Annotated in this window: 36 protein-coding genes (1 of these 36 running past the window's edge); 15 read left to right on the forward strand and 21 right to left on the reverse strand. The window is 48.2% G+C overall.

The window, feature by feature from the left end; all coding sequences use genetic code 11:
• Positions 1–55: 55 nt before the first annotated feature.
• The 3 genes from Xkoz_RS03420 to Xkoz_RS03430 form a co-directional block, all read right to left on the reverse strand.
• Entirely contained in the window at positions 56–292 is a 237-nt protein-coding gene (locus Xkoz_RS03420) for a DUF7079 family protein (protein ID WP_099140773.1), read from the reverse strand.
• A 158-nt stretch (positions 293–450) separates the two neighbouring features.
• Positions 451–16,092, reverse strand: coding sequence for a non-ribosomal peptide synthetase (locus tag Xkoz_RS03425; protein WP_099140774.1), 15,642 nt, complete (start codon positions 16,090–16,092; stop codon positions 451–453).
• A gap of 321 nt (positions 16,093–16,413) precedes the next feature.
• Positions 16,414–16,737, reverse strand: coding sequence for a hypothetical protein (locus Xkoz_RS03430; protein ID WP_099140775.1), 324 nt, complete (start codon positions 16,735–16,737; stop codon positions 16,414–16,416).
• 2,174 nt (positions 16,738–18,911) lie between these two features.
• Between Xkoz_RS03430 and Xkoz_RS03435 the strand changes: the two genes are divergently transcribed.
• Both Xkoz_RS03435 and Xkoz_RS03440 read left to right on the forward strand, forming a co-directional pair.
• Positions 18,912–19,124: a protein NilQ gene (locus Xkoz_RS03435; RefSeq protein ID WP_099140776.1), complete on the forward strand. Its 213-nt coding sequence runs from the start codon at positions 18,912–18,914 to the stop codon at positions 19,122–19,124.
• Positions 19,125–19,180: 56 nt separating this feature from the next.
• On the forward strand, positions 19,181–19,483 hold the full coding sequence (locus Xkoz_RS03440; protein WP_099140777.1) for a helix-turn-helix domain-containing protein: 303 nt from the start codon (positions 19,181–19,183) through the stop codon (positions 19,481–19,483).
• A 120-nt stretch (positions 19,484–19,603) separates the two neighbouring features.
• Here Xkoz_RS03440 and Xkoz_RS03445 read toward each other — a convergent pair whose 3' ends face one another.
• The 5 genes from Xkoz_RS03445 to ftsY form a co-directional block, all read right to left on the reverse strand.
• Positions 19,604–20,737 carry a glycerate kinase gene (locus Xkoz_RS03445; RefSeq protein ID WP_099140883.1) on the reverse strand — a complete coding sequence of 378 codons (1,134 nt, stop codon included), beginning with the start codon at positions 20,735–20,737 and terminating at the stop codon, positions 19,604–19,606.
• A 219-nt stretch (positions 20,738–20,956) separates the two neighbouring features.
• Positions 20,957–21,814, reverse strand: a complete 858-nt coding sequence (gene rpoH / locus Xkoz_RS03450) for an RNA polymerase sigma factor RpoH (protein WP_099140778.1) — start codon at positions 21,812–21,814, stop codon at positions 20,957–20,959.
• Between the two features lie 212 nt (positions 21,815–22,026).
• Positions 22,027–23,007 carry a permease-like cell division protein FtsX gene (gene ftsX / locus Xkoz_RS03455; RefSeq protein ID WP_099140779.1) on the reverse strand — a complete coding sequence of 327 codons (981 nt, stop codon included), beginning with the start codon at positions 23,005–23,007 and terminating at the stop codon, positions 22,027–22,029.
• Complete coding sequence (ftsE, locus tag Xkoz_RS03460; RefSeq protein WP_099140780.1) at positions 23,000–23,665, reverse strand: cell division ATP-binding protein FtsE; 666 nt, start codon at positions 23,663–23,665, stop codon at positions 23,000–23,002. Before ftsE ends, ftsX begins: the two co-directional genes overlap by 8 nt.
• Positions 23,666–23,671: 6 nt before the next feature.
• Positions 23,672–25,399 carry a signal recognition particle-docking protein FtsY gene (gene ftsY / locus Xkoz_RS03465; protein ID WP_099140781.1) on the reverse strand — a complete coding sequence of 576 codons (1,728 nt, stop codon included), beginning with the start codon at positions 25,397–25,399 and terminating at the stop codon, positions 23,672–23,674.
• Positions 25,400–25,706: 307 nt separating this feature from the next.
• Here ftsY and rsmD point away from each other — a divergent pair, with 307 nt between their 5' ends.
• The 4 genes from rsmD to Xkoz_RS03485 all read left to right on the forward strand — a co-directional run bounded on the left by rsmD (position 25,707) and on the right by Xkoz_RS03485 (position 29,930).
• Complete coding sequence (gene rsmD, locus Xkoz_RS03470; RefSeq protein ID WP_099140782.1) at positions 25,707–26,285, forward strand: 16S rRNA (guanine(966)-N(2))-methyltransferase; 579 nt, start codon at positions 25,707–25,709, stop codon at positions 26,283–26,285.
• Positions 26,286–26,326: 41 nt separating this feature from the next.
• On the forward strand, positions 26,327–26,608 hold the full coding sequence (locus Xkoz_RS03475; RefSeq protein WP_099140783.1) for a DUF1145 family protein: 282 nt from the start codon (positions 26,327–26,329) through the stop codon (positions 26,606–26,608).
• A gap of 143 nt (positions 26,609–26,751) precedes the next feature.
• Positions 26,752–27,378 carry a lysoplasmalogenase gene (locus Xkoz_RS03480; RefSeq protein ID WP_099140784.1) on the forward strand — a complete coding sequence of 209 codons (627 nt, stop codon included), beginning with the start codon at positions 26,752–26,754 and terminating at the stop codon, positions 27,376–27,378.
• A gap of 191 nt (positions 27,379–27,569) precedes the next feature.
• Positions 27,570–29,930 carry a zinc/cadmium/mercury/lead-transporting ATPase gene (locus Xkoz_RS03485; protein ID WP_099140785.1) on the forward strand — a complete coding sequence of 787 codons (2,361 nt, stop codon included), beginning with the start codon at positions 27,570–27,572 and terminating at the stop codon, positions 29,928–29,930.
• Positions 29,931–30,163: 233 nt separating this feature from the next.
• Here the strand turns inward: Xkoz_RS03485 and tusA are convergent, their stop codons facing one another.
• On the reverse strand, positions 30,164–30,418 hold the full coding sequence (gene tusA, locus Xkoz_RS03490; RefSeq protein ID WP_099140786.1) for a sulfurtransferase TusA: 255 nt from the start codon (positions 30,416–30,418) through the stop codon (positions 30,164–30,166).
• 167 nt (positions 30,419–30,585) lie between these two features.
• Between tusA and Xkoz_RS03495 the strand changes: the two genes are divergently transcribed.
• The 3 genes from Xkoz_RS03495 (at position 30,586) to Xkoz_RS03505 (ending at position 33,839) form a co-directional block, all read left to right on the forward strand.
• Positions 30,586–31,257 carry a 7-cyano-7-deazaguanine/7-aminomethyl-7-deazaguanine transporter gene (locus Xkoz_RS03495; RefSeq protein WP_099140787.1) on the forward strand — a complete coding sequence of 224 codons (672 nt, stop codon included), beginning with the start codon at positions 30,586–30,588 and terminating at the stop codon, positions 31,255–31,257.
• A gap of 198 nt (positions 31,258–31,455) precedes the next feature.
• Positions 31,456–32,493, forward strand: a complete 1,038-nt coding sequence (locus tag Xkoz_RS03500) for a zinc-dependent alcohol dehydrogenase family protein (protein ID WP_099140788.1) — start codon at positions 31,456–31,458, stop codon at positions 32,491–32,493.
• Between the two features lie 245 nt (positions 32,494–32,738).
• On the forward strand, positions 32,739–33,839 hold the full coding sequence (locus Xkoz_RS03505; protein ID WP_099140789.1) for a glycerol dehydrogenase: 1,101 nt from the start codon (positions 32,739–32,741) through the stop codon (positions 33,837–33,839).
• A gap of 67 nt (positions 33,840–33,906) precedes the next feature.
• On the opposite strand, the gene Xkoz_RS03510 is transcribed toward Xkoz_RS03505, so the two are convergent.
• The 6 genes from Xkoz_RS03510 to Xkoz_RS03535 all read right to left on the reverse strand — a co-directional run bounded on the left by Xkoz_RS03510 (position 33,907) and on the right by Xkoz_RS03535 (position 42,045).
• Positions 33,907–34,215: a Fic family protein gene (locus Xkoz_RS03510; RefSeq protein WP_244183378.1), complete on the reverse strand. Its 309-nt coding sequence runs from the start codon at positions 34,213–34,215 to the stop codon at positions 33,907–33,909.
• Positions 34,216–34,303: 88 nt separating this feature from the next.
• A complete protein-coding gene (glpC, locus tag Xkoz_RS03515; protein WP_099140790.1) occupies positions 34,304–35,509 on the reverse strand; it encodes an anaerobic glycerol-3-phosphate dehydrogenase subunit GlpC in 1,206 nt (401 codons plus the stop codon).
• Positions 35,506–36,819: a glycerol-3-phosphate dehydrogenase subunit GlpB gene (gene glpB, locus Xkoz_RS03520; RefSeq protein ID WP_099140791.1), complete on the reverse strand. Its 1,314-nt coding sequence runs from the start codon at positions 36,817–36,819 to the stop codon at positions 35,506–35,508. Before glpB ends, glpC begins: the two co-directional genes overlap by 4 nt.
• Positions 36,809–38,464 carry an anaerobic glycerol-3-phosphate dehydrogenase subunit A gene (gene glpA, locus Xkoz_RS03525; RefSeq protein WP_099140792.1) on the reverse strand — a complete coding sequence of 552 codons (1,656 nt, stop codon included), beginning with the start codon at positions 38,462–38,464 and terminating at the stop codon, positions 36,809–36,811. Before glpA ends, glpB begins: the two co-directional genes overlap by 11 nt.
• Before the next feature lie 243 nt (positions 38,465–38,707).
• Positions 38,708–38,890: an MbtH family NRPS accessory protein gene (locus Xkoz_RS03530; RefSeq protein WP_099140793.1), complete on the reverse strand. Its 183-nt coding sequence runs from the start codon at positions 38,888–38,890 to the stop codon at positions 38,708–38,710.
• On the reverse strand, positions 38,878–42,045 hold the full coding sequence (locus Xkoz_RS03535; RefSeq protein ID WP_244183379.1) for a thioester reductase domain-containing protein: 3,168 nt from the start codon (positions 42,043–42,045) through the stop codon (positions 38,878–38,880). Before Xkoz_RS03535 ends, Xkoz_RS03530 begins: the two co-directional genes overlap by 13 nt.
• 975 nt (positions 42,046–43,020) lie before the next feature.
• Here Xkoz_RS03535 and glpT point away from each other — a divergent pair.
• Both glpT and glpQ read left to right on the forward strand, forming a co-directional pair.
• The gene (gene glpT, locus Xkoz_RS03540; protein WP_099140795.1) at positions 43,021–44,370 is read left to right on the forward strand and encodes a glycerol-3-phosphate transporter; all 1,350 of its coding nucleotides are present in this window, start codon (positions 43,021–43,023) and stop codon (positions 44,368–44,370) included.
• Positions 44,371–45,078: 708 nt separating this feature from the next.
• The gene (glpQ, locus tag Xkoz_RS03545; RefSeq protein ID WP_099140796.1) at positions 45,079–46,155 is read left to right on the forward strand and encodes a glycerophosphodiester phosphodiesterase; all 1,077 of its coding nucleotides are present in this window, start codon (positions 45,079–45,081) and stop codon (positions 46,153–46,155) included.
• Between the two features lie 79 nt (positions 46,156–46,234).
• Here the strand turns inward: glpQ and epmA are convergent, their stop codons facing one another.
• The gene (epmA, locus tag Xkoz_RS03550; protein WP_099140797.1) at positions 46,235–47,212 is read right to left on the reverse strand and encodes an elongation factor P--(R)-beta-lysine ligase; all 978 of its coding nucleotides are present in this window, start codon (positions 47,210–47,212) and stop codon (positions 46,235–46,237) included.
• 249 nt (positions 47,213–47,461) lie between these two features.
• Positions 47,462–47,779: a hypothetical protein gene (locus tag Xkoz_RS03555; protein ID WP_099140798.1), complete on the reverse strand. Its 318-nt coding sequence runs from the start codon at positions 47,777–47,779 to the stop codon at positions 47,462–47,464.
• A gap of 423 nt (positions 47,780–48,202) precedes the next feature.
• On the opposite strand from Xkoz_RS03555, the gene frdA reads away from it, so the two are divergent.
• From frdA to frdD, 4 genes are read left to right on the forward strand one after another with little or no spacing between them, the layout of a single operon-like run.
• The gene (frdA, locus tag Xkoz_RS03560; RefSeq protein WP_099140799.1) at positions 48,203–49,999 is read left to right on the forward strand and encodes a fumarate reductase (quinol) flavoprotein subunit; all 1,797 of its coding nucleotides are present in this window, start codon (positions 48,203–48,205) and stop codon (positions 49,997–49,999) included.
• Positions 49,992–50,726 carry a succinate dehydrogenase/fumarate reductase iron-sulfur subunit gene (locus tag Xkoz_RS03565; protein ID WP_099140800.1) on the forward strand — a complete coding sequence of 245 codons (735 nt, stop codon included), beginning with the start codon at positions 49,992–49,994 and terminating at the stop codon, positions 50,724–50,726. The genes frdA and Xkoz_RS03565 overlap by 8 nt, the downstream gene beginning before the upstream one ends.
• A gap of 14 nt (positions 50,727–50,740) precedes the next feature.
• The gene (gene frdC, locus Xkoz_RS03570; protein ID WP_099140801.1) at positions 50,741–51,136 is read left to right on the forward strand and encodes a fumarate reductase subunit FrdC; all 396 of its coding nucleotides are present in this window, start codon (positions 50,741–50,743) and stop codon (positions 51,134–51,136) included.
• A gap of 12 nt (positions 51,137–51,148) precedes the next feature.
• The gene (frdD, locus tag Xkoz_RS03575) at positions 51,149–51,505 is read left to right on the forward strand and encodes a fumarate reductase subunit FrdD (protein WP_244183386.1); all 357 of its coding nucleotides are present in this window, start codon (positions 51,149–51,151) and stop codon (positions 51,503–51,505) included.
• A gap of 93 nt (positions 51,506–51,598) precedes the next feature.
• Here the strand turns inward: frdD and Xkoz_RS03580 are convergent, their stop codons facing one another.
• The 4 genes from Xkoz_RS03580 to Xkoz_RS03595 form a co-directional block, all read right to left on the reverse strand.
• Complete coding sequence (locus Xkoz_RS03580; RefSeq protein ID WP_099140803.1) at positions 51,599–53,689, reverse strand: TonB-dependent receptor domain-containing protein; 2,091 nt, start codon at positions 53,687–53,689, stop codon at positions 51,599–51,601.
• A 154-nt stretch (positions 53,690–53,843) separates the two neighbouring features.
• The gene (locus tag Xkoz_RS03585; protein ID WP_208615197.1) at positions 53,844–55,610 is read right to left on the reverse strand and encodes an acetyl/propionyl/methylcrotonyl-CoA carboxylase subunit alpha; all 1,767 of its coding nucleotides are present in this window, start codon (positions 55,608–55,610) and stop codon (positions 53,844–53,846) included.
• Positions 55,607–57,205: a 5-oxoprolinase subunit B/C family protein gene (locus Xkoz_RS03590; RefSeq protein WP_099140804.1), complete on the reverse strand. Its 1,599-nt coding sequence runs from the start codon at positions 57,203–57,205 to the stop codon at positions 55,607–55,609. Before Xkoz_RS03590 ends, Xkoz_RS03585 begins: the two co-directional genes overlap by 4 nt.
• Positions 57,206–57,241: 36 nt before the next feature.
• Positions 57,242–57,671, reverse strand: the 3' portion of a protein-coding gene (locus Xkoz_RS03595; RefSeq protein WP_099140805.1) for a LamB/YcsF family protein. The gene runs 335 nt beyond the window's last position; only the last 430 of its 765 coding nucleotides appear in the window; its start codon lies off the right edge, out of view; the stop codon is at positions 57,242–57,244.

Here is a 57,671-nt window from a genome sequence, read left to right on the forward strand (position 1 = left end):
TCATGAGAACACTTCCCGATAAAAAGGGGTATAAAATGCTATTTTTTCTTATCCGTCAAATCCGAATTTTTTTAACAAAAATTTCACGCTCCCGCCTTGTCCATGTCGTCGGCACTGGGGTAAGTCCATTCGTATAGCATACAGGCGCTACCCACTCGAAAAAGACCATTTCCACATATTCATGTGGGAAATGTTTTGCGACAGAAGCGATATACTCATAATCAACTTCATTATCTACAAAGACATAAGATAACGCTTCACACAAATCTCTATCAGTTAGTTGATTGCCCAACGAGTGAACTCCTCTATTGCTTTATCTAAATCCTTTCCCAAATTGGCAGGTTTTTACCTTAATTCTATTTAGGAAGAAATGTCCGGTTATGATAAATATCGTTAACCGGACAATATCGTCGTCAATAATCGCTGGCTATTTCTGCCATATCACTGACATTACATCACCTCCGCTTCACAATTCGTTGCCAACGCCATACTTAAGGTTTTAGCCAAAATGGTTTTATTTTCACTCTCCTCCATCAAGCTGAAATGATCGCCCGGTACAGACATGAGCTGGAGCGACGAATCAGGCACGACCTGCTTCCAGCCTAACGACGGCTCCATACTCAAGACGGGTAATTCGGCTTCCGTCACGAAAGGGAGCTGCGGATAAGGTTCTGTCGCATAGAACTGGTGGAGCGTTATCGCCAATGCTTGGGGTTCATATGCTTTGACCAGTTGCAAATAATTTCCCATCTGTTCCCAACGTCTCGCGATCACGTCAGGACGCAGGTTTGCCGGATATAGCCCCAGCTCCTGCGCCGTGGCAATAAATTGCACCAAATTGAGGTTATCGATCCGCTGATGCAATACCGCAATTTCCTCTTCATGTTCCCCACCCGACTGTTTTGCCAGTTCAGCAAGAAACTGGAGTTTGGGTTGAATGACCTGCTGCTTGAAGCAGTGAGGGGCTGGCGTATCAATCAACCCCAGAAAATCGACGGTCTCACCGGCGTTACAAAGTTGCTGGGCAATGGCATAAGCCAGTACGCCACCCGAAGAGTAACCGTAGATCCGGTATCGGCCTGCCGGCTGAACTGCCTTCATCGAGCGGATCATGTTGGCGGCCAACGCTTCAATAGTCGATACCTGTTCTTCATTGATGGACGGCCAGGGCAAAGCATAAATCGGATAGCCTGATTGAATATGTTGCGCCAATCCAAAGACATAAGAGTAATCATCCATGCCGCTGGGTACAAAGAATAGCGGTGACTCCGTTCCTGATGGCCGTACCGGTATCGCACAGCTTTGCGGCTGAGACAGTGGATCTAACGTGATTTTGGCGACCAGTTCAGCCAGCACAGGGAATTGGAATAGGTTATTCAAGGTACACAGCAAACCACGACCGGCAGCAAGGTTTATCATCCGCATAGCAAGCAGTGAGTGTCCACCCAACGCGAAGAAATTGTCATACCGGCCTATTTGCTCAACCTCCAGCAATTCACGCCAGATAGCCGCCAATGCGATCTCAATCTCCCCTTGCGGCGCTTCATAGGCTTGATGGGCAAAGGCATTTTGATCCGGCGCGGGCAATGCCCGCCGATCCAGCTTACCGTTCGGGGTCAGCGGGAAGGCGTCCAGACGCACAAACGCCGCCGGCACCATGTAATCAGGCAACCGTGCGCTCAGATAGCTATACAAATCGGTAGCCAGTCCCTCATCCTCTGGCGCCACCACGTAAGCCACCAGACGTTTATCTTGTCCGTCGCCCAGTGCCAGTACGATAGCTTCACGCACCGCCGGATACTCCGTCAACCGGGCTTCGATCTCACCCGGTTCAATACGGAATCCCCGGATTTTAACTTGCTGGTCGTTACGGCCAATAAACACCAGGTTGCCATCCGGCAGGTAGCGAGCCAAATCCCCGGTGCGGTACATCCGTGCATCCGGTGTCTGGCTAAACGGGTCAGTCAGGAAACGTTCAGCGGTCAGGTCAGGACGATTGAGATAGCCACGCGCGACACCCTCACCCCCAATATACAATTCCCCTACGGCTCCCAATGGAACCGGCTGGCCAGCAGCATCCAGCAGATAAACACAGGTGTTGGCCGTCGGACGTCCGATCGGCGTTAAGGTATCCATATAATCTGCCGGACAACGCCAGGTGGTGGCACATACCGTGATTTCTGTCGGGCCATAAGCATTGAACAGCGTGGCTCGTCCACACAGTGCCTGGAGCAACGCCGCACTGGGCGCTTCCCCACCCAGTATTAATGTTGGTTTGATGGTTATCGCCGGTAAATCCGCCCCATCCCGCAGCAGAGCCGGAGTCAGGCAGGCATGGGTCACCGCCTGTGTTTCCAGATAATGCCAAAGGCGAAGCGGATCCTGTCGAACCGTGTCGGCCGGGATATCCAGAGTAGCGCCAGCACACAATGCCATCATGATTTCCCAGACGCTGGCATCGAAACCAAATGAAGCGAATTGCAGCATCCGGCTATGGCTATGAATGTCAAACTGGCTGATTTTATCCCGGATAAGGTTGACCAACCCACGATGTTCAACCATCACCCCTTTCGGCATACCGGTCGAGCCGGACGTATAAATCACATAGGCCAGATGCCGCGAAGTCAGCGCAGGGATCTGCGGGTTGTTGTCCGGCTGGTCAGGCTGGGTATTCGGGTCAAGCACGGTGAATGTCGCCAGGGCTTTTTCACCCAGTGCGGCGCGACCGGTATTGTCCGCCAGTACCACCAACGGGGCAGCATCATTGAGCATATAAGCCAGCCGCTCCCCCGGATAGGCGGGGTCGAGTGGTACGTAAGCGCCCCCCGCTTTCAGTACGGCCAATAATCCCGCTATCCTTGAGGGTGAACGCGTCACACAAATCGCCACCCGTTGATCAGGCTGCACACCCAGTTCAATTAATTGATGCGCCAGCCGGTTAGCACAGCCGTTTAGCTCCGCATAACTGACAGTTTGTCCTTCATAGCACAACGCCGTGGCATCCGGGTTTTTCCCCACTTGTTGTTCAAACAGTTGATGAATGCACAGTTGGTCAGGATAGGCGGTTTCAGTCGCGTTCCAGGTTTTTAGCAGCCAATGCCTCTCTGCCTCAGGCAGGATTTCCAGCATCCGCACCGGCGTTTCCGGTGCCTGCTCAAGTGTTTCCACCAAACTTTCCAGCGCCTGTTGCATATAACCACATACCCGCTCCGGATCAAATGGCTGGACAATTTGGGCGGTTAACCCCAGCGCTTCACCAAAATCTTCCACTGACAGCGTAAACGGATAGTTGGTTCGCTCCTGTGCGCCAAGGAATTCAACACCGGCCATGATTTCATTCGAAGCCGTCGGCAATGCGTTGTGCCGGTAGTTCAGCAAGGTACTGAACAGTGGGGTTCCCCCCTGCACCCCACTGCAACGTTGAGCCAGCGCCAGTGACGCATGTTCATGTGTCAATAATCCCGCCAGCCGGCGGTGTGCCACCTGCACACTGTCCTGTACCGGGGTATTATCCATATCCAGCCGGAGCGGCAAGGTATTGATAAACAGCCCCATGCCATGGTCGGCACCTTCACCGGCGGCCATACGGCCGAACAATACCGTGCCGAAGACCACGTGTTCTTGTCCGCTGGTACGCGCCAACACCTGCGCCCAGGCCAGATGACACAAAGCCGCCAGACTAACACCCAGACGCCGCGCCTGGCTGCGTAAGCGGTTATTCAGCCCGGCGGTCAACATCCGGTGCGATTCGGTCATTTGCGAACCGTCATGATGAACCTCGGTCAATCCGTACGGCAATGTTGGCTCATCCACCTCAGCCAACATGTCGGTAAAGAAGCGAATATGCTGCTCCTGACTGACACCTAACCGAGCCTGCGCCACCAGATTACGGAAAGGTGCCGGCGCGGGTAGATCGTTTTCCTGTCCATCAAGATACGCTTGCACTTCGTTGCTCATCACATCCAACGCGGTATGGTCACCAATCAGGTGATGCATCAGTTGCAGTACAATCCAGCGGCCATCGGTATCTTGAGCAATGACAAAGCGCAGCAACGGCGCTTGTCCCAAATCAATACGATACTGGCGCGGATCAAACTGCCGGGCTAACTGTTCACTGACTGAGCCGTCAGCGGGTTCCAGTGTCAATTCAGTTACCGACAATCGTGCTTGACGACAAACCACCTGAGCAGGCGCCGATAATCCTTCCCAAATAAAAGCGGTACGCAGGATGTCATGGCGGTCAATGACTTGTTGAACCGCCGCCAGATAACGATCCAGCAGAGGCCGATCAGCAAAAGCCATCTGGCCGGCCAGCAAATACGGGTCGCCTTCGTTTGCCAACAGATGGTGGAACAGAATGCCGTCCTGTAACGGTGACAACGCATAGATATCCTGAATGTTGGCGATCCCGCCCGGTATCTGTTCGACGATATGATCAATCTCAGGCTGGGTAAGATCAATCAACGGTAACATTGCCGGTGTCAACGCCGTCGTTGCCGGTGTGATCACGTTGGCAGGCACGCCTTCGTCCTGATTCCGTTTCAAGGTTTGGGCAAGTTCAGACAGAACCGGGGATTGGAACAGGTCACGGATTGCCAGCGTTAAGCCCAGGTTACGCAAACGTTCGACCATCCGCACCGCGAGCAATGAATGCCCCCCCAAGGCAAAGAAGCTGTCATACCGGCTTATCTGCTCAACGCCCAGTAAGTCATGCCAAATCGCGGCGAGGATGGTTTCCGTTTCCCCTTGTGGCGCCGCGTAAATCTGGCGCGCAAAAGCATTCTCTTCCGGCATCGGTAGCGCCCGGCGATCCAGTTTGCCGTTAGGCGTCAGCGGGAATTTATCCAGACGGACAAAGGCCGCCGGCACCATGTAGTCAGGCAATAACGCGCTCAGATGGTCACGCAGGCGGTTAACCAATCCGTCAGCCGTTTCAGTTACCACCGTTTCTGTTACCACCGTTTCTGTTACCACATAGGCAACCAAACGTTTGTCCTGCCCGTCACCCAGTGCCAATACCAGCGCTTCACGTACCGCGGCATGTTCTGTCAGCCGAACTTCGATTTCCCCCGGCTCAATGCGGAAGCCACGGATTTTAATCTGCTGGTCGTTACGGCCGACAAATACCAGATTACCGTCCGGCAGGTAGCGTACCAAGTCGCCGGTGCGATACATCCGGGCATCGGCTGCGTCACTAAACGGATCGGCCAGGAAACGTTCGTCGGTCAGTTCAGGGCGGTTGAGATAACCACGGGCGACACCGGCACCACCAATATACAGCTCTCCCACCGCGCCCAACGGCACCGGCTGGCTGAGGGCATCCAGCAGATAAATACGGGTGTTGGCCGTCGGGCGGCCAATCGGAATGGCTCCTCCCTGATAGTCTGGTGGACAACGCCAGGCGGAGGCGCAAACGGTGATTTCTGTCGGGCCATAGGCATTGAATACTGTTGCCCGGCCACTCAGAGCCTGAAGTAAGGCCACACTGGGCGCTTCACCCCCCAGTATTAATGTGGGTTTGATGGTCATCGGCGGTAAGTCAGTGCCATCCCGCAGCAGGGCGGGAGTCAAACAGGCGTGGGTCACCGATTGCGCTTCCAGATAGTGCCAGAGGCGGCGCGGATCCTGACGAACCGTATCGTCAGGGATCGCCAGACTGGCGCCACTGCCTAATGTCATCATCACTTCCCAGACACTGGCATCGAAACCAAATGAAGCGAATTGCAACATCCGGCTATGGGAATGAAGGGCGAACTGGGCGATTTTATCCCGGATAAGGTTGACCAGCCCACAATGCTCAACCATCACCCCTTTCGGCGTTCCTGTCGAGCCGGAGGTGTAAATCACATAAGCCAAATGACGGGAGGTCAATGCCGGGATTTGTGGATTGTTGTCCGGCTGATCAGGCAATGAATTCGGATCAAGAACCCGTTGCTGCGCAAGTGACTGCCCATTTAAGGCTGAACGTCCGGTATTATCCGCCAACAAAATCGCCGGCGCCGCATCGGTCAAAATATGGATCAGACGCTCACCCGGATAAGCGGGATCTAACGGCACGTAAGCGCCTCCCGCTTTCAAGATGGCCAACAGCCCCACGATCCGCGCCGGTGAACTCGCCACGCAAATCGCCACCCGTTGATCCGGTGCAACCCCCAGCGCGATAAGCTGATGCGCCAGCCGGTTAGCACGGGTATTCAATTCCGCATAGCTCAGGGATTGGTTTTCATATACCAGCGCGGTGGCATTCGGGTCATTTTCCACCTGTTGTTCAAACAGTTGATGAATACACTGTTGGTCAGGATAGGAGGTTTCGGTTGTATTCCAGGTTTTCAGCAACAATGTGCGCTCAGTTGCCGGCAAAATTTCCAGCATCTGTACCGGTGTTGCCGGCGCCTGCTCAAGCGCTTCTGCCAGACTCTCCAGCGCCTGCTGCATATAACTGCATATCTGTTTTGGATCAAAGGGTTGTACGACCTGAGCCGTCAGCCCCAGATCGGAACCCCCATCTTCTACCGATAACACAAATGGGTAGTTGGTTCGCTCTTGTGCCCCAAGGAATTCAATGCCGCTGATGATGTCATCCGGCGTGACCGGCTGGGCATTATGCCGGTAATTCAACAGTGCATTGAACAGCGGCGTCCCACTGGCTACCCCACTGCAACGTTGAGCCAACGCCAGTGATGCATGTTCATGCGCCAATAACCCCGCCAATCGGCTATGGGCGGCCTGTACACTCTCCTGTACCGGGGTTTCATCCATATCCAATCGTAACGGCAGGGTATTAATAAACAGTCCCATGCCATTGTCGGCACCTTCACCAGCCTGCATACGCCCAAACAGCACGGTGCCGAACACCACTTGCTTCTGACCACTGGTACGCGCCAACACCTGTGCCCAGGCCAAATGACACAGCGCCGCCACACTGACGCCCAGACGTTTTGCCTGCTGACGAAGGCGGTCGTTTAACGCCGGCGATAACATCCGGTGCGATTCTGTCACCTGCGAACCGTCATGGTGGACTTCCGTTAACCCGAACGGCAGGGTCGGTTCATCCACCGTCGCCAGCATGTCGGTAAAGAAACGGGTATGTTCCGGCTGGCCAATGCCCGACCGCGCCTGTGCCACCAGATGACGGAAAGGTGTCGAAGCCGGTAAGCGGTCTCCCCGTCCGGTAAGGTATGCCTGCACTTCGCTGTTCATCACTTCCAGCGTGGTATGGTCGCCAATCAGGTGATGCAATAGTTGCAGCAAGATCCAGCGGCCATCGGTATTCTGGGCAATGACAAAGCGCAACAACGGCGCCTGTCCCAAATCAATCCGATGCTGGCGCGGATCAAAGCGTTGAGCCAGTTGGTCACGGATCGCACCGTCAGCCGGATTAAGCGTCAATTCGGTGATGGATAAGGGAACCTGCCGACAAACCACCTGCGCCGGAGTGGATAACCCCTCCCAGATAAACGCGGTACGCAGGATATCATGGCGATCAACCACCTGTTGAACCGCGGCCAGATAACGATCCAGCAACGAGAGATCCGCAAAAGCCTGTTGGGTGATCAGAAGATAGGGATCGCCTTCGTTTGCCAGTAAGTGGTGGAATAAAATGCCATCCTGTAGCGGTGACAAGGCATAGATGTCCTGAATGTTGGCAATCCCGCCCGGAACGTGTTCAACGATGCGATCAATTTCAGGCTGGGTCAGATCAATCAACGGCAACATGTCTGGCGTCAATGTAATCATTTCTGCTGTAAGACAGTTGTCAGGCACCCTGATTTCGTCATGTTGAGCCAGGGACTGAGCCAAGACACTGAGGGTCGGATGCTCGAATAGCGTTTGCACCGATACGCCCAACCCCATACGCCGCAAACGTTCAATCATCCGTACAGCAAGCAGCGAGTGCCCCCCCAGCGCAAAGAAGCTGTCGTGCCGGCTAATCGGCTCAACTTCCAGCAATTCACGCCAGAGAGTGGCGAGCGAGCGCTCAATTTTGCCTTGTGGCGCTTCGTAAACCTGACGGGCAAAAGCGTGTTGATCCGGTGCCGGCAACGCCCCGCGATCCAATTTCCCATTCGGCGTCAATGGGAATGCATCCAGACGCACAAAGGCCGCCGGTATCATATAGTCAGGTAAAATCTCACTCAGATGTTCGCGCAGGCTGGCGGCCAGTCCGTTATCCGCTTCTGCCTCTACGTTATTCGCCACGTCATCATTTGTCACGCCATCATTTGTCACGACATAGGCAACTAAACGCTTATCCTGACCGTCGCCCAACGCCAGTACCGACGCTTCACTCACCGCCGGATGTGCGGTCAGGTGCGCCTCGATTTCCCCCGGTTCAATGCGGAAACCACGGATTTTAACCTGCTGGTCATTACGGCCGGCAAACACCAAATTGCCATCCGGCAGATAGCGGGCTAAATCCCCAGTGCGATACATTCGGGCATCAGCGTCATCACTAAACGGGTCCATCAGGAAACGTTCGGCTGTCAGTTCAGGGCGATTGAGATAGCCACGGGCGACACCCACACCGCCAATATATAATTCACCGACTGCCCCCAGCGGCACCGGCTGACCGTGTTTGTCCAACAGATAGAGACGTTTGTTCACTGCCGGCCTGCCGATGGGAATTAATCCTCCGGTATAGTCGGGCGGACAATGCCAGGTAGTGGCGCAAACCGTGATTTCCGTCGGGCCATAAGCATTGAACAAATTCGCCCGGCCACACAATGCCTGAAACAAGGTGGTCGCCGGCGCTTCTCCGGCGAACATTAAGGTGGGTTTTATGGCTATCTCCGGCAAACCGGCAACATCATGGAGCATGGCGGGGGGCATGCAGGCGTGGGTGATCCCCTGCTCTTCCAGATAATGCCAGAGACGGTGCGGGTCTTGCCGGAGGGTTTCAGTCGGAATAACCAGCATCGCCCCACAACTCAACGCCATCATGATTTCCCAGACGCTGGCATCGAAGCCAAATGAGGCAAACTGCAACATCCGGCTGGTGACACCCACATCAAAATGGGCAACTTGTTCCAGCGCCAGGTTAACCGCACTATGATGTTCAATCATCACCCCTTTCGGTCTGCCGGTCGATCCAGACGTGTAGATCACATAGGCCAGATGCCGTGAGGTGAGATCAGGGAGTTGCGGGTTACTGTCCGGCTGAGTTGGCAGGGCATTTGGGTCGAGTACCGTTAGCGTCTTCAGTGCTTCTTCACCCAGTGCCGCGCGTCCAATATTATCCGCCAGCACAACCATCGGCGCAGCATCCGTGAGCAGATAAACCAGACGCTCCCCCGGATAAGCCGGATCCAATGGCACATAAGCCCCGCCCGCTTTCAACACCGCCAGCAATGCCACTATTCTCTCCGCCGATCGTGTCACACAAATGGCGACCGGCTGGTCTGGTATGACACCTAATGCAATCAGTTGATGCGCTAATCGGTTGGCACGGGCATTCAATTCAGCATAGTTGAGCGTCAGGTTTTCATACCTTACCGCGATGGCATCCGGGGTTTTCTCTACCTGTTGTTCAATCAACTGATGAATACACAACTGCTCAGGATACGGTGCCACGGCCGCATTCCAGGTTTCCAGCAATAATGCCCGCTCCGTGGATGATAAAATATCCACGGTTGTGGCTGATTGTTGGGGATAGCTCACCATCGCCCGCAATAGAGCCTGCAAATAGCCGACCTGTCTTTCCATCGTGGCAGGGTCGAACAGGGCCGAGGAATAATTCAGCTCCCCAACAACCTCACCTGCCCGCTCCGTCAATTCCAGTTGCAAATCGAATTTAGCGATATCGTATCCCTGCACGACTGGCGTCACCGCTAATCCCGGTAGCTGCCACGCTTCTGTGTCACTCTCCTGCCAGGCAAACATCACCTGGAATAACGGGGTATGCTCCGGTCTGCGGGGCGGTTGTACCCTCTCAACCACCTGCTCGAAAGGCAGATCCTGATGCCCCTGCGCGTCCAGTGTCGTCTGCCGCACACGCCGGAGCAGTGTGACCATATCCGGTGTACCGGACAAATCTATGCGCAATGCCAGGGTATTGACAAAAAACCCGATCAGCGGCTCAATTTCCCGCCGGTTGCGGTTAGCGCTCGGTATGCCGATCACCAGATCATCCTGCCCGGACAGGCGCGACAATAATGCCGCCCAGGCGGTCAGCAATGTCATAAATAATGTGGTGCCGTGTTGTTGCCCCAGTTGTTTCAGAGCCTGTACCAACGTGGCATCAATCTGTACAGGTATCCGGCCACCGGTAAATGATTGCCGGGATGGGCGGGGACGATCTGTCGGCAATTCCAGCAATACCGGGGCATCGGACAGCGTGCGGCACCAATAATCACTCTGCTCCCGTAACCCGTCACCCGCGAAAACCTTACGCTGCCAAGCGGCATAATCAGGATATTGAATAACCAACGAGAGCAAGGGATCAGGCTGTTGATGCAAGCAAGCTGAATACAGGGCGCTCAGTTCTGATCTCAATATCCCCAAGGACCAGCCATCCGACACAATGTGATGCTGGGTCAGCAAGAAGAGGTAATCCTCATCGCCCCGTTGTATCAGCGTGCCACGGATTAAGGGACCACGGGTCAGATCAAACGGCGTTTCCGTTTCCTGTACGCGCAGACGTTCAAGTTGCTCGTCGATTTCAGGCTCGTTACGCAGATCGTCGTATTTCAGCGGCAGGCCAGACTCCGCCGGCAACAAGGTCACCTGAGGCTGACCGTCAACCATGATAAAGACTGAACGCAGTGCTTCGTGGCGGGCAAACAGGCGATCCAGTGCCTGCTGCCAGGCGGCAATATTAAGCTGGCCACGCAAGTGCAGTACCAGCGGAATATGATAAGTATCACTGACGCCATCAAACTGTGCCAGGAACCACAAACGCTGTTGAGCGAATGACAACGGTAACGCACTATCACGGGATACCGGGATCATCTCAGACAATTTTTCCCTTCCCGCATGGCGTTGGGCGTTGATCCTCTCCGCAAAGGCCGCGAGTGACGGTGACGTAAATAAGGCAACCAGCGGCAGTTCAACACCGAAAGCGGCAATACGATTCATGACCCGCACTGCCAATAGTGAATGCCCCCCTAGCGCAAAGAAGTTGTCATATCGGCTGATCTGCTCAATGCCTAATAATTCACGCCAGATAGCCGCCAACGCAATTTCTGTCTCCCCTTGTGGCGCTGCGTAGACCTGACGGGCAAAAGCATTTTGCTCCGGCACCGGCAACGCCCGCCGATCCAGTTTGCCGTTTGGCGTCAGCGGGAAGGCGTCCAGACGCACAAAAGCCGCCGGCACCATATAATCAGGCAAAATCGCACTCAGGTGTTCACGCAAACGGGTGGGCAATCCGTTATCGTCTTCCGCCACAATATAGGCGATCAGGCGTTTTTCCTGCCCGTCACCCAGCGCCAGCACCCACGCTTCGCGCACCGCAGGATATTCTGTCAATCGGGCTTCGATTTCACCCGGCTCGATTCGGAAGCCTCGGATTTTAACCTGCTGGTCGTTACGGCCAACAAACACCAGATTGCCATCCGGCAAATAACGAGCCAAATCCCCGGTGCGATACATTCTGGCATCCATTGCCGCACTAAACGGGTCAGCCAGGAAACGTTCGTTAGTCAGGTCAGGGAGATTGAGATAGCCGCGGGTCACACCGGCACCCCCAATATACATCTCCCCTACGGCTCCCAATGGCACTGGCTGACCGTCGTCATCCAGCAGGTAAATCCGGCTATTCGCCGTCGGACGCCCAATCGGTGCCAATGCCTCGGTATAGTTTGACGGACAACGCCAGTGGGTGGCACATACGGTAATTTCTGTCGGGCCATAGGCATTGAACAGCGTGGCCTGACGGCTCAATGTCTGGAGTAGCGCCGGGCTGGGCGCTTCACCGCCCAATATGACGGTTGGCTTTTTCGTCAGCACCGGTAAATCAGCCCCATCCCGTAGCAGGGACGGGGTCAAACACGCGTGCGTCACCGCCTGCGCGTCCAGATAATGCCAGAGATGGTGCGGATCTTGACGAACCGTATCGGACGGGATCGCCAAACTGGCACCCGCGGTCAGCGCCATCATGGTTTCCCAGACACTGGCATCAAAACCAAATGAAGCGAACTGCAACATCCGGTTGTCGGCATGAATACCAAACTGGACAATTTTATCCCGAATAAGATTGACCAACCCACGATGTTCAACCATCACCCCTTTCGGCACGCCGGTAGAGCCGGAGGTGTAAATCACATAGGCCAGATGACGGGAAGTCAGCGCCAGTATCTGCGGGTTGCTATCCGGTTGATCAGGCAAGATATTCGGATCAAGCAGCGTCAGCCCAGCAAGCGCCTCCTCGCCCAGCGCTACCCGTCCAGTTTCATCAGCCAAGATTATTGAAGGTGCAGCATCATTCAGGATATGTGCCAGACGTTCCCCCGGATAAGCGGGGTCCAGCGGGACATAGGCGCCACCGGCTTTCAGCACCGCCAACAATCCCACCACCCGTGCCGGTGAGCTGGCCATGCAGATCGCCACGCGCTGCTCCGGTGCCATCCCCAGCGCGATAAGCTGATGCGCCAGCCGGTTGGCATCGGCATTCAATTCGGCATAGCTAAGGGTTTGTCCTTCAAACACTAACGCGGTGGCGTCAGGCGTTTTCTCTACCTGCTGTTCAATCAACTGATGAATGCATGACTGCTCAGGGTACGGGGTTTCGGTCGCGTTCCAGGTTTCCAGCAATAACGCGCGTTCCGTTGCAGGCAAAATATTCAGTGCCCGTACCGGTGTTTCCGGCGCCCGCTCCAGTGCGTCTGCCAGACTTGCCAACGCCTGTTGCATATAACCACAGACCCGATCCGGTTCAAACGGCTGTACGACCTGCGCAGTCAGCCCCAGCGTGGAACCCCCGTCTTCTACCGATAATACAAACGGATAGGAGGTTCGCTCCTGTTCACCCAGAAATTCAATCCCCGATAGAGTCTCATGTGGGATCAGCGGCTGCTCATTATGCCGATAGTTCAACAGGGCACTAAACAGTGGCGTGCCGCCCGCTACCCCACTGCAACGCTGAGCCAGCGCCAGTGAAGCATGTTCATAATCCAGCAATTCGGCCAGCCGGGACTGTGCCAGTCGTACGCTGTCGTGTACCTTTGTGTCATCGATATCCAGGCGCAACGGCAAGGTATTGATAAACAGCCCCATGCCGCTGTCAGCCCCTTCCCCCGCCGCCATGCGCCCGAACAGCACCGTGCCAAACACCACTTTCTTCTGCCCACTGGTTCGTGACAGCACCTGCGCCCAGGCCAAATGACACAATGTTGCCACACTGACACCCAGACGTTTTGCCTGCTGGCGAAGGCGATCGTTTAACGCCGGCGGTAACAGCCGGTGCGATTGTGTCACCTGCGAACCATCACGATGCACCTCGGTTAGCCCAAACGGCAGCGTCGGCTCATCCACGTCAGCCAGCATGTCGGTAAAGAAGCGGGTATGCTCTGCCTGATTGACATTCAACCGAGCCTGCGCCACCAGATTGCGGAAAGGCGTCGGTGCCGGCAAATTGTCATCCAGTCCGGCCAGACAAGCCTGCACTTCGCGGTGCATCACTTCCATTGTCGTATGGTCGCCAATCAGGTGGTGCTGCAATTGCAGCACATGCCAACGACCATCGGTTTCCTGTGCCACGACAAAGCGCAACAATGGCGCTTGGCTCAGATCAAAACGATACTGACGCGGGTCAAAACGGTGAGCCAATTGTTCACCCACTGGCCCGTCAGTCGGGTTCAATGTTAGTTCAGTGACCGATAACGGTGCCTGACGCCAAACCACCTGCGCCGGTGTTGATAATCCCTGCCAGATAAATGCGGTTCGCAGGATATCATGGCGATCAAGTACCTGTTGCACTGCCGCCAGATAGTGATCCAGCAACGCACGATCAGCAAAAATCATGGGATAGGCCAGCAGATAGGGGTCACCTTCCTTCGCCAGCAGATGATGGAACAAGATACCGTCCTGCAACGGCGACAGGGCATAGATATCCTGAATATTGGCGATCCCGCCCGGCACCTGTTCAACAATGTGGTCAATATCAGGCTGGGTCAGGTCAATCAACGGCAACATGGCCGGTGTCAACACGGAGGTCGCTGGGGTAATGACATTCGGCGGAACCGTTACAGACTGGTGCTGTGCCAATGTCTGGGCCAGTTCTGACAGCACCGGACACAGGAACAGGTTACGGGCGGCCAGTGTCAGTCCCAGACTACGCAGGCGTTCAATCATTCGTACGCCGAGCAAAGAATGACCGCCCAGCGCAAAGAAACTGTCATGTCGGCTAATTCGCGCAATACCCAGTAATTCACGCCAAAGGGTCGCCAGAACAATCTCCCTCTCTCCTCGCGGCGCTTCATAAACCTGGCGGGCGAAGGCATCCTCCCCCGGTGCCGGCAACGCCTGACGATCCAATTTACCATTCGGCGTCAATGGGAATTCATCCAGATGCACAAAGGCCACCGGTATCATATAATCCGGCAACCGCGTACTTAGGTGTTCACGCAGGCGGGCAGCCAATCCGTCATGCTCTTCGGTCAGCACATAGGCAACCAGTTGTTTGTCCTGTCCCTCCCCTAACGCCAGCACCACCGCTTCACGTATCAATGGATATTCCACCAGTCGGGTCTCAATTTCCCCCGGTTCAATCCGAAAACCGCGGATTTTCACCTGCTGGTCGTTACGGCTCAGGAATTCCAGATTGCCGTCCGGCAGGTAGCGAGCCAAATCCCCGGTTTTGTACATACGTGCATTCGGTTTATCGCTAAATGGATCGGTGAGAAAGTGCTCAGCGGTCAGTTCAGGGCGATTGAGATAACCGCAGGCCACACCGTCACCCCCGACATAAATTTCACCGGTCATCCCCAATGGCACCGGCTGACCATCAGTATCCAGCACATAAATTCGGGTGTTGGCGATGGGGCGACCAATAGGAATAGAAGCCGTACCCGATGTTAACGCGTCAATACGGTAGGTCGTGGTAAACGTGGTTCCCTCACTCGGACCGTAGGCATTCAATAATTTTTGGGGCGGATTCTTACGTAACACTTGGGCAATAACATGCGGATCGAGGACATCTCCCCCGACCAACAGCATTTTAAGTCGAGGCAGCACCGGAGATAGCCCCGCCGCCAGCCGATTAAACAACCCGACACTCAGCCACAAGATCGTAACCCGATGTTCCTGTAACGCTTGTACAAAGTCCAACGGCGTCAGCAGCGTAGTATGATCAATAACCACCAGCGCAGCACCATTGAGCAACGGCGCCCAAACTTCAAAGGTGCTGGCATCGAAAGCTGGGTTAGCGGCGAAAGCAATCCGGTCATTGGGTTCGATGTCAGCATAGCCATTATTGATAACCAGCCGGACGACAGCCCGGTGAGGCACAATCACTCCTTTTGGTATCCCCGTCGAACCGGAGGTGTACATGATATACGCGGGATCAGTACTGGCTTCCAATAAATCAAGATTACGATGCGCTTCTGCCCTCTCGTGGGTAAGACGGAGCAGCGGGACAACCCATTCAGCCGGGATCGCCGTCTGCCTATCCGTCAGCAGTAATTTGGCGGCACAATCGTTTATCAGCCAATTTTTCCGTTCATCCGGTACGTTGGGATCGATAGGGACATAAACCGCACCAGCTTTAAGGATAGCTAACTGAGCCACCACCAGTTCCATTGAGCGTTCTAACAGGATCGCCACCGGGTCACCCAGGCAAATTCCCTGCTCAATCAGTTGACCAGCCAGCCCGTTGGCCTGGGCGTTCAGTTCCGCATAACTCAGGGTCTGATCACCGGCGATTAACGCTGCGGCAGCCGGGGTTTTTTCTGCCTGTTGTTCAAACAACTGATGAATACATACATGGTCAGGATAGGGGGTTTCTGTGGCATTCCAGGTTTCCAACAACAGGGTACGTTCAGCCTCAGATAACCCGTTAAACTTTCCCGCAAATATGTCATCATTCATTTTTTCTGACGACACATTCCCTAATCCCGCTTCAAAAGTATTTTCCTTTCTGGTAATACTGCCTTTCATCTGCTTACTACCTCAACGAATCTATCGGATATTTGAAAACTGTTATTCCCAGCAACCATCACAAATGTTTTTCTTTTACTTCTCAGAGAAATAACAACGGGCATGCCAAGCATCGAAAAATACTCAGGCAATCATTTCTCTCAGGCGCTGGATGTCATAATCCGGTTAATAACTGCACAACCCAAAATGATGTGACAATCATTTTCCAGACGATGGAATAAATGGCTCATTTAGTGAACTAAAATAAGATATTCCATTTTTTTCCTGTTTTTAGATAAGCGTTTTAACTACTGTAATTTTTTATTCCGCTGAATTTCACGACTAAATAAAAATGGATTTATTGCGTATATTTACTGGCATAAGCGCTAAGCCTTTGCTGTATTTTGTCCATTCAGTATTAATATTTAGCTTAAATTTATAGGGTAAATAATGTTTTTCAGCTGTTAAGCGAGTCCATGTGATCTGATATAGGCTTTTCTTAAAAAAACGTATCGGCTTATCTATTTGCTGCTGTATCCTGAGCTTGGCTTTTTCTTTTGTTCCAGACTGCATTTTTTCATTTAGGATTTGCTCGAAAAACACATCTTCTTGAGCAGGATGAAGGTGATATAAATTCGAATTTAACGAACTTTCAGATAGTTCCATAAAAAATTACACGAATGCATTCCGTTCACAAGTGATGAGTAATCCATGAAAAAATAAAGAGAATTACAGCTATTCTTGCAATCTTTCAGCATTCTCCTTCATACAAAATGGTTAATATTTATTAGCAACAAAGAATTAACAACGCCCAATTCCCTGTTGCTATTAGGATTTTACGCGTATATATACCAATCCAACTTCAAGTTGCAGTTTGCAAACCAATGGAAGTGCTTATATCTCCCCGCTGCGCGGGGAGATATAAAACGCATCTTGAAAGGCGACTGGTATAGAGGTAATTATTCTTGCTATCTATACTGTTCAGTTTAAGTGCCACGTCATTTTAAAATTTCATCGTCTCGAAAATAACTATTTTTAGTTACTTATTGTTTCGTCATCACACTATTTTTTACTATAATATTGATATTCATTTGTATTTAAGTCTATATTATTTTTTGTTATACGTAGGTGAGTTTTTTAATTGGTTCAGGGGATAGGCTTGGCATTAAATCACGCAAAAATATATTGTTGCCATTCAAAATATTCTTTTTTATTTGGAGGCTAAGATGTTAAAAGAGGGGATGAAACGTTGGTTTTTTTATCAATCAGAGTGCATAAGAAATGGTGTAAGGAGGGAGTCTAACGAAAGGAAGGCATTCGTGTTACTGCGGATTATCATTTTCTGCATCTGTTAGTCGCAATATATCTTCAGATAGGAAAAACTATCTTTAAATAAGTGTATTCATGGCAATAAAAATCATATAACCGAAATTAATAATGCCTATTGCCTTATTATTCAGTCGGTTTATTTTAATAAATAATGCGTTTATACCAATCTAACTTCAAGATGCGTGTGATTTCATATAGTGTTGTAAATTGCAACTTGAAGTTTAATGCGTTTATAACCCCAGCATCTAAATTAATTAAATAATTATTTTTAATAATAGAAAAAATAAAGGAATAACATGATTTAAAAGAAAAATCTCATTACCCTTATTCTTGTATTTATACCCTATGGATTTCAAGATGCGGCGCGGCGGCAAGGGAATGAACCCCCAGGAGCATAGATAACTCTGTGACTGGGGTGAATGAGCGCAGCCAACAAAGCGGCAACTTGAAAGACGACGGGTATATAATGTTGATATTGCCAGTTCTATCGATTATGGGTTGTGATAGATGGCGCACTTCGGATGGCCAAGTCAAAAGCTCAAATTTCACTCAATGGGATAACGCCCTGTTACCTGGCTACATTTATTGAGTGATTCACCTCTGTTCCTAACAGGGATCGTATTTCTGGTAACCTTGTGAAACTGTTGTTTTTTGCAATTTTAATACAGTATCCCGAAAAAACACCTTAACGCTGTGATTTTCCATAGATAAACCATCAAAGAAAAACAGAATACGACCTAATAAAACAATTCTCCCCCCAGAAAAAATCATATGCTTTTGTTTTTATTAAACAAACAATAAATATCACTCAAGATCTGGTAAGAATATTCCTGCCGTTTTCGAAAAATTCAAAAGTGCGAGTGAATGCCATTTTTAGGTGAATTAACAGTCTATTTAGTGGAAAAGGTAATAGTAAAGGATATTTTTAATAAAAATATAGCAAATCAGCCAGAATAACTCACTAAAGCAGTAAAACATCCTTACATAAGTCAAATCCAGAAAATTTTGTTAAAAAACAAAACAATTTATACCAAACTGTCTAGTTTAGATTTATAATCCGCGCGCTCATCATGAAGTAGAATTAAATTTTGGATATGTAATGCTTTTTACACATTAATTCTGGGTAATTTTGCGATGCTTGACTAAAATCAAGTAATATTTTTTCACAATCAATATTATGATAACGTAACAAAATATGTGAATAACAAAAAAAATTCATATATTATAATTGGTTAGATTTAATGATTTGTAGCGTATAATGAAATTTGACTTAGGTTAAATTATGTAGGATTATGTTTACAGTTTGGTATATTTTGTCCAGTTTATAGCCTCAAGAAAATCATCAATACAAAAGATATATGTCAATTATCATGATATTAGCTAAAAACTTACTGATTTTTACTTATTTACCTTACTTAATCAATTAAAAACCTTAAAAATCAATAAGATAAATTTATTTAATTGCATAAAATCCTATAAGATAAAAATTAGGAGCATATTGGTTATCTCTCATGCAAGAAGAACAGAAATTCTGTTTAGGCCGTATCAGTAACGCAGCAGAAAAAATATGCAGAGGTAGCAATAAAACAGGGATTACCAAAACAAGACGCATATCAGAAAACAAAAACGGCGGATCAGGTGGTAACAATAGGCATACCGTGAACGGTAGTGAATCCGTCAAGGCAGGCTCTATTTTACGAGCGACTGGCGAAGCGAAAATTTAAGCTCCAGCAATTCTCCTTGATGACGCCATAACTTACTGATTAAAAAAGGATAAGATATGGAAGATGCAAACCTATTAGTCGGAATACGTATTCAAAAGAAAAGGAAAGAACTGGGTATCACTGCGACAGCGTTGGCAAAGCAACTTGGTCTCAGTCAACAACAACTTTCGCGTTACGAAAGAGGAACAAACAGGATTAATATCACCCATCTGGTTAAAATTGCCGAGATATTAAATACGCCAATTGAGTGGTTTTTCCAGGATTGCAAAGAAAAAAAGAAAGAAGAAAATACGGTTAATAAAGTGACTGATCAATATATTCCCATGGCTGAAACCATTATAGGAAAGAATGGTTGTTAAATGGGACAAGGTAAATTCGTCAGAAGCCTGTTGTGAACTCTCCCATTCAGGCTTCTGACCTTTGTCATGCCGCTGTATTGCAACATTTCACTGTTGTTTCTTGTTATTCAATCATCGCATTCAATGGGAAATAGCCCAAACCGCGGCGATATTCCGGGCGGTTACCTGCAAATTATCAGCGCCATTGGCAAGAGCGTCAGCAAGGGAACAAGCCTCCGGTATGATGGAAAAGACGGCATCCAGCCCATGTTGATGCACAACATGATAGTCCCGGCTCATTCCCCCAACCAATGCAATGGTGGGAATACCAAACTTTTTCGCCACACGGGCAACACCAATGGGCGTTTTACCGTGTATGGTCTGGCTGTCCAAACGCCCCTCACCCGTAATGACCAGGTCCGCCCCCAAAATAGCATCTTCCAATTGCAAGGTTTCGATAACAATCTCAATACCTGGCTGTAATTTTGCCCCTAAACATCCCAATAAGGATGCGCCCATCCCTCCAGCCGCACCAGCACCCATAGCGTCAATCACTCTTTTGCCAGTCAGGGATTCGATTTTCACGCCATAATGATGCAATGCAGAATCCAACGATTTAACCATTTCCGGTGTCGCGCCTTTTTGTGGACCAAACACCGCTGATGCCCCCAATTCACCACATAACGGATTATCCACATCACAAGCCACGATAAGTTCAATCTGCCTGAGCCGCGGATCAAGGTGCGTTAAGTCAATACGCTCCAGCCGGGTTAATGCCGCGCCGCCGAATGGCAGAATACGACCATCGCCATCCAATAACGTTGCCCCAAGCGCCTGCATCATACCCGCGCCGCCATCGTTGGTTGCGCTGCCTCCGATGCCGATAACCAGTTTGTGGGCACCCTGCTCCAATGCGGCCAGGATCAATTCTCCGGTTCCATAACTGGTCGTTATCAGAGGGTTACGCTGCGCCATCGGCACCAAATGCAAACCAGAGGCGGCGGCCATTTCAATCACCGCGGTTTTTCCATCGCCAAGCAGGCCAAAAAAGGCGTCAACAGGTTGCCCTAAGGGATCGGTAACAGTACATACGATACGTTTTCCCCCCGTTGCAGCCACCAGTGATTCGACTGTCCCTTCTCCGCCATCTGCCATGGGTAACTTGATATAGTCTGCCTGTGGATAAATTTCCTTAAATCCCCGCTCTATCGCCTGCGCCACCTGCAAGGCACTCAGGCTTTCCTTAAATGAATCAGGGGCAATCACAATTTTCATCATGGAATATCCTCGGCTCTCTGGTGCACATTTTCCGGCACGCTTGATCCGCTAAACCCAATATTTTGAGAAGTTAATATCAATGCTGCTGATTTTGCTTTACGCGCATAAAAAAAGCGATAACACAAATTATCGCTTTTTAATCTAGCAAGGTGTTCAACTCATTATATGCAATTAAATAGCCGGTGGCTAAATTACATACAACCCATCGAGGAGGGATTACGCTTCGATCGCCAGTCGCAATTTCTTCATGGCATTTTTTTCCAGTTGTCGAACACGCTCAGCAGAGACACCGTACTTATCTGCCAATTCTTGCAGGGTAGTTTTATTGTCATCATCCAACCAACGTGAACGAATGATGTCTTGGCTACGTTCATCCAGCCCTTCCATCGCCACAGAAAGTTTATCCGCAGCGTGGGTTTCCCAGTTATCTTCCTCAATGCCATCGGCAAAATCAGAAGCCTTATCCTGCAAATACAGTACTGGAGCGACGGGATGGCTATCATGGCTGTCATCGTCAGAGGACATATCAAATGCCATATCCTGCGCTGACATACGGGATTCCATCTCTCGGACATCTTTGCTGGTCACACCCAATTCTTTGGCGACCAGTTCAATTTCATCCTGATTGAACCACCCCAGACGCTGTTTAGCCTTACGCAAATTAAAGAACAGCTTACGCTGAGCTTTTGTTGTTGCAACTTTCACAATGCGCCAATTACGCAGTACATATTCATGGATTTCTGCCTTAATCCAGTGAACAGCAAAAGAAACTAGACGGACACCCACTTCTGGATTAAATCGACGAACCGCTTTCATCAGGCCAATATTACCTTCCTGAATTAAATCCGCTTGCGGCAGACCATAACCGGCATAACTACGGGCAATATGAACAACGAAGCGCAGGTGAGAAAGAATCAGCTTTTTCGCTGCATCCAGATCTCCCTGGTAATGCAGCCTTTCTGCCAGTTCCTTCTCTTCCTCAGCAGAAAGCATTGGATAAGCATTGGAGGCACGGATGTATCCATCCAAACTACCTTGTGGAACTAATGCCAAAGTTTGCATTTCTTTTGTCATTCAAATTCTCTCAAAATTAGATCCAAATTGATGGCCTTCAAATTTGCCTGAGTTAACCAATAAGGTTTATTCAAGCCAAAGACGCGCCTATTTTACCACCATAGCGATCATATTCAAATCGTCTCAATTGTGTGAATATCAAGACAAAACCATAACTGTGACTTCGACAGCAATTATGTCCAAAAGTTCACCGGCAAGCCCTGCAAGCACCTTTATTCCGGCCTAAAACGACGCAAATGCTGAATTGTTGCAAACCATGCGGCAATCCAACCGATCATACCTGAAATAAGGACTAATAAGAGTGATTCATCCCAATCCAAACCATGCAGGATAAAACTTGTGCCAAAAACACTCGCCACTTCCGTGACGACATTGGAGAGTTTCCATACCAGCAAGGAGGAGAGGATCAGGGAGAGTATCGATCCCAAAATTCCCAATAAAGCGCCACCATTGAGGAAAGGACGCAAAATAAAACCATCCGTTGCCCCAATCAGCTTCATGACATTAATCGTTTCACGACGGCTAAAGATACTCAGTCGGACACTGTTACCAATGACCAAGAGCAACGCAACCACCATCAAGATGCCTATCACCGCAGCAATTCTGCCAACAAGGTCGGTTAACGCGGTTAAACGGGCAAACCAGCTATCATCCATCCTGACTTCTTCAATGCCTTTAATCTGCGCAACCTGATCCCGTAATGTCGTTAATGCCTGAGAGCCTTGGAAATTCAATTCAGGAGAGACGATGGCAACCGCCGGCAGCGGGTTTTCCTCCAGCAGATCCAAGGCACTGGCGAAACCTGACCATGCACGGAATTCGTTTACGGCTTCTTCACGGGAAAGGTAATTCACCGATTTCACGCCATCCATGCCTTTCAACTGATCAATGACCTGTTTGACACTATTGTCATTCAGTGACTTGTCCAAATAGACCGTGAGTTGTGGGACGGGATACCACTGCATGACGGCTTGATTGACGTTTTTCCAAACGATATAAAACACACTCGGTAAGGTCAGAGAAATGGCAATCACCATAATGGTCAGCAACGTTGCCAGCGGTTGGCGGAACATATCGGACAGCGTGCTTTTCCACGCATAGCGCCACTGTACCCGCCATCCCCCTTTCAATGATTTGGACTTGGATTTTGGGGACTGCGTTTTTTTCGCTGAACGACGGACAGGCTTAGCCATGACGTCCTCCTTGCATACGTCCCTGATTCAGGGTCAAGATACGGTAATTTCTTCGTTCAATGAGGGCAGTATCATGGGTAGCCATCAGAACGGTTACGCCAACTCGGTTAAATTCTTCAAACAGACGCATGATCCCCTCTGACAATGCCCCATCCAAATTCCCCGTCGGCTCATCCGCCAGCAATACCGTGGGTTTATTCACCACCGCGCGGGCGATCCCAACACGCTGTTGCTCTCCTCCAGAAAGTTGAATGGGGACATTTTTCGCTTTGTCCAGCAAGCCGACCTTATCCAACGCCGCGGATACCCGTCGACGAATGTCTTCAGTACTTGCCCCTGAGATGATCAGGGGCATTGCGACGTTTTCGTATACGGTGCGATCCAAAAGCAGGTGATGATCCTGAAAAATCATGCCAATCTGACGGCGCAGGAAAGGGATTTCACTGGGTTTTAGTCGGCTGATATCATGACCAGAAAACCAGATATGGCCTGCGCTGGGGCGTTCAATACCACAGATAAGTTTCAAAAGTGTACTTTTACCGGCCCCTGAGTGACCGGTTAAAAATGCCATTTCTCCTGGAAGTAGATGAAAATCCACCCCTTGCAGCGCCTGCCGCCCTCCCAGATAGGCTTTACTGACCTGTTCAAAGCGAATCATTGATAGTTAATCCTCTCTGGCAAAAAGAGCCTCAATAAAATCGTCTGCCTTAAATGGACGGAGATCTTCAATGCCTTCACCCACACCAATGTAGCGGATGGGGATCTCAAATTGGTCGGCAATAGCGAAGATGACTCCCCCTTTCGCCGTACCATCCAGTTTGGTCAGTGAAATACCCGTCAATCCCACAGCTTCATGGAATAGTTTAGCCTGAGTTACTGCATTTTGGCCGGTGCTTGCATCCAGGATCAGCATAATTTCATGAGGCGCATCTTCGTCCAGTTTTTTCATCACCCGAACGATTTTTTTCAGCTCTTCCATCAAATGGGCTTTGTTCTGTAATCGTCCGGCGGTATCTGCAATCAGAATATCAACACCTTTGGCCTTGGCCGACTGGATGGCATCAAAAATCACTGAGGCTGAATCTGCGCCCGTATGTTGGGAAACCACCGGAATTTTGTTACGCTCCCCCCAAACCTGTAACTGCTCTACCGCGGCGGCACGGAAGGTATCCCCTGCCGCCAACATGACAGATTTGCCTTGAGACTGATATTGACGCGCCAATTTGCCAATCGTGGTCGTTTTACCCACCCCATTGACACCCACCATCAGAATGACATAAGGGGATTTGCCTTCAATTTCCAGCGGCTTATCCACTTTTGCCAGAATAGTTGACATCTCTTCTTTCAGTTTGGCGTAAAGCGCTTCTGCATCTTTCAACTCTTTACGGCTGGCGTGGGTCGTCAGGTTAGTGATGATTTTACGGGTAGTTTCAACACCCACATCGGCAATCAGTAGCTGCTCTTCCAGCTCTTCAAATAGCTCATCATCAATTTTCTTGCCGCGAAATAGTCCCAGAAAACCGGAGCCAAGATTTTGACGGGTTTTAACTAAACTGCGTTTCAGACGAGCAAAGAAACCTTCTTTAGTTGGCCGTTCCTGTTCCTTAGGCAAGGCGGTTTGTTCTTCCGCTAAACGCTGCTGCTCCGCTTCTTCGGCTGCACGGCGGGCGGTTTCTTCCACTAAACGCTGCTGCTCCGCTGCTTCGGCTTCGCGACGGGCGGTTTCTTCCACTAAACGTTGCTGCTCCGCTTCTTCGGCTGCACGGCAGGCGGTTTCTTCCGCTAAACGCTGCTGCTCCGCTGCTTCGGCTTCGCGACGGACGGCTTCTTCCGCTAAACGCTGCTGCTGCGCTTCTTCGGCTTCACGACGGGCGGTTTCTTCCGCTAAACGCTGCTGCTGCGCTGCTTCGGCTGCACGGCGGGCGGTTTCTTCCACTAAACGTTGCTGCTCCGCTGCTTCGGCTGCACGGCGGGCGGTTTCTTCCGCTAAACGCTGCTGTTCTGCTGCTTCGGCTGCACGGCGGGTGGCCTCTTCTGCTAAGCGTTGCTGCTCCGCTTCTTCGGCTGCACGGCGGGCGGTTTCTTCCGCTAAACGCTGCTGCTCCGCTGCTTCGGCTGCACGGCGGGCGGTTTCTTCCGCTAAACGCTGCTGCTCCGCTGCTTCGGCTTCACGACGGGCGGTTTCTTCCGCTAAACGCTGCTGCTCCGCTTCTTCGGCTTCGCGACGGACGGCTTCTTCCGCTAAACGCTGCTGCTGCGCTTCTTCGGCTTCGCGACGGACGGCTTCTTCCGCAACGATTTTTTCTTGTTCAGCGTGTTCCTCTTGTTGTTTCTTATCTTGACGACCCAGTCCAAACCAAGAGAAGAAACCTTTTTTTTTCTCTTTTGCCATCGGCCACTACACTCCTCGCGGTAAATTATGGCGTTATAACAGCCTATCCCATGATATCGTTTATCTTTTCCACTGCATCGTTGGTTTATGGCAACCAAAAATCGATGAGATATGCGCAGTTATATCCTCTGAGATAGGTTCTAACGGTGATAAAATCCAGTCTAACATTTTCATCACACCACAACACATATCTATACAGAATTTCGTGGTAAATTAATCAATGGATATCTTCGTTTTCACTCACTTTTTGTCTCCGCCAGCGATGATTTAATCGCAACGGATGACAATTATTTAAATTATGTAAATTATGACTAAAAAACCACAGCGCTCGTCTTTGGGACAAATTCGCATTATTGGCGGAAAATGGCGCGGGAGAAAATTGCCGGTTCCTGATAGTGATGGCCTGCGCCCAACAACCGATCGCGTTCGCGAGACACTTTTTAACTGGCTGATGCCAATGATCCAGGGGGCGCGTTGCCTTGATTGTTTTTCAGGCAGTGGCGCGCTCGGATTTGAGGCTCTGTCTCGTTATGCAAACCACGCTACCTTAATTGAATACGATCGCAATGTAGCGAAACAATTATCAGCTAACTTAGCTTTGTTGAAAGCTGAAAATGCCAATGTCGTACAAGGGAATGCACTACAATATCTTAACGGCGCCGGAATACCGTTTGATGTGATTTTCCTCGATCCGCCATTTCGTAAGGGAATGCTGGCTGAAACAATCCATTTATTGGAAGCCAATGGCTGGCTGGCTAAAGAAAGCTGGATTTATGTTGAAGCAGAAATAGAGTCTGCCGCGACAGAAGTTCCTCCAAACTGGCAACTGCATCGGGAAAAAACCGCTGGACAAGTTGCTTATCGGTTATATATTCGCCACCAGTAACCTGGTGTCCAGGCAGCTTAAACACGATTTTGGAGTCGATGATGTTTATTCAGTTAGGAAAAGGGATCATGATCTTGGTTTGGGGTATCATGATCTTCAATTTGTTTCACCCATTCCCTAAGCCATTACGATATTTTATGGATATTGCCATGGTATTTACGGCAATTATGCACGCTTTTCAGTTGCTGTTACTGAAAAATTCCCAGCCTAAAGAGCAAAAGTTGTCTGGTTTTCTCCAGACCAAGATCTTCTTTTTTGGTGTCTTTGAATTACTGGCCTGGCAGAAGAAACAACAAAAAGAGAAAGAGCGGAAGAAAGAATAGCTTTCCATCCCCAATAACTCATCCTGCTTTTTTCTTATTAGAAACTGCGCAAATATCGTCAGTGAGTCATTCACGTAATAACTCATTGACGTTCTTTGTTTTTGATAATAAAACGTTATTTATTTGTTAAAAAGGAAGAAAATATGAGTTGGCCATTTCTTGCTGTGTTTTTCTCTGGGTGGTTATATATTGATGCCGCCTATCGTGGCACCCACTGGCAGCAATGGGTTTTCCGTCCCGTCACTATGCTGCTCCTGTTATTATGGGCCTGGCAGGCACCCAATTTTGAACTTTCAAGTTACCTGATTATTGCTGGCCTTCTTACTGCCTTGCTCTCTGATACGCTCCGCATGCTCCCCAGTAAGTATTCACTCTTCTCGTTTATCGCACTGTTCCTGAGTTATCTGTTATACACCATCAGTTTTGCCCTACAGATGGACTTTAGTTTCTTCTTCCCCATCCCTTTGATCTTACTGGTCGTTGGCGGTGTGGTCATACTGACAGTCTGGACTCGTCTGGATAATACGCGTTGGCGGGTAGTCGATAGCTTCGTGATGGCATTGGTGATGGTTTGGGTTGCCGGAGAACACTATTTTTCACTCGGCAATGATAGCCGGTTTTCTGTCATGGCTGGCGCTATCCTGCTACTCCTTGCTCACAGTATCAATCTCATTGATCGCTACCGCTTTTCTTTTAAATCATCAAAAGCGATTGTTGCTGCCTGTAGCTTTATCGGGCATTTTTTGATTATTCGTTCACTATTCCTATGATAATTTCGTCTTATTGAGCAACGGATTGGGAAATCAATAACATCAAGAGGAAGGACGTTGATGAGGGTAACTCATCTTAAATAGCACAAATCATCAAAAAAATTCCTCTTATTGGATTTGACTCTGGAGTTTACTCCAAAGTGTAGAGTTAATCTTAATCATTAGTATTAACTCTATTTAAGAGGTCGCCTATGTTATCCACGTCTAAAAAACATAAGCAATCACAGCACGATCCTTTATCTTGCCAACAAGATGAACACCAGAATATTGCCAATGATGTAAGTGAGCATTCACGTCAATGCCACGATCACAGCCACGAACATACGCATCACGCTCCAAGCCATAGTCATTCTTGCTGCTCTACTACTGGCACAGCACATTCTCATGAACATAACGGCGCACACTGTTCACACGATCATGCACAAGCCACACCGGACACGACGCTCAGTGAATTAACGGCAAGACAGCGTTTTAACTGGACTATCCAAGGGATGGATTGCCCAAGCTGTGCAGGAAAGATCGAAAATGCCGTGAAAAAACTGCCGGAAGCCAAACTGGTCAAGGTGTTGTTTACCACAGAGAAGCTGGTGGTCGATGCTGATATTGATATTCGTGCCGCGGTTGAACAGGCGGTAAAACAGGCAGGCTTTGAAATCAGGGAGGCAAGTTCAGCCTCTAAATTACCTCCTGCGGTCAATCACTGGAAAACGTTCTCCCCAATCCTTATTCTGGCTGCTTTGATGTTCATCAGTTGGGGAATATCAGAAACTAATGCGGCCGCAGGGCGGATCGCTTTTATCATCACGGCGCTAATTGGGTTATATCCGGTCGCGACCAAGGCTATCAAGCTGATCCGTTCTGGCACGCCCTTCGCCATTGAAACGTTGATGAGCGTTGCAGCCATTGGCGCTTTGTTCATTGATGCCACCGCAGAAGCGGCAATGGTCATTCTCCTGTTCAAGTTGGGAGAAATACTGGAATCCTATGCCGCCGGACGCGCACGTCGTGGCGTCAGCGCCTTGATGGCATTAGTGCCCGATCAGGCCTTGCTGATTAAGGATGGAAAAAAGAAAACCGTCCCAGCGGCCGATCTGCGTCCGGGGGATAGGATTGAAATCGCGCCGGGTGCCCGTTTGCCTACCGATGCCGAGCTACTCAGCCCCTTTGCCAGTTTTGATGAAAGTGCCCTGACCGGTGAATCTGTTCCGGTTGAACGGCAGCAAGGGGAAAAAGTCGCCGCGGGTTGTCTTTCTGTCGACAGTGCTGTGCAAATGAGGGTGATCTCTGAACCTGGCCACAACGCCATTGACCGCATCCTGCAATTGATTGAAGAAGCCGAAGAGCGTCGGGCGCCGATTGAACGCTTTATCGACCAATTTAGCCGGGTTTACACTCCGCTGATTATCTTGTTCTCGGCCTTGGTGGTATTAATCCCGCCACTGTTTTTCGCCGGCTCATGGGAAACCTGGATCTATCGTGGCCTGACTTTGCTTTTGATTGGTTGTCCTTGCGCATTAGTCATCTCAACACCTGCCGCAATTACTTCCGCACTGGCCGCAGCAACCCGTCGTGGCTCCCTAATCAAAGGGGGGGCGGCGCTGGAACAACTTGGTTCGGTGAGCACAATTGCCCTGGATAAAACCGGAACGTTGACCGAAGGAAAACCCCAGGTGACTGACATTGAACCTGTGGAAAGCATCAGTGCGGAAACCTTATTGGCACTGGCCGGTGCCGTAGAAAGTGGCTCCCATCACCCCTTGGCAAAAGCGATCCTGAATGCCGCAGAAGAGAGAGGCGTCACTATTGTCGAGGCTGAACACCGCAAGGCTCTGGCCGGGATAGGGGTTGAAGGGCAATTGTCGGGGCAAAGCATTCTCGTCGCCGCCCCTGGTAGGTTGCCAGAAGATACCTTGTCCGAAAAATGGGAACAGAGAGTCACTGAACTGGAAGAGAGTGGAAAAACAGCGGTTGCGGTGACTCATCATGGGCAACTGATGGGACTGATAGCAATGCAAGATACCTTGCGTCAGGATGCCATAGACGCTATCCGTATCCTGAAAACACAAGGTATCGAAGCCGTCATGCTGACAGGTGATAATCCCCGCGCCGCGGCCGCCATTGCGAATCGGCTGGGAATTGATTATCGCGCTGGGTTATTGCCTGAAGATAAAGTGAAAGCCGTCACTGAGTTGAGTCAGAAACACCATACTATGATGGTTGGTGATGGCATCAACGATGCCCCAGCCATGAAAGCCGCCAATATCGGTGTTGCCATGGGCAGCGGTACTGACGTTGCATTGGAAACCGCCGATGCTGCCCTGACACATAACCGGCTGACGGGTCTACCTGAAATTATCGCTTTGTCTCGAGCAACCCATTATAACATCCGTCAAAATATCACTATTGCATTAGGCTTAAAGGCGATCTTTCTTATCACCAGCCTGTTGGGTATTACCGGATTATGGATGGCCGTTTTGGCCGATTCGGGAGCGACGGCTTTAGTGACAGCAAACGCAATCCGACTGCTCAGGAACAAATCACAAAAGCAATAAGGAACGCCGCCCGATGACTACGGGCAGGAGTGGAAAGTCACGAAGGAAGAATACAAATCGAAAAGGTGCATGCTGATACTCTGCACCTTTTCAAAATTAAATTGACTACATAAGATTGCTATTAAGGAAAAAGAAAATATGACATTCAGCGAGGTGATAATGAACCAAATGCCATATCTAAAGCCTAGCACGGCTCTTATTTTCTGCCAGTTAATGATATAGATTTTTCCAAATTAAACAGAATTTTCACTTTTCTTGAGCAGGTATCGATAAGGGGTTTGTTCTGTTTCCTGGGCGATCAGCGCATGATCCATAAAGCGACAGAATCCAGGAATATCACGGGTTGTTGCCGGATCATCTGCAATGATCAACAACGTCTGACCCGCAGCCATATGGCGGACTGTTTTGCGCACCATCATTACTGGCTCTGGGCAACGTAATCCCAACGTATCAAGCGTTTTGTCGGGGTTGGCAAAAACATCGGACATAACAATCTCTGTAGGTTAAAACAATGGATGGCAATGGATTATATTACAAAATATCGTCAACTGCCGTACTTTACTTTTATGACTCAATACACTTATGATCCGACAGCCTGATTTCAGGGACATTGTTTTTTTGGGTTCCCTCACCCCATCTACCAAAAAGGTACAATATGCTTCAATTGACTGCGCGACAGCGGGCTACGGCATTGATCTGGCTGTCACTTTTTCACATTTTGATCATTACTTCCAGTAACTATCTGGTGCAATTACCCATCTCCATTTTTGGTTTTCACACCACCTGGGGTGCATTTACATTTCCCTTTATCTTTCTGGCGACTGACCTGACCGTGCGTATTTATGGTGCGCCATTGGCTCGCCGGATCATCATTTCTGTCATGCTGCCCGCATTGCTGATCTCTTATCTGATTTCAGCCCTATTTTTTCAGGGAACCTGGCAGGGATTAGAAGCTCTCGGAACCTTTAATGTCTTTGTCGCCCGTATTGCCGCAGCGAGCTTTATGGCCTATGTACTCGGCCAGATATTGGATGTGGGTGTCTTCAATCGTCTGCGCCAAAAAAGCCGCTGGTGGATAGCCCCGGCTACCGCCATGTTTTTCGGTAACATGCTCGATACACTGGCCTTCTTCTTTATCGCGTTTTACCGCAGCACGGATGCCTTTATGGCAACCCATTGGGTAGAAATTGCTTTAGTGGATTATGCTTTCAAGTTGTTTATCTGCATGCTGTTCTTCCTACCGGCTTATGGCATTTTGTTGAATGTCATTCTGAAATACTTTTTCGCTCGACAAAGAGAAGATAAAGCCCTAGTCACCGTCAAATGACCGCTTCCCGTCCCCTTCGGACGGGAAAACCAAGAATGTTTACATCTGCTAAACTTTAGGCAGCAAATAACGTCTATCATGTGCTGAGTTACCGTCAGAGAAAACAAACGATCATATTTAGTCTCTACACGAGGATATCCAACCACCCAGGATCACTGTCATTCTTAATACTCAACCATCACCTGTGAAGGGGGTTATATGAAAGCACTTGTTTATCATGGAGCCGGAAAAAAACGCTGGGAAGAAAAAGCACCACCCCACCTTATTGAGCCAACGGATGCTATCGTCCGCATCATCAAAACGACCATTTGTGGCACCGATCTGCATATCCTCAAGGGAGACGTTCCCACTGTCGAGCAAGGCCGGACATTGGGCCATGAAGGTATTGGGATCGTTGAATCCATTGGGGAGTCTGTTCGCAATATTAAAGTCGGTGACAAAGTGATTATTTCCTGTATCACCGTTTGTGGTAGTTGTCGCTATTGTAAACGCCAGCTTTATGCGCACTGTAAAGATGGTGGCTGGATCCTGGGGCATAAGATTGATGGTACACAGGCAGAAAAAGTGCGTATTCCCCATGCTGATAATAGCCTGCATCGGCTGCCAAAAGATGTCGATGAGGCGGCAGCATTAATGCTGAGCGATATCCTGCCAACCGGTCTTGAAATTGGTGTTATCAATGGCAGGGTTCAACCTGGTCACACTATCGCCTTAATTGGCGCGGGGCCTGTCGGGTTATCAGCATTACTGGCATCACAGTTTTACTCCCCGGCACATATCATCATGATCGATACTGATGATAACCGCCTTAACGTCGCCCGGCAGTTTGGGGCTAACACGGTTATCAACCCAACAAAACAAAACGTCGTAGAAGTCATTAACAAACTCACTGATGGTACTGGTGTCGACGTCGCCATTGAGTGTGTGGGTATCCCCGCAACGTTCAAAATATGTCAGGACATTATTGCAGCAGGTGGGTTTATTGCCAATGTGGGCGTCCACGGCAAGTCGGTTGACCTACATCTGGAAAGTCTCTGGATCAAAAACATTACCATTACCACTGGGCTGGTCAACACAAGCAGTACGCCCATGCTACTGAAAAGCGTTCAATCCGGCAAAATTGCCCCTGAAAAGCTGGTCACTCATCACTATCCATTGAGTGAAATAGAAACGGCTTATGAAGTATTTGGTAATGCGGCTAAAGAGAAAGCCTTGAAAATTGTCCTGTCAGCATAACGGGTATAGCAGGAAGAGAGTCAAGCAACAACTCTTCCTGCTACATTATGCTTTCAAAACAATTGCTAATGTGTCTTGCCCCCTTTTAGCCAGATTTTTGCTAAAATCCGCCATTTCCTGCTCTCGCTCATAACTTCTCTGTCTATTTTACCGTATAGTATTGATGGGCAGGTAAACACATAAATCGCCCCATGCCAGTATTGTGACACTCATGCTTAGTTTCCAGTAAAGAAGGAATATTTCTTATGCTGAAAGTGATCCAGTCTCCATCCAAATATATCCAGGGACCAGGTGCGTTATCTCACATTGGTCAATACACCAAAATGCTTGCTGATCACGTCTTTGTGATCGCCGATAATTTCGTGATGAACCTTATTGGGGATACCGTCAGCAAGAGTCTGGAAGAACACGAAATAACCAGCCATTTCGAACTCTTCAACGGTGAGTGCAGCCAAAGTGAGATCCATCGCTTATCTGCCATTTTGCTGGAGCAGCAATGTCAGGCAGTCGTTGGGATCGGGGGAGGAAAAACGATTGATACCGCCAAAGCCGTTGCATACGAATCGAAAATACCCGTGATTATTTCCCCTACCCTTGCTTCAACCGATGCTCCAACCAGTGCCCTTTCTGTTCTTTACACTGAACTCGGTGAATTCGACAGCTACCTGTTTTATCCGCAAAATCCCAATATTGTGCTGATGGATACCAATATCATTGCCAAAGCACCGGTTCGTCTGCTTGTGGCCGGTATGGGGGATGCCCTCGCCACTTATTTTGAAGCACGAGCCAGCAGTACAGCCCATAAGCCAACCATGGCGGGTGGTGCGACATCGACAACAGGCTTAGCATTAGCAAAACTGTGTTATGAAACGCTGTTGGCGGAAGGTTACAAAGCAAAACTGGCGGTCGAAGCCGGTGTCAGCACACCCGCCGTTGAAAATATTGTGGAGGCCAATACTTATCTGAGTGGTATTGGTTTTGAAAGTGCAGGTCTGGCAGCCGCCCACGCTATCCACAACGGTTTTACCGTGCTGGAAGAGTGTCATCACCTCTATCATGGCGAAAAAGTCGCGTTTGGTACGCTGACCCAACTGATCCTGGAAAATAGCCCAAGTGAAGAGTTAGAAACCGTGCTCGATTTCTGTGTTCAGGTGGGTTTGCCGATCACACTGGAGCAATTGGGCTTACGTGATAATGAGAAACTGCCTCAAAAAATCATGCAAGTCGCTATCGCAAGCTGCGCCAAGGGTGAAACCATTCACAATATGCCCTTTACTGTGACACCAGAACAGGTTTACGCTGCGATTTTGGCCGCCGATCAGATAGGCAAAGATTGGCTGTATTAAGTGATGGCAAAAATAATAGGCTGTTTTAGGGCGGGAATTTCCGCCCTAAAAGTTTTGCAAGATAGATTCAGAAATAATGAATAATATAACGTGTGCTACGGCCACCAGCCCCCGTTTTTTCTAAACAACCGAGTTCTATTAGATGGTTTAAGTGTCGGGTGGCGGTTGCACGGCTAACTTTAGCCACTTTTTGATATTGGCTGCTATTAATGCCTTGTTGAAAATCACCATCCAGCATTCTGTTCAATGCTTTTATTTGTTCCTGACTAAGTTGGCTTTGATCAACACGACGCCAGAATTGAGTCTTTTTTACTAAGCCATCAATTTGTTTCAATTTAACAATCAGGGTGTTATTCAGTGTTTGCAGAAACCACATTGAATTCTACCTTATGATGACAATAGTCGAACTATTCTACTCATGGAATGAGGCGAATAACCGACTTAATTGACTCATCCGCCGAAATTTACCCCACCGAATCGAGCGCCTGCGCCAGCAAACTGATGGGGTGTTCACATTTTTTACTGGTAGACATTTCGATTTGCCATTTACAGGTTTCGCAATCCGTAATCACCCGATCAACGCCACTCGCCTCAATCTGACGAAATAAATTTGCCCCTATCCCCTGGGAAACCTCATAGTTTTCCGCCTTAAAGCCATACGTGCCCGCAATACCACAGCACTGGGAATCAAGGATAGTCAATTCAATACCAGGAATACGCTGAATCAATGCGATCGAGTAAGCAGCCCACCCCATTTTTTCCATATGACATGGCGTGTGGTAAGCCACTCTCAGCGGCGTGTGCTTCAATGGTAAATTGCCTCCTTTATCCAGCAAACGATAAAGATAGCGTGTCGCCAATTCGACCTGATCACGCACAGGGCGCGTATCCACGCCCAGAATATGCGGGTACTCATCGCGCAAGGTGAAAGTGCAACTGGATGATGTCGCGACCACGGGGATCTGGCGTTCAATAATCGTGGTTGTCAAGGTAGCCAGATTGACACGCGCCTGACGTTTCGCTTTCTCAATAAAACCATTGGCAATCAGCGGCACACCGCAGCATTTTTCTCGCGCCAGGAGTTGAACGCCAATGCCCATCGCATTAAAAACCTTCAGCAGATCTTGGCCCAATTGCGGATGGTTATAATTGACAAAACAACCGTGAAAATAAGCCACCTGTTCCTTAAATTGTTGTTGGATTGCTGCCTGCTTGCGATACCAACGGCGAAATGTCCCAAAAGCATATTTTGGCAGTTCGCGCCGATGGTCAATCTTCAATGTCTTGTCCAACAAATGACGCATGGGTTTCAGGCTGGTCACGGCATTGACAACCGGAGCCAATGGCGTGGATAAACTGCCCATCAAGTCAGTATGGCTGAGAATGGCATCCCGCAGTTTGGGGCGATGTGGATTGTAATTGGCTTTTGCCCTTTGGATGATATCGCCAATTTTCACATCAGAAGGGCAAGCCACTTCACAACGTTTACAGTTGGTGCAATATTTCAACGCTTCATCATATAAGGCAGGATCTTTGAGGCGCAGGCGCTCTCCATCAGGGCCAGCCTGTTTTGGCCCCGGATACAGCGGATTGACGTTGGCAACCGGGCAATAAGTTGTACAGACGGTACATTTAATACAGCTTTCAAAGCTATTGTCGAAAAGGCTCATTGCTTAACCTCCCCCGTTTCGGCTTGCCCAGGCAGCATCGATTTTTCAACCCTTCGCTGTGCGATGATCTGCTCTGCGACATAGAGCGCACTCAGTAAAGAAACACCTGCGCCACAGCCTTCAAATAGTGGATCGAACCCGCCCAATACGGCCCCCGCGGCATAGAGATTCTCAATGGCTTTGCCTTCTTTCAAAGGGCGTAAATATTCATCTGTTTTTACACCGAATTTCAGGTAAGGTTGGGGAGCAAAGACGTTTTGCCGTGTCCATTGTTCCCGTGCCGGGGTTTCCAGTAGATCCAGATCCAGCAAGGGTTCATAAATACGATCAAATACCGTTTTCAAGCCATTATTGAGAAAACTGCCGGTCGCCAAAACGACCTGGGAAGCCCGTAACGGAATGTCGCCATGATTGCGGGTATAAATACCGGTAATCCGATCCTGCGCTATTTCCATTCGACGAACGGCATCTCCGGTCATCACAATCCCGCCAAGTTGGTGGAAGCGGGCACGTAGAGCCTGATCAACACGCATGCCCAACAAAGAAGGCGGCAATGTCGGCAACACATAGATGGGTTTCCCTATCCATATCTGCAAATCTTCAATCACTTTATCCGATGCCAACCCAAGGCAGGCCGGCAAGATAATCGCATCATATCCTTTCGACAGGCGGTTAATTTCTTCTGCCAGCCGCGGTAAATTTTCAGGTAAATCCAACCAGCGGGCGATATTAACCGAACGAAATTCACTCGGATTATCACGCAGCTTGTCTAAAAAAGGCAGGTAGATTTCCTGCGATTGTGCTTTGGTTCCCTGTTGTTGCAACGCACTGGTGACCATCTTGGGTTGAAAATCCAGAAAACCTTCAATGCCTATCACCAGCACACGCTGCCACGGTAATGGATGTTCTAATGCGTAAGTAGGGACGCGTGCCGGACTGAGCCACGTCATGCGCCTGCGTCCAATTGGGGTAATGCGATAGTGGTTCTGGAGAGCTGATCCGGTCATGGTTAAGCCACTTTCCCGCAGCAACTGTTCAGCCCGATCAGTTAATGACGCGAACCTTTTTTCACCCATGCGACTGTAGGGATGCATGGGCGCCTGCTGCATTAATTCGGGGATGGCAGCCAAAGGCTGTGTCACTTGACGGCCATCGGGTAAGCGGGCAAGAAGATCCATTGAACCGGATGAGAAATAGAGCGCGCTTTCGCCCGCACTGACGATCGCACAGGATTTTCCGGCTTCCGCCAGCCGAATACCACAGGTCAACCCCGCCAGGCCACTGCCAATCAACACCACATCAAATTTCATCATGCGCCTCCGTTGTTGGCAGGTTTTTGAGATCCTCATCGTCCAGACCGCATAACCCCTGATAAATCCAACTGGTGAATTCACTTTCCCGCAGCGCATTCCCCCAGGCAACCGGGCGGATCCCTTTCCAACGCTCATTGAGGAAATGGATCAATTGCTGCTCAGCCTCTTGCCCGGTCACCACACCAAGACGATTAAGTAATCCTGCCGCACGACAAGCACAAAGTTCGCCCTGACAGGTTCCCATACCAACACGGGTTCGGCGACGTAAGTCCAGCAAGTTATTCACGGCCAGAGATTCTGTCGCGTAACGTATTTCCCCTGCGGTGACGGCTTCACATTCACACACCAGACTTTTATCCAACCTTTCCGTACTCAGCAGTCCAGGCGCGCGATCGCCATGACGATATACTGCCGATCCGCGGATCGGTGCCGACAAGGAAATCATAGTGTGTAATGTCTGGCCGGCGAGATCCCACGAACCCGGCAAAGGTTCTTGCGCGGTCGTACAACTTTCTGTCACACCCAGTTTTTCACAGATCTTATCCGTCGCTTGTTCTGCCATTAACCGATAAGTCATCAGCTTACCGCCAGTAATGGTCATGAAGCCTTGCAGACCATCGCGTTGTGCATGATCAAGCAACACAATTCCCCGACTGACGTTACGACCAGAAGGATCATCATCACTCGCCACTAACGGACGCACCCCCGCATAAGCGCGTAAAATGCGTGTCTTCGCAAGTTGGGGAGATAGCCGCGCACCTTCCCGCATCAAGGTATCCACCTCTTCCGGTGTCACAAACATATTGTCGATCTGATCATATTCAACACGGGTGGAAGTTGTCCCGATCAGTGAGATCGTGTCACCGGGCACGAGGATGTCGGCATCAGCCGGCTTACGGCAACGGTTAATCACCATATTGTTGATCCTATGCCCAAGGATCAGCAATGCCCCTTTTGCCGGCAACATTCGCACCTGCAACTCGGCATATTCAGCGATTTTCTGCCCCCAAATTCCCCCCGCATTCACAATGATTTGGGCATAAATGTCATATAGCCGTTTATGTTGATGATCATAAACATGCACACCGGTCACTTTATCTCCTTGCCGGATCAGTCCCATCACTTCATGGTAAGTCAGCACCTGTGCGCCATGCTCTTTGGCATCCAGCATATTGGCTGCGGTCAATCTAAAGGGATCAACGGTGCCATCCGGCACCATCACTGCCCCAGTTAAATCGGGGTTAACGGAGGGTTCCAGACGCAAGGCTTCTTCTGGCACCATTGCCTGCGCATCAATCCCTGCTTTCCCACAGGCCGTGATAAAAGTCTGCTGATAATCTGGGGGATCTTCTGGCAAAGTGATAAACAATCCATTGGTTTTTTCAATGCAATGGCGGGCAATGCGCTTGAGGATTTTGTTTTCCTTGATGCACTCTTTTGCCGACTCGCTGTCCGTTACGGCATAACGTGCCCCACTATGCAGCAAGCCATGATTGCGCCCTGTCGCTCCTGTGGCAATATCACGGCGTTCCAATAAAATGCAGCGCAAACGGCGGCGGGCGCAGTCTCTCGCAATTCCTGCACCGGTCGCCCCTCCGCCGATAATGATGACATCAGTTTCTGTTACCGGAGAGACATTCATTGGAGACGCTCCTTTTTCGTTTCTATGCCAGTCACGGCCACGTATCCGGCGAGTTAATATCGAGTCGGGATAGATAAAATATATACAACTTCTGGATTTTTTGTTTGATAAGGAACAAAAACGAGCGAGAATCGCGCTTAAAATGTCATAAAAAATGCATGTTCAGGGAAGATGGAAATAAAGATGGGCATGAACCCGCAGGAACATGCCCATAATTTGATTTACGTTATCAAGTAACGATATCTATTTTGTTGGCTGCGGCCAAATTTTAGCAATATGGCTCAGACACGCTTCTTTCGTTCCTGTCCTGCCGATTGCCATCCATCCCAGCGGGATCTCATACGCAACCGGCCAGACCGAATACTGCTTTTTACCATTGATGACGACCATCCAATTGATGGCATCGCTGCCGGTTAATCGTTCCATGATATGGCCTCCTTTTTAAAACGTTCTGACAGCGCCGCCGGCAAGAATCCAGTACCAATCAGGTAACGCAACACTTGGTGGACGTATTCAGCCGTTATTGTCGGGCAACGGATAGGGCTTCCCGCTAACCCCGCCAGCGTATTTTTCAGCTCCCGTTCAGGATGAATTTCATTCACATAAGCCGGATCTAATGCACGATAAGGTCTTTCCGTCATATCTCGGATCAGTGGGATCAAGGGATACAGTGGATGGGTATCATCCAGTGCCAGGATCTTCTCTTTCCCCTCATTAAATGGCACAGGGTTGAGGATATAACCAAAATCTTGCACCCAATCGAAAAATTGCCGGATAGAAACCTGCTCTGGGTTGAACAGATTAAAGAATTTTCCATTGGACTCCGGCTGTCTGGAGATATGCACCAGTGCCGACGCGACATAATCAACCGGTACGATATCCAGCAATAAGGCATGGTCAGGATAAAAACCCATTGCCAAATAACCTTTCAAGGAGGCGATCAGATAATCATTACCCTGTGCCGCTCCGGTGCGCGTGTGTCCGAGGATCAACCCTGGCCGGTAAATGCTCACAGGGACGCCTCTTTGACGGGCAATATTGATGATCCCTTCAGAAACCCATTTACTGCCTGAATAACCGGAAGGGTCACGAACCGGCTCTCCCATCGCACGATCATCTTCCAGATAGGGGCGAGGCGACTGCGTGGCATACAGTGCATTGACAGAAGAAACATAATGAAAATGTTTCAGGCGCGCGGTACAAGCCAGCTCCAGTGCTGTTCGGGTGCCGTCAACGTTGATACTTTTCAGGGCGCTATAAGGATAGATGAAATTAACCCATGCCCCGTTGTGGTAAATAACATCAATCTCTTCGGCCAGTTGCGCCCATGACTCCGGCAATAAACCAAAACGCGGCTGTCCCAAATCACCGAGAATAATATCTACCCGCTCAAGCCCGTCACCAATATCAATGTGGTAATTGTTGCAGCCGGCCTTGAGCCTTGCACGGGCGTGTTCGGCATCAGAGGCTCGGCATAAGCAAATGACTCTGGCAGAGGTCTGTTTCAGTAACTGCTCCAGCAAATGCAGCCCAAGGTATCCGGTCGCTCCTGTCAGTAATATTTTATCTGGCTGATACCCATTGGCATGAGCCAATCCATCAGGACGAACCCCTTCTTTCAGGTAAACGTCATCCTTGAGCCTTTTGGCATGCTGACGAATTAAGGCTTCATTATGGTAAGTTCCGGCGAGCTGAGTCGGGTTTGTCTGACGGGCAGCCATGATTTCATCCAAGATGGCGGCTATTTTGGCAATGGTTGGCTCCACATAGATTGCGGAAATCGGCACCCGCAGTGAAAACGCGTTGTCAATGTGTTCGACCATGCGGGCGACCAGAATAGAGTGACCGCCGATTTGGAAGAAATCATCCGTGATGCCGAAGATATCCGTTCCCAGTAAACCACGCCAAATTTCATCAACGCGTTTTTCAGTTTCTGTTCGCGGCGGCACTCTGTCATGGCTGGCATTTAATCGTTCCGCCACCTCTTCCAACCGTTTTTTATCCCTTTTGCCGCTGTTTGTCAGCGGAATATAGGGAATACGGTAATATTCGGTCGGTATCCAGGCGTCATGCAGTATTTCCCTGAGAGAGCGTTGGGTTTCGCGTACCCATTCCTCCGGCACAACCAAAGTAGGATTGAACAGCACAAACGCTTGGATCTTGGCAAAATCACCACTGCCAGCAACGCGAATAATCGCATCCTGTACGCCGTATTGTTTTCTCAATGCAATCTCTATCTCACCTAACTCGATTCTATGTCCCCGTACTTTCACCTGATCATCTTGTCTCCCCATATAAATCAAGGAGCCATCCTCAAGCATACGTGCCATATCGCCGGTCAAATAGGCTCTTTTACCTTTTTGAGTCATGTCGGGGACATATCTTTTGGCCGTTTCGGTTGGGTTATTGCGATAGCCTGCGGTCACGCCCAATCCACCGATAAGAATTTCGCCCACGGTTCCTTTAGGCACCGGTCGCAAATGTTCATCCACAACCATAATACTGGTGCCCGGAATAGGTCCTCCCAGTTGCACTTTATCGCCCTTTTTCATGCAATACGCCGTTGACCAGATGGTTGTTTCCGTGGGGCCATAGACGTTCCATAATGTGCTTCCGGTGGCGGTCAGTTTATCTGCCAGATCTTGTGACAGCGCCTCCCCGCCACACAACATGCTCATTGCTGGGCGCGGCTTCCATCCCGCATTCAGGGCCATTGACCAGGTAACCGGTGTTGCCTGGGCGAAAGTGAATTGGGGATCTGACAGTGTTTCAGACAACGCCATTGCATCACGTTGGGTGTCAATTGACGCGATATAGATACTGCCTCCATGCACCACGGTCAGCAGCAATTCCAGGACAGAGATATCAAAAGAGAACGTCGTCAATGCCAGCATATGGTCACGCGGGCTAATCGACAACAGTTTGCCAAATCCGCATAGGCACGCGGTCAGGTTGTCATGCTGAACTTGTACGGCTTTTGGCAAGCCTGTAGAGCCAGAAGTAAACATCACATAAGCCGGATGATCACCCAACACGGGGATATCCATGTTTTCTGCTGTTTCAGCGTTGGCCATCGGATTTAGGATAGCATTCATGGGGATGAATGTTGACGCCTTAAGCCCCGCCGAGACGGTATCATCGGAGACCAGAATGCTTTCCGGCAGGCTGGCGAGAATATCGTTCAGACGTTTTTCTGGCATCAGGGTATTTAGGGGGATATATACCGCCCCAATTCGCCACGTTGCCTGCATGGTGATAAACCATGCAATACCTCGCTGGGCCGCAATGGCAACACTGCTACCCATTTTGGCACCGTGGTAACGCAAAATATAAGCCGCCTTCTCAATGCGTTGGTCCAATTCCCCAAATGTCAACGTTTCATACGGATCAGAAACCGCTATCTCATTGGGTATACTTTTAGCCAACTCAGACAACCGAGAAGGGACGCTCTTAAACCACGGTACTAACTCTGCCGTCATGCAACTGATAATACTCGTAAATTCAGGTGCAACAGCAGGAGCGTTTTTTTGCCCAGTAGTCAATGCTGTGTGTAATATTGCCTTGTGTGTGTAAGTATTCATAATGATACTCTCATTCAGAGCCTCATTGGTTTCATCAATTTTCATGATGAATAGAGGCATTAATGCTGGTAGTCGTTATTCTTCAATTTTTGTCTACATTCAGTATTTGCAAATACCTTATGTTGACGCCAACTGAATCAGAAAAATAAATTGCAAAAAATTATTGCGAATTTAATAAATATATTGATTAGTATTAATTTGTAATCTTTTATTAATTAAACAATCAACTTATATAAAGCCAATCATTATTTGGAAGACAGCATGTATTACGCCTATACAACCTGCGACCAAACTCAATTAACCAGTTGATATTATTATATTTTACAACGAAAAATAGTCATCCAAACCGGCTTGAAAACTGCTATCATGAGTATGAATAACTATTTGTAGTAATATCCATTATGTTGGGTTTTAATTTCAAACATTTTATTTATAACTGTGTTATAAAAAACGCAAAGCATGTAAATAAAAAAATGAATCACATAAATAAATGAGGGCATTATGTAAATAACTTCGGCAAGAAAATAGGGCGATTTTTTAAAAACAGCAGGTAGGGAAATGCTTTTATTTATTAAATAACATTTATAATAGGAACGTTTGTGTGGATTATATTTATCTCATTTTTTTCATGATGACGATATCAGGCAAATTCCCCTAACAATAATGCGCTTTTATTGGGTCGAGAATATAAACAAATTTTAAACGTGCAAAAATAAAAAATAACCAAAAAGCCGCTCATTGTGACTATCATCACACTAATATAAATAAATTGTATTCAAAAAAAGTGCTAAATCACTCAAAATTATCGACTTTGCGAAATTATATCTATATGTTAGCGATACCTCACAGTCATATAAGGTTGTTTTCAGCTAATATTAGCTTCGATATAGAAAATAAGTAGTCAAAATTTTCGTTTAGCACCATCACTGCTTAATGGTGGTGACTCGCTCATACAAAAGTCACGTGGAGACAAATATGTTAAGTATTTTCAAGCCGGCGCCTCATAAGGCTCGGTTGCCTGCGCAGGAAATAGATCCACTCTATCGTCGCTTGCGCTGGCAAATTTTTATGGGAATTTTCTTTGGATATGCAGCTTACTATCTGGTAAGAAAAAACTTTGCACTCGCCATACCTTCTTTGATCGATCAAGGTTTTTCTAAGGGAGATCTTGGCTTCGCACTATCAGGTATTTCGATTGCTTACGGATTCTCAAAATTCATCATGGGTTCCGTTTCCGACCGTTCGAATCCACGTGTTTTCTTGCCGGCGGGTTTGATACTGGCAGCGGTGGTGATGCTGTTTATGGGCTTTGTGCCATGGGCCACTTCCAGCATTGCTATCATGTTTTCTTTGTTGTTCCTCTGCGGTTGGTTCCAGGGCATGGGATGGCCTCCTTGCGGACGTACCATGGTGCACTGGTGGTCACAGAAAGAGCGTGGCCGTATTGTTTCTGTCTGGAACTGTGCCCACAACGTTGGCGGGGGTATACCACCATTACTGTTCATGTTGGGGATGGCCTGGTTCAATGACTGGAAAGCGGCATTTTATATGCCAGCCTTTGCGGCTATCGTCGTGGCACTCATCGTTTTTGCCATAATGCGTGATACACCACAATCTTGTGGTTTGCCATCAATTGAAGAGTATAAAAACGACTACCCTGCCGATTATACGGAAAAGAACGAAAAGGAACTGACGGCAAAAGAAATCTTCATGCAGTACGTTTTGCCGAACAAGTTGCTGTGGATGATCGCCGTAGCCAACGTATTCGTCTATTTGCTGCGTTACGGTATCCTTGATTGGTCACCCACTTACTTGAAGGAAGTCAAAGACTTCACCATGGATAAATCTTCCTGGGCTTACTTCCTGTATGAGTATGCGGGTATTCCAGGTACGCTGCTGTGTGGTTGGATGTCTGACAAAGTCTTTAAAGGTAACCGGGGTGCTACTGGCGTATTCTTTATGATCCTTGTCACCATCGCCACTATCGTATTCTGGCTGAACCCAGAAGGTAACCCTACGATTGATATGATCTGTATGCTGGTTATCGGCTTCCTGATTTACGGACCGGTGATGTTAATCGGCCTGCACGCCCTGGAATTAGCACCGAAAAAAGCAGCCGGAACCGCCGCAGGCTTTACGGGTCTGTTTGGCTATTTGGGGGGTTCAGTTGCGGCCAGTATTATCGTCGGCTATACCGTTGACTATTTCGGTTGGGACGGTGGCTTTATGGTCATGATCGGCGGTAGCATTCTCTCTGTTATTCTGTTGTTGTTTGTGATGTTAAGTGAAAACAAACATAAGCAGGAAATTGCCCGTCAAGGTTAATGATATTACTGAAAGACGCTGATTAATAACCCTATCAATCGCCTTTCAAGATGCATCTTATATCTCCCCGCGTAGCGGGGAGATATAAGCACTCTCATTGGCTTGCAAACGGCAACTTGAAGTTGGATTGGTATACGTAGTTAAGTGTGTTATTTCTCATTAAACACACTGATTACTTTTATCTTATGAATATCTTCATTATATCTCTACTGCATTCACAATCTGTTGATTTTGTATTTTGATATTATGTAAACCAATTTGTCATTATTCATTTATCTGATTTGCCGTGACTACCTGATGCTTATACCAGTCGCCTTTCAAGATGCGTCTTATATCTCCCCGCGCAGCGGGGAGATATAAACACTCTCATTGGCTTACAAACTGCAACTTGAAGTTGGATTGGTATATTTCAATATAAAAATCCATGTTAGATGATAAGCACGAGAGGCAAAGGCGTGCTCTACACATTCGTTGAGAACAAGACTGAATATAAACAAAATCCAAAGAAACATTTTTATGTCATAAAATTGTGACATACTGCGGGTAAAGTTAATATTCAGGATTGTGTTATGTCATTATCTTATATAAAAATCGACATAAATTAACACCCTATTTTTCTGGCTACCGACGAAAGACAAAAAATGAGTAACGCGGTAAATAACATCGTTTTTTGTTTAAAATTTCTATTAGCATAAATGGAGAATCCCAATGCAGACCCCTATTAAGGCAATTATGGCCGGTATTCTGTTAGCATCATCCATGTCAGGCATTGCACATGCCGCAGATAAAATTGTTATCGCCCATCGTGGCGCTAGCGGTTATTTGCCTGAACACACATTACCCGCCAAAGCAATGGCCTATGCACAAGGTGCGGATTATCTTGAGCAAGATCTGGTCATGACGAAAGATGACCAGCTCATTGTACTGCACGATCACTATCTTGATCGCGTCACGGATGTCGCAGAGCGTTTTCCAAACCGCGCCCGTGCTGACGGCCGTTATTATGCTATCGACTTTACCCTGCCAGAAATTAAGTCACTGAAATTTACCGAAGGTTTTGATATCAAGGATGGAAAAAAAGTCCAAAGCTATCCTGGACGTTTCCCAATGGGTAAATCAGATTTCCACATCCATACCTTTCAGGAAGAGCTTGAATTTATTCAAGGATTGAACAAATCGACGGGCAAAGACATTGGTATTTATCCTGAAATTAAAGCGCCATGGTTCCATCGTCAGGAAGGTAAAGATATCACCAGCAAGGTACTGGAAGTCCTGAAACAGTATGGCTATACCAAAAAGAGCGATAAAGTTTATCTACAATGTTTTGATGCCAATGAACTCAAACGCATCAAAAATGAGCTAGAGCCGAAGCTGGGGATGGATCTGAAACTGATCCAGCTTATCGCTTACACCGATTGGAATGAAACTTACGAACAAAAGCCAGATGGCACATGGCAGAATTATAGCTATGAATGGATGTTTAAACCGGGTGCCATGAAAGAAGTGGCAAAATATGCTGATGGAATTGGCCCAGATTACCATATGCTTATTGCCAGTAACTCTACGCCAAACAACATTAAATTGACCGGCATGGTGAAAGAGGCTCACGCCAGCCATCTGGCGGTACACCCCTATACCATCCGTATCGACCAATTGCCAAAATATGCCACCAGCGGCAACCAGCTATTTGATATTGTTTTCGACAAGGCGAATGTCGATGGGGCATTTACCGATTTCCCTGATTTAGCAGTGAAGTTCCTGAGAAAACATCACGAGCATAAATAATCCGTGTCAATAACGCAGAAAAACAGCGGGGCAGTCCAGGACTGCCCCAATCATGACCCAATGCGACATCAATAATGTGTCACGAGATCCCCACTGGAAAAGCAATAACCTCGCTAATCCGCTCAGCCCCTAACGCCAGCATGATCAGACGATCTACCCCTAATGCGACACCCGCACATTCAGGCATTCCGTGAGCAAGGGCTGCCAGCAGATATTCATCAATCGGCTGAACCGGTAAGCCCATCGCTTCACGTTTACGGTTATCCTGTTCGAAACGAAGACGTTGCTCATTACTGTCAGTCAGTTCACGAAAACCGTTCGCCAACTCCATGCCTTTGAAATAGACTTCAAAGCGCTCCGCAACACGGTGATCTTCCTTGCTAATTTCCGCCAATGCCGCTTGAGATGCCGGAAAATGATAGATAAACGTCGGTTTTTCAATGCCGATCTGAGTTTCTACACCCATGACAAAAAGTAGCTGCAACAACGTGTCGCGATCTTCTTCCTGATCAGCAATATTACTGAGATCAAGTTTCGCCGCGACTTCACGCAATTTTTCTTTGCTTGCGGTCAGGGGATCAATCTCCAGATATCGCATGAAAGCCTGTTGGTAAGAAAGCGATTCGGCACTTTCACAATCCAGGATCTGCTGCAACAAGTCATCCACTTCATTCATCAAGCGATACATGTCATAGTGCGGACGATACCACTCCAGCATGGTGAACTCTGGGTTATGATGACGACCCGCTTCCTCATTGCGAAAACTTTTCCCCATCTGATAAATGGAACCGCTTCCCGCTGCCAGCAGACGCTTCATGTGGTATTCAGGGCTAGTCATCAGGTACAGAGTCAAGCCATCTGCCGCTCCCGGTCCAACGAATTGTGTCTGGAAAGGAACCAGATGAACGTCGGTGACAGTCGCCTGACTCATGGCAGGCGTTTCGACTTCCAACACCCCACGATCTGCGAAAAAGCGCCGTATTTCTGCTAAAATCTTCGCCCTTTTCAATACATTGGCGATAGGGGCACTTGGCTGCCAATTCGCGTTTTCGTTCATATTCCTATGACTCCAAAATAAAACAAAACGCGCAGTTTACCTTCATCAAGCCTATCAGACAATTCATTGCGCCCAATTTCTTTATGCCCTTATTCTTTATACACTTAATTTTTTGATTTTCAGCTTGATTAATTATTTCGTTATTCTTTTATTTATGCTGAAAGAATATGGAAGTCCCTATCCATATTTCATAATATTTTTTGCAAACATCATCGACAACTCTTTTGGGTTGCAATTGGAAAAATTCATTTAAGCATTATATGTAATGATAACGCCTGTGATGTACCTTTCATTATGAGAGCCAACAAACCCATTGGTTTTTAATGTCACAAATTTGTTATTTAATAACGCGAGCAGTAGCGTTGTATATACGCCTCCACCTTCTATCTGACCATTGGCATTTGTTAAATAAAAATTATTATGTTCATATCCCAGCGAATCTTTAAATGTCACTTCAACATTATTAGTTGATAATGCCTCAAATTGTGGGTAAGTTTCCAATTGTAGAATTGTCACATTGCCATAATATTCAGGTTCACCCTGATCTTCTCGTTGTTCATCATTCATAATAAACACCCCTTAAAGTAGTTAGTTACATATATACGCATTAAACTTCAAGTTGCAATTTACAACACGATATGAAACCTGATTTCTCCCCGCGAAGCGGGGGATATAAGACGCATCTTGAAAGGCCACTGATATAACTTAATAATAACCTTCTTGTTATCCAAAATAATGAATTCTATTACTTAATCTTGCTTGAATTACACTAATGAAATTATGTCAACATTAATATGTCGTTTTTGAGTAAATAAAAATATGCTCCAGATCACACTTTATCAGCAAAATCCCACAAAACCCGCATCCATATCAAATTTACCCCCTATATTGTTCGTTATAATTAAACCCTATAAAAAATAGTAGATAGTGTTCTTTTAACTGATTTTTGATTCACTTCAATTGATCCCACTTGAACAATGGAGAAGAGCAGTGAAAACCTTCAATGTCGACCTCGCGATTATCGGAGCCGGTGGTGCCGGATTACGGGCTGCCATCGCTGCTGCTGAAGCCAATCCTCAACTCAACATCGCCTTGCTCTCAAAAGTTTATCCCATGCGCAGCCATACCGTGGCCGCAGAAGGCGGATCGGCCGCCGTCACTCAGTCACACGATTCTTACGATTTTCACTTCAATGACACGGTATCCGGTGGTGACTGGCTGTGTGAACAAGATGTGGTTGAGTATTTCGTCAAACATTGCCCGACAGAAATGATCCAGCTAGAGCAGTGGGGCTGCCCGTGGAGCCGAAAAGAGGATGGTTCTGTCAACGTGCGGCGTTTTGGGGGCATGAAGATTGAGCGCACCTGGTTTGCCGCCGATAAGACTGGCTTCCATATGCTCCATACCCTGTTCCAAACTTCGCTTAAGTATCCACAAATCCAGCGCTTTGATGAGCATTTTGTCCTCGATATTTTAGTGGATGAAGGACACGTGCGCGGATTGGTTGCACTGAATATGATGGAAGGGACGAAAGTCCAGATCCGCGCAAATGCGGTCATTATGGCAACGGGCGGTGCCGGGCGGGTCTACCGTTATAACACCAATGGCGGGATTGTTACAGGTGATGGCATGGGGATCGCATTCCGTCACGGCGTCCCCTTGCGCGATATGGAATTTGTGCAATATCACCCAACCGGCCTGCCCGGTTCCGGTATTTTGATGACCGAAGGCTGTCGCGGTGAAGGCGGGATTCTGGTAAACAAGGACGGTTATCGCTATCTACAAGATTATGGCTTGGGGCCAGAAACCCCACTTGGACAGCCTGAAAACAAATATATGGAATTAGGTCCGCGCGACAAAGTGTCCCAGGCATTCTGGCATGAGTGGCGGGCAGGCCGTACCATCGCAACGCCGCGCGGCGATGTCGTACATCTGGATTTGCGTCATTTGGGGGAGAAAAAACTGCTCGAACGTTTGCCATTTATCTGTGAGCTGGCAAAAGCCTATGTCGGCGTTGATCCTGTCAAACAGCCAATTCCCGTTCGCCCAACGGCACATTACACCATGGGCGGAATCGAAACCAATCAACAATGCGAAACACGTATCAAGGGATTGTTCGCTATCGGGGAATGCGCCTCTGTTGGCCTGCATGGTGCAAATCGTCTTGGCTCTAACTCGCTGGCTGAATTGGTTGTCTTTGGACGGCTGGCCGGTGAAGAAGCGGTCAAGCATATCCAGAACGTCAAACCCGCCAATCATAGCGTATTGGATGCCCAGGTCCGTGATGTTGAAGATAAACTGAATAGGTTGCTAAATCAGAAAGGCGGCGAAAACTGGGCGAAAATCCGCGATGAACTGGGAACATCAATGGAAGAAGGTTGCGGCATTTATCGCACACCAGAACTTATGCAGAAAACCATCGACAAAATTGCTGAACTCAAAGAACGTTTTAGACATATCGAAATTAGCGACCGTTCCAGCGTATTCAATACCGATCTGCTCTACACCATTGAATTAGGGTTTGGCTTGGATGTCGCTGAATGTATGGCGCATTCGGCCATCAATCGCAAAGAATCCCGTGGCGCCCACCAGCGCCTTGATGAAGGTTGTACCGAACGTGATGATGAGAATTTCCTGAAACATACGCTGGCACGCTATAACCCAGAAGGCGCCCCACATCTGGAATACAGTGAGGTGAAGATCACCAAATCTCAACCCGCAAAACGGGTCTATGGTGGTGAAGCGGCGGCACAAGAGAAAAAACAGAAGGAGCAAGCGAATGGCTGAGATGAATAATCTGAAAATGGAAGTCATGCGCTATAACCCGGAAATCGACAATGAACCCCATTTCGTCACTTATGAAGTGCCTTACGATGAGCAAACTTCACTGCTGGATGCATTGGGTTATATCAAGGACAATCTGGCGCCCGACCTCTCTTACCGCTGGTCTTGTCGCATGGCAATTTGTGGCTCCTGCGGCATGATGGTAAACCGTGTACCGAAACTGGCCTGTAAAACCTTCCTGCGCGATTACGCCCAGGGCATGAAAGTTGAAGCGCTGGGTAATTTCCCTATTGAACGGGATTTGGTTGTAGATATGACTCACTTTATTGAGAGTCTGGAAGCGATCAAACCTTATATCATTGGCAATGATCGTCAACCTGCCGATGGGCCAAGTGTGCAGACGCCCGCCCAAATGGCGAAGTATCATCAGTTTTCCGGTTGTATCAATTGTGGCTTGTGCTATGCGGCCTGTCCGCAATTTGGCCTGAATCCTGAATTTATTGGACCTGCGGCGGTCACACTGGCTCACCGCTATAACCTTGATAGCCGCGACCACGGCAAGAAAGAACGTATGCCGCAAATCAACAGCGATAATGGCGTCTGGTCTTGCACTTTTGTCGGCTACTGCTCTGAAGTGTGCCCGAAACATGTCGATCCGGCCGGTGCGATCCAGCAAAGCAAGGCAGAAAGCGCCAAAGATTTTCTGATCTCCATGCTGAAACCACAATAAGGGAGGAAAAAGTAATGACGACAAAACGTAAGCCTTATGTGCGGGGTATGGAAACGCATTGGTGGCATAAACTGGGTTTTTATCGCTTCTATATGTTGCGGGAAGGGACCGCCATTCCCACGGTTTGGTTCAGTATCTTGGTACTTTACGGCTTGTTCGCCCTGAAAAGTGGCCCTGAAAGTTGGGCGGGATTTGTCTCTTTTCTGCAAAACCCACTGGTGTTGCTGGTGAATATCATCACCTTGCTGGCGGCATTGCTGCATACTAAAACATGGTTTGAGCTGGCACCTAAGGCTCTCAATCTCATTGTTAAAAATGAGAAAATGCCGCCAGAACCCATTATCAAACTGCTATGGGCAATCACGATCATTGCTAGCGCCGTGATCCTCGGCATCGCCCTGCTTTTCTGACCCAAGGAGGATCTGATGAATCAAGTACCTAAGCGTTCCGATGAACCGATTTTCTGGGGGCTGTTTGGTGCCGGCGGCATGTGGAGCGCGATTATTGGGCCAGCCATTATTTTGCTACTGGGTATCTTGCTGCCACTGGGATTGGCGCCAGAGGCGCTTTCTTATGAACGCATCCTGACATTTTGCCAGAGTTTTATTGGCCGTGTCTTTTTGCTGTTGATGATTAGCCTGCCTTTATGGTGTGGTTTGCACCGCTTACATCATGGCATGCACGATTTGCAAATCCCTATTCCTGCCAGTAAATGGGTGTTTTATGGTGCCGCCGCGATTTTAACGGTGATCGCCCTGATTGGCGTTTTTACGCTGTAATTGCACACACTGGTTGCAATCCTGAAAAAAAGTCTGCGGATAAACCGCAGACTTTTTACGCAAGGTATTTTGGAAACCTTTACGCGATGCTTATTAGAACTTATAAGAAATTGTCGCTTTATATGTGCGGCCTTTTTCTTCTTGTCCTTGGTAAGTATTCAAATAGTAAGAGTGCTCGTTGTGACGTTTATCGAAGACATTATCGATGCCAAACTGAAGTTCTGTATTTTTAAATGTCCCTAATTTTGGCGCCCAAGAGATATACATATTACTTACGCCATATCCCCGTTTATGTACATCGACGATAATCTCTTCTTTCTTATCGTTTCGGGTTTTACCTTTTGAGTTTTTTGACAGAACAAAGCGAGTATTCCAACCGAGTTCAATATCGGTTTTGTCAAACAGGTAACTACCACCCACAGTGATAGAGTCACCCACTGACGGCATAAACTCTAATCCTTTGGTAAAGGCTTTGTTAATTAACTCATTACCTTCAATAATTTTATTATTGACTTTGGCATAAGTGGCTTTTAAAGATACATTATCCAGTTTATAGCCAGCCGCTAATTCAAACCCTTGCAGTCTGGCTTTCGGGAGATTATGTAGCTCATTCTTGGCCAAGGTTGTAGACAGGTTTTTAAAGTTTGTTTGGAACACTTTACCTGATACCACTAATGAATCATTGTCTGCAAAAACACTCGGATAAGCGCCAGCCAAACCCGTTTCCAGATTGTAACCGGTTGTGGCTTTCAGGTTATTGCTCTGGTTGGAGAATCCCATCAGCTCTTTGCCCAATGGACCTCTAAACAGTTCGGTATAGTTGGCAAATAAAGTGGTATATGCCCCAAGCTCGTATTTCAAGCCAAGTGCTTTGGAGACATGAGCGTAAGTTCTCTCAAACGGCTGATGCTGTTTATTAACGGTATGGTATTTATAGTAATCCCATCTGATACCCGGTATGACGTGAAAATCAGCCAATTGAATATCATCTTCTAAGTAAATGGATGATGAATTTGCTTTTTCTAGTTCTTTTTTATGAATATTTTCATCTTCATCAGTGTATCCCATTCGGGTATCAAAATATTCATACCCATAGGTTAAGGCATGGGATAATTTCTGGGTATCAAAACTAGAGGTATTACGAATCTTAATACCTTGGGTTTCAACAATACTCTTAAATCCGCTCCCATCACCATTTAGGGGTTTCATATGGGTAGAGGTTTGTTCCGTATGATAAGCGGATACTTTTAAGTCAATGAGGTCATTATCAACGGGCGCATAGCCATAAATGATATTATGGGTGTCACGGTCAATGGCATACTTCGCTTTCTTGCCATTATTGACGTCTTGTCCAAAATTCAATCGGAAACTGGTTGCTGCATCATTTTTATAATGTTCTTTTGATACATTAATATACTGCTCATCCGTCAGATTAAATTTCGCTTTCAATAAGTAATTGAATAATCTTCCATCTGTCGGGATAGACTCTCGCCCGCTATTATCCCTGCCAGACATAGAGTTATGCATATTGCGATGGGTAAAGTAACCTAATAAATCAGCAGCACCTAATCGACCATAGGTCGCTAAGGATTGTTGGAATTCGGAACCATTGCTTGAGTAGTTTAATTTTCCTTTGGCGCCAAATAATTGTCCCGGCTCTAACAGATCCCCCGCATCAACGGTTTCAAATTTTAATGCACCACCAATAGCACCTGTATCGTAGGTAATACTGTTACTACCGACTTTGATATCAACCTGCTTTAGCATTTCAGGATCGATGCCGTAATTGCCGGCATGGTGGAAGTGATATCCCTCTTGTCTTGCACCATCAATTGTCACGTTGATGAATTGGTCGTCCATGCCACGGATTTTAAAGCGTTGCCCTAAAGCGCTAGGGTGACCGGCTTGTACACCCGGTACATTTTTTAAAATTTCACCGACACTTTGTGCTTGTTTGACCCTGATTTCATTGCGGCTGACTTTTCTTTCTTCTGGTGCGCCTTGGGCATTATTATCCGCAATAACAACCAGGGTATCACTGACATCAGTCGTTCTTTTTGTCGTGTTTTCAGTACTTGCAAAGGCGTTGGTGGAGATAGCCACTGTCAGCATAGATGCGGACATCAAAGGAACACACAGGCCATTTTTCGCCAGGCTAGCGTAAATTTTGGTAATTTTAGACATTTATTTTCAATCAAGGATACTATTGAGAAGCATTATTATTTACATTTCTAAGGGAAATGTAAATAACTTTAAAGATGAGTATGGGATATATCGGGGTGCGGAAGGCAGGATCAGCCGATCCTGCTATTTTAATCAATATTACTACCCGATGTTTCTATTCTATGTTCGCCAAGACATGCTCTGCATCGTGATAACTTCCTGCCTGGGCACAGAATGTGATTTTTCCTGAACGGGGGGCATGGATTTGTACTTCCATTTTCATGGCTTCCATAACGGCAATCACATCACCCTCACTGACTTTTTCACCCTCTTCAACCAGCCAAGCATGCAGGATACCGGATATAGGGGCTTTGACCTGACGGGGATCTTCCGGCTGTTTTTCCTTTACCGCAGGCAACGAAAATGGCTGTTCACTAACAGGAACTAAATGCGCCCATAAATTCGCTGGCAATCCCAATTCATGTCTGCGGCCATCAATCTCAATAAAAGTGCGGGTGATTTCTTTATCCTCTGGCGGAAATTGGCGTAGCGAAGCCTCTAATTCATTGACAAAATCGGTTTCAATCCAGCGGGTATGGACATTGAACTGATCACCAGCAATAAAATCAGGATGCGCCATCACTGCTTGATGGAAAGGTAATACAGAGGCCACGCCGTGGATCTTAAACTCTTTCAATGCCCGACGTGCCCGAACAATGGCCTGTTCCCTGGTCGCCCCGGTAACAATTAATTTCGCCATGAGTGAATCAAAGGTTGCCGGAATTGTGGAATCCTCAATCACACCAGAATCCAGACGAATGCCAGGGCCGGCGGGTGGGATAAATTCGGTAATGATGCCAGACGTTGGCAGGAAACCTTTAGCGGCATCTTCCGCATTAATGCGAAACTCAAACGAATGCCCCCTTGGGATAGGGGTTTCCTGAATGCTTAACGGATAACCTTCCGCAACTCGCAATTGCTCGATCACCAAATCAATGCCCGTTGTCTCTTCTGTTACGGGGTGTTCTACTTGTAAGCGAGTATTAACTTCCAAGAAAGAAAGTGTGCCATCTGCGCTGAGTAAAAATTCTACTGTACCCGCTCCCACATAATTGGCTGCTGCACAAATGGCTTTTGCTGACTGGTGAATACGTTCTCTTTGTTCCTGGGTTAAAAATGGCGCAGGGGCTTCTTCCACCAACTTTTGGTTACGACGTTGCAAAGAGCAATCACGGGTGCCAAGTACCACCACATGCCCCTGTTTGTCCGCAATAACCTGTGCTTCAATATGGCGCGGTTTATCCAAAAATTGCTCAATAAAACATTCACCACGACCAAATGCTGCTGTCGCCTCACGTACCGCCGAGTGATAAAGCTCTGCCACTTCATCCATGCGCCAGACAACTTTCAAGCCCCGTCCTCCCCCACCAAAAGCCGCTTTGATGGCAATCGGTAAGCCATGCTGCTCCGCGAAGTCAACGACTTCCTGTACAGTGTTAACTGGCTCTGATGTCCCGACAACCAACGGTGCTCCCACTTGCTGGGCTATCTTACGCGCCTGAACTTTATCGCCTAACTTATTAATCGTTTCAGGGTTAGGGCCAATCCAAATTAAGCCAGCATCAATCACGGCCTGAGCGAATTCCGCTCGCTCAGATAAAAAGCCGTAACCGGGATGCACCATCGTTGCCCCTGAGCTCTTCGCCACATCCAGCAACCGGGGAATATTGAGGTAAGTTTCTGTAGGACTATTTCCTCCCAGCGCATAAGCCTCATCAGCCAATTGAACATGCTGGGCGTTGATATCAACATCTGCATAGACAGCAACGGTCTGTACGCCATAATCGCGGCAAGCCCGAATGATCCGGACGGCAATCTCACCACGGTTGGCAATCAGCACTTTCTTATTACGATGATTTAAATTGTTCACAGTGGTGTTCATGGCAAATCATGACTCCCTTGAATTTCATGGAATTGGCGAATGGGGTTAAATCGAATTTTGGCGTTGACGGGGATCTGGCCAGCCAGATCAAGATGATAATCGGCGATGGAGGCAATGACTGGATATCCTCCTGTCAACGGATGATCCGCCAAAAAGAGTACAGGCTGACCATTAGCCGGAATTTGTATCGCCCCGGCACAGGTTCCTTCGCTGGGCAATTCTTGTCGCTTGATCCTTGATAGTGAACACTCACCATTTAGTCTCAAACCGATTCGATTGGATTGGGGGGTTACCTGCCAAATTTGTTTGCTCAATAAGTCGATAGATTCTGGCGTAAACCAATCTGTACGAGGGCCAAAGAGGATATCTAATATCACGATTTCATCTTTATCTGGCATATCAAAAGCGGGGGTTTCACAGACAGATATTGCGGCACAGCGAGATGTTTCACCGACCGCTAATTTGTCATTGATTTTTAATGGAGCAGGTCCAATATTGGACAACGTATCAAATGAATGGCTGGATAAGATGGCTGGGATCGTAAAACCTCCGCGCACCGATAAATAGCTACGCATGCCAGCGACCGGAACCCCCAACGAAATTTCATCACCCTCGTTGAGATCAATCGGTTGGTAAGTATTTACACTGAATATTTCACCCGATGGTGTTTTTATCTCTATTGGACATGACGCCCCGGTAATTGCAATCAGCATCTGCCCATGTGCCATCGCCTTAAATCCGCCCTGAACGATTTCCAGACCAGCCTGATCAGAGGGATTACCAACAATACGGTTTGCACTGCGCAGAGCGCTTTTATCCATTGCACCCGATCCTGAGATCCCCCATTTTGCCTGACCAACACGCCCCAGATCCTGAAATAAGGTTTGTAATCCCACCGACAAAATTTCCAAATGACTGGATGCCACTAAAGCCGGTGCCATGTCCTTGTCTGGCGTTTCGGGCAAACTGATTGTGGCAGGGTGACGCCCGGCATCTCGAAAGTTAACCCGATAACCCGGTTGCAATAAGGCCGGAGATGGGCGGGAAAGATCCCACATACGTTCGGCCGTCATGCCGATAAGCTGCCATCCCCCTGGGCTTGCCTGCGGATAAATGCTACTGAATTCTCCCGCCAAGGCAACGGCTCCCGCTGGAATGCGCGTTCTGGGGCTTGTTCGGCGAGGTATATTCCATTGTGAGGTGTTCGATACCATATAGGCAAACCCTGGGGCAAATCCGGTAAAGGCCACGGTATACTCATTTTCGGTATGTTGCCTAATCACTTTCTGGACTGTGCACCCCAATATTTCCGCAACCAACGCGAGATCATCGCCGTTGTAATGCACAGGAATGACGACTCTTTTTCCCATTGCATGGCTGCGCTCTTGTAAATCTCGGCGACCGATTTCTGTCGCCAATTGTTGGATTGATACTTTTGTCGGCCGAAAACGAACCATTAGCGTTCTCGCTGCCGGAATAATTTCTTCAATCCCCAAAATAGGTGCCATGTTCAGTGAATCAAGCAGAGCCAATGTTTCTGCCAAGCCACTCAATTCAACCATGATGGTATTGCAATTAACAGGTAAAAAACGCAAGGCTATCTCCCTAAATGATGAACCCTATCAATGCGATCAATACATAAATGACCGAATGGTCATTCCCGCTTGCTGCAAAACGGTTTTCACCTGTTTTGCCATCGCTACCGCACCTGGGCTGTCACCATGCACGCAAATTGAATCCGCCTGAATTGGGGTAAATTTGCCATCAATTGACTCAATGCCCCCTTCTGTCACCAATTGCAACATGCGCTGGGCAACGAGTTCGGCATCATGCAAAACAGAACCAGTTTCACGGCGGGAAACTAATTCCCCTTGTGAGGTATAGGCTCGATCGGCAAACGCTTCTGCGATGGTTTTCAACCCCTTTTCTTGAGCCAGCCTGAGAATGTTTGATCCCGCCAAACCCACCAACACAAGATTGGGATCTATCGCCAGAATGCCTTCAATAACAGCAACAGCCTGATATTCGTCATTGGCAATGGTGTTATAAAGCGCGCCATGA

Source organism: Xenorhabdus kozodoii, assembly GCF_002632875.1.
Lineage (GTDB): Bacteria > Pseudomonadota > Gammaproteobacteria > Enterobacterales > Enterobacteriaceae > Xenorhabdus > Xenorhabdus kozodoii.

Coding starts and splice junctions, on each gene's coding strand:
- Xkoz_RS03425 (WP_099140774.1), bottom strand. CDS start 16,092: ATGAAAGGCAGTATTACCAGAAAGGAAAATACTTTTGAAGCGGGATTA.
- Xkoz_RS03430 (WP_099140775.1), bottom strand. CDS start 16,737: ATGGAACTATCTGAAAGTTCGTTAAATTCGAATTTATATCACCTTCAT.
- Xkoz_RS03435 (WP_099140776.1), top strand. CDS start 18,912: ATGCAAGAAGAACAGAAATTCTGTTTAGGCCGTATCAGTAACGCAGCA.
- Xkoz_RS03440 (WP_099140777.1), top strand. CDS start 19,181: ATGGAAGATGCAAACCTATTAGTCGGAATACGTATTCAAAAGAAAAGG.
- Xkoz_RS03445 (WP_099140883.1), bottom strand. CDS start 20,737: ATGAAAATTGTGATTGCCCCTGATTCATTTAAGGAAAGCCTGAGTGCC.
- rpoH (WP_099140778.1), bottom strand. CDS start 21,814: ATGACAAAAGAAATGCAAACTTTGGCATTAGTTCCACAAGGTAGTTTG.
- ftsX (WP_099140779.1), bottom strand. CDS start 23,007: ATGGCTAAGCCTGTCCGTCGTTCAGCGAAAAAAACGCAGTCCCCAAAA.
- ftsE (WP_099140780.1), bottom strand. CDS start 23,665: ATGATTCGCTTTGAACAGGTCAGTAAAGCCTATCTGGGAGGGCGGCAG.
- ftsY (WP_099140781.1), bottom strand. CDS start 25,399: ATGGCAAAAGAGAAAAAAAAAGGTTTCTTCTCTTGGTTTGGACTGGGT.
- rsmD (WP_099140782.1), top strand. CDS start 25,707: ATGACTAAAAAACCACAGCGCTCGTCTTTGGGACAAATTCGCATTATT.
- Xkoz_RS03475 (WP_099140783.1), top strand. CDS start 26,327: ATGTTTATTCAGTTAGGAAAAGGGATCATGATCTTGGTTTGGGGTATC.
- Xkoz_RS03480 (WP_099140784.1), top strand. CDS start 26,752: ATGAGTTGGCCATTTCTTGCTGTGTTTTTCTCTGGGTGGTTATATATT.
- Xkoz_RS03485 (WP_099140785.1), top strand. CDS start 27,570: ATGTTATCCACGTCTAAAAAACATAAGCAATCACAGCACGATCCTTTA.
- tusA (WP_099140786.1), bottom strand. CDS start 30,418: ATGTCCGATGTTTTTGCCAACCCCGACAAAACGCTTGATACGTTGGGA.
- Xkoz_RS03495 (WP_099140787.1), top strand. CDS start 30,586: ATGCTTCAATTGACTGCGCGACAGCGGGCTACGGCATTGATCTGGCTG.
- Xkoz_RS03500 (WP_099140788.1), top strand. CDS start 31,456: ATGAAAGCACTTGTTTATCATGGAGCCGGAAAAAAACGCTGGGAAGAA.
- Xkoz_RS03505 (WP_099140789.1), top strand. CDS start 32,739: ATGCTGAAAGTGATCCAGTCTCCATCCAAATATATCCAGGGACCAGGT.
- Xkoz_RS03510 (WP_244183378.1), bottom strand. CDS start 34,215: ATGTGGTTTCTGCAAACACTGAATAACACCCTGATTGTTAAATTGAAA.
- glpC (WP_099140790.1), bottom strand. CDS start 35,509: ATGAGCCTTTTCGACAATAGCTTTGAAAGCTGTATTAAATGTACCGTC.
- glpB (WP_099140791.1), bottom strand. CDS start 36,819: ATGAAATTTGATGTGGTGTTGATTGGCAGTGGCCTGGCGGGGTTGACC.
- glpA (WP_099140792.1), bottom strand. CDS start 38,464: ATGAATGTCTCTCCGGTAACAGAAACTGATGTCATCATTATCGGCGGA.
- Xkoz_RS03530 (WP_099140793.1), bottom strand. CDS start 38,890: ATGGAACGATTAACCGGCAGCGATGCCATCAATTGGATGGTCGTCATC.
- Xkoz_RS03535 (WP_244183379.1), bottom strand. CDS start 42,045: ATGAATACTTACACACACAAGGCAATATTACACACAGCATTGACTACT.
- glpT (WP_099140795.1), top strand. CDS start 43,021: ATGTTAAGTATTTTCAAGCCGGCGCCTCATAAGGCTCGGTTGCCTGCG.
- glpQ (WP_099140796.1), top strand. CDS start 45,079: ATGCAGACCCCTATTAAGGCAATTATGGCCGGTATTCTGTTAGCATCA.
- epmA (WP_099140797.1), bottom strand. CDS start 47,212: ATGAACGAAAACGCGAATTGGCAGCCAAGTGCCCCTATCGCCAATGTA.
- Xkoz_RS03555 (WP_099140798.1), bottom strand. CDS start 47,779: ATGAATGATGAACAACGAGAAGATCAGGGTGAACCTGAATATTATGGC.
- Xkoz_RS03565 (WP_099140800.1), top strand. CDS start 49,992: ATGGCTGAGATGAATAATCTGAAAATGGAAGTCATGCGCTATAACCCG.
- frdC (WP_099140801.1), top strand. CDS start 50,741: ATGACGACAAAACGTAAGCCTTATGTGCGGGGTATGGAAACGCATTGG.
- Xkoz_RS03580 (WP_099140803.1), bottom strand. CDS start 53,689: ATGTCTAAAATTACCAAAATTTACGCTAGCCTGGCGAAAAATGGCCTG.
- Xkoz_RS03585 (WP_208615197.1), bottom strand. CDS start 55,610: ATGAACACCACTGTGAACAATTTAAATCATCGTAATAAGAAAGTGCTG.